The following is a 57,671-nucleotide window of genomic DNA, read 5'->3' as shown; positions in this document are numbered from 1 at the left end:
CCGTCTTCATCGCCAATTTCGTGCTGATGGACTATGGCACCGGCGCCGTCATGGGCGTGCCCGCGCATGACCAGCGCGACCTCGACTTCGCGCGCAAATATATGCTGCCGGTCGAGCGTGTCGTCGCGCTGGATGGCGAAGCCGACAAGCCGATCCATGACGAGGCCTATACCGGCCCCGGCCATCTGGTGAATTCGCGCTTCCTGGACGGCATGGCCGTCGAAGCCGCCAAGGCCGCCGTCATCGCGCGCGCCGAGGGTGAAGGCTGGGGCGCGGGCAAGACCGTGTTCCGCCTGCGCGACTGGGGCGTGTCGCGCCAGCGTTATTGGGGCACCCCGATCCCGGTCATCCATTGCGATGATTGTGGTGTGGTGGGCGTGCCCAAGGACCAGCTGCCGGTGAAGCTGCCCGAGGATGTGACCTTCGACATTCCCGGCAATCCGCTGGACCGCCACCCGACTTGGAAGCATGTCGATTGCCCGTCCTGCGGCAAGCCGGCGCGGCGCGAGACCGACACGCTCGACACCTTCGCGGATTCGAGCTGGTATTTCATCCGCTTCGCCAGCCAGCCCGACGACAAGCCGTTCGATCGCGCGACCGTGGAGCAGTGGCTGCCGGTCGGCCAATATATTGGCGGCGTGGAACATGCGATCCTGCATCTGCTCTACGCGCGTTTCTGGACCCGTGCGCTGCAGCATATGGGCCAGCTGGGTTTTGCCGAGCCCTTCACCGGCCTGTTCACGCAGGGCATGGTGACCCACGAGACCTACAAGGCCGGCGATGGCAGCTGGCTGTCGCCGCAGGAAATCAAGAAGTCCGGCGACGACTATATCCATATCGAGAGCGGGGCGCCGGTCACGGTCGGCCGCGTCGAGAAGATGTCCAAGTCGAAGAAGAATGTCGTCGATCCCGATGACATCATCGAACAATATGGTGCCGACGCCGTGCGATGGTTCATGCTGTCGGACAGCCCGCCCGAGCGCGACCTGCCCTGGACCGAGGCCGGCATCGAGGGCAGCTGGCGCTTCGTCAACCGCGTCTGGCGCCTGTTCGGCGAAGCCGATGCGGCGGCGGAAGGCCAGGACAAGGCCTTGGATCGCAAGCTGCACCAGACGATTGACGGCGTCGCCAAGGATATCGAGGCGCTGGGCTTCAACAAGGCCGTCGCCAAGATCTATGAGCTGGTGAACGCGATCGAGAAGGCCAAGCCGTCGGCCAGCCGCACCGCGGCGATCCGCGCGCTGGCGCTGCTGGTCGCGCCGATGACCCCGCATCTGGCCGAAGAGGGCTGGGCCGAGATGGCGCAGCCGGGCCTGATCGCCGAAGCCGCCTGGCCGGCGGTCGATCCGGCGCTGCTGGTCGAGGATGAAGTGACCATCGCCTGCCAGGTGATGGGCAAGCTGCGCGACACCATCACCGTGCCCAAGGGCACGCCGAAGGACGAGCTGGAAAAGCTGGCACTGGCGGCCCCCAACGTCGTTCGCACGCTGGATGGCGCCACCCCCAAGAAGGTGATCGTGGTGCCCGATCGTCTGGTCAATCTGGTCATCTGACCTGTGCCCGTCACCCCGACCTTTGGTTCGACAAGGGCGGGGTGACGGGATAAGGATCATGCCCATGAAGCGCATCCTTCCCCTCGTCGCCCTGACTCTTCTCACCGCACCTCTTCTCACCGCCTGTGGGCTGCGCCCGGTCTATGGCGGCGGCAGCCATGGCGCGGTGGCGCAGGGGCTGGGCCATGTCGAGGTGCAGGATATTGCGGGCAAGGGCGGCTGGCTGATGCGCAACGCCCTCAACGACCGGCTTGGCGCGATCAGCAATGGTTCCGGCCCCAGCTACAAGCTGGTGGTGAAGCTGGACGACCAGATCAGCGGTTTCGGTCTGCGGTCCGACGCGGCCATCACCCGTGAGCGGCGCACGCTGCGGGCGCGCTATCAGCTGATCGATGAAGCGACCGGTGCGCAGGTGCTGGACGACAGCGCCGGGTCGGACGCCGGCATCAACGCGACGTCGAGCGAATATGCGACGATCGCGGCCGAAGACACGGCGCTGGAGCGGCTGTCGGAGATCGTCGCCGACCAGATTGTCACCCGCCTGGCGCTGTATGCGACGCGCAAGGAAGGTGCCCAGGCGGCGCCATCGCCAGCCCCATCGTCGGCGGCGTCGACCGGCCAGTGAAAGCCAATCGCGGCCAGATAGAAAAGGCGCTCGACGCGCCGCCGTCGGATATCCGCTTCTTCCTGCTCCATGGTCCTGACGAGGCAGGCAGCACGGCGCTTGCCAGGCGGCTGGAGCGGGCGATGGGGCCGGGGGCCGAGCGGGTCGACCTGGACGTGGCCACGCTGCGCGAGGATCCGGCACGGCTGGCGGACGAAGCGGCATCCTTCTCCATGTTCGGCGACAAGCGCTGGGTGCGTATCAACGGCATGGGCGACGAATCGCTGCCGGCGGTCACGGCGTTGCTGGAGGCGGAGGCGGCGGGCAATCCGGTGATCGCGATCGCCGGCGCGCTCAAGGCGACGTCGAAGCTGGTCAAGCTGGCGCTCGACCATAAGGGCTGCATGGCCTTCATCTCCTATCAGCCCGATGCTCGCGAGGCGGAGCAGATCGCGATGGCGACCGCGCGCGAGAACGGCCTGCGCCTGCCGCAGGAACTGGCGCGCCGCATCGTCGACCTCGCCAATGGCGACCGGGCGCTGATGGGAATCGAGATCGAGAAGCTGGTCCTCTATCTCGACGCCGCGCCGGAACAGCCGCGCGAGGCGACGGCGGAGGCGCTGGATGCGCTGTCGGCCAACAATCCCGATTCCGATGCCGCGCCGCTGGTCAATGCGGTGCTGGGCGGCGACCTCAGGGCGATGCACAAGGAACTCAACAATCTGGCGGAGATCGGCGCGGCCATGGCGTCGGTGATCCGGCCGCTGCTGACCCGCGCCATGCTGATCGCCAATATCCGCGCCGATTTCGACAGCAGCGGCCGGCTGGAGGCGGCGGTGGAATCGGCCGGCAAGGCGGTCTTCTGGAAGGAGAAGGGCCTGGTCACCCGCCAGGTGCGGCTGTGGGACGCGACCGGCATCGCCCGCGTCATCCAGCGTCTGGCCCAGGCCGAACGGTCCAGCCGCGGCGGCAAGGGGCTGGGCGACCTGCTGGTGCGGCACGAGCTGCTGGCGATCGCCCGACAGGCGGCGCGCGAGCGGGCCTGATCGCGGACTTGATAAGGGCTTCGGCGGACGCCATATTGCGGCCATGGAAAAGCTGGACCTGAGCGAAGCCGAATGGCGTGCGCGCCTTTCCCCCGAACAATATCATGTGCTGCGCGAAGCGGGCACCGAACGGGCCTTCACCGGAAAATATAACAGCAACAAGGCCGACGGCGTCTATTATTGCGCCGGTTGCGGCGCGGAGCTGTTCGATGCCGAGGAAAAATATGACAGCGGGTCGGGCTGGCCCAGCTTCACCGCGCCGGTCGATATCGACGCGGTCGAGGAAATTCGCGACGCCAGCCATGGCATGATCCGCACCGAGGTGCGCTGCGCCACCTGCGAGGGCCATCTGGGCCATGTTTTCCCTGACGGCCCCGGCGTCAACGGCCTGCGTTACTGCATGAACAGCGCGTCGCTGGATTTCAAGTCGCGCGACGACGCGGAATAGGAACGATAGAGGGACGGACCGCTGCGGGGCGGGGGCAGTATGACTCGCCCGCCCCGGCTTGTTCGGACCTCCACCGATAATATTCATCGCGGGTAAAGCCGCATCATCCTTACAGACCGGGGAGTTTTCCGGACGAGCGCCCTGATTTGCGCTGGTCCGGGCCGGTAATAGCGCGTATCCGGGGCGGCAAATGGCACGATCTGACAAGAGCAAGAAGGCGCCGGGCAAGGCGAAGAAATGGCTGGTGCGCGGGCTAAAGATCGGTCTGGTCGGCGCCTTTGCCGGTCTGGTCGCGATCGGCGTCGCCGTGTTCATCGCGATGCAGTCGCTGCCCGACTATAACAGCCTCAAATCCTCCCCCAATGGCCAGATGATCCGCGTCCATGCGGCGGACGGATCGGTCATCGTCTCCCTGGGGCCGAGCTTCGGCCGCTGGCTGAGCTATGACCAGATCCCCTCGGTCATGGTCGATGCGATGGTGTCGACCGAGGATCGCCGTTTCTACATGCACCCCGGCGTCGATCCGGTCGGCATGGCACGCGCGGCCTGGGTCGCGCTGGAACGGCGCGGCAGCGGCCGGCGCTGGCAGGGGGCGTCGACCATCACCCAGCAGGTCGCGCGCAACATCTTCCTCAACAACAGCTATAGCTGGGGCCGCAAGGTCCGCGAGATGGTGCTGGCGATGGCGCTGGAGCGCAAATTCTCCAAGCAGCAGATCCTGGAACTCTATCTCAACAAAGTCTATTTCGGCGGCGGGGCCTATGGCATCGACGCTGCCAGCCGCAAATTCTTCGGCCATCCCGCGCAGAGCCTGGACCTGCCCGAGGCGGCGATCATCGCCGGCCTGGTGAAGGCGCCGTCCAGCTATTCCCCCACCGCCGATGCCGAGGCCGCGATCGGCCGCGCCGGGGTGGTGCTCGACCTGATGCAGGAGAATGGCAAGATCAGCGCAACCGATCATGCCAATGCCAATCTGGACGGCGTGCGCATGGCGCCCGAGCCGCCGCAGAACAGCGTGCGCTATTTCACCGACTGGGCGCTGCCGCAGCTCGACACGCTGATCGACGAGCCCAATGAGCCGCTGGAAGTCTATACCACCATCGATCTTGGCATGCAGAATGCCGCGACCGCCGCGGTGAAGGCCAATGTGTCGAACGGCATGCAGGGCGCGCTGGTCAGCCTGGACCGCGACGGGGCGGTGCGCGCCATGGTCGGCGGGCTCGACTATGTGACGTCCAACTATAACCGCGCGACGACCGCCGTGCGTCAGCCCGGTTCGGCCTGGAAGATCTTCGTATACATGGCGGCGCTGGAGGCAGGCTATACGCCCGATACCGGCGTTACCGATGAGCCGGTGACGATCAATGGCTGGAGCCCGCGCAACAGCAATGGTCGCTTTGCCGGTGCGATCGATATCCGCACTGCCTTTGCCTATTCGATCAACACGGTCGCGGCGAAGCTGGGCGTGGAGGTCGGTTTCCCGACCGTCGCCGATATGGCGCGCCGCTTCGGCATCACCACGCCGATCAACACCCACCCCTCGATGGTGCTGGGCACGTCGGACGTACGGCTGATCGACATGACCCGCGCCTTCGCCTCGATCGCGCGCAAGGGCGTGGCGGTCACCCCCTATGGCATCACCAAGGTGACGACCGCCGACGGGCGGATGCTCTACCAGCATCAGGACGATACCAGCCGCGTGCTGGTGGCGCCCTGGGTCGCGGCGGGCATGACCGACCTGATGCAGACGGCGGTCAGCACCGGCACCGGCAAGGCGGCACAGATCGGACGCCCGGTCGCGGGCAAGACCGGCACCACCAACAGCGGCAAGGATGGCTGGTTCCTGGGCTTTTCCAGCGGCATCACCACCGGCGTCTGGGTCGGTCGCGATGACGCCAAGGCGGTGCCTTCGCTCTATGGCGGTCGCGCGCCGGCCCACGCCTTCGCCGATTATATGAAGGTCGCCGTCGCCAAGCGGCCGGTGGAGCAGTTCGAGACCCAGGTCACCCTGCCCGAATGGCAGCTGGAGCCGGACGAGGAAGCCTATTACGGCCAGCCGGATAACGGCATGGAAGGCGGCATGATGGTCGATGAAAATGGCCTGCCGATCGACCGTGCCCGGCCGGCCGGCAGCGAGGCGGAGGATGGCGAGGATATGGCTCAGCCCGATCCGGCCGATCGCCCGGCGCCGCCGCGTCTGGACCAGCAATGGATCGACAATGTGCTGGGCCGCACACCGCGCCAGCGTCAGCCGGCCCAGCAGCAGCGACCCGATAATCCCTGATCCGGTGCCTCAGCGTCCCTGACGGGGCGCTGAGGCGGCCAACCGGACCGGATCGAGCGCGCCGGTATCGGGCAGCAGGAAGTCCACCTTGCCCCGGCCGAAGTCGATCGCCACCCGGTCGAACAGCCGCAGCGCGTTCATCCCCAGCATCAGCGCGGGCTTGTCGGCCAGGCCCAGCTCGGCAAAGGGGCTGGCCTCGGCGAACAGCACCGGCACGCCGGTCAGCTTGACCCGACCCATGCGCACGAAATCCAGCCGCCCGACATCGCCGGTCAGCGTGTCGCCGGTCACGCTGATGAGGCTCGCCTGCAGCAGTGTGGGCGCGCGCTTCTTGCGCACCAGCTTGTCGCGCAGCGCCAGATTGCCGACGCTGAAATTGGCGCCGGTATCCAGGATGATGTTCACCTTCATCCCGTTGACGTCGGAATCGAGCAGGATCAGCTGCCCCTTGCGCCGGCGCGCCTCGACGATGATCGCGTCGGGATCGCGCGGGGGCAGGCGGCGGCTTTCGCTGATCTCCATCCGGCCGGTGCGAAAATTGAGCAGCACCCGCTTGGCATGCAGGCTGTCGAGGCCGAGCAGGCCGGCGGCGCCCAGATGCTCGCCATTCAGCACCGGCGCCTCTATATCGTCCACCGTGGTCGCGCCGAAGCCGAGCCGGGGCACGGCGACGGTCGGCACCTCCGCCTTGCCGGTCATGCTGAGGATGGTGACGATCCGCCGATTGGGCAGCGCGAGCCGGTCGGCCAGGTCGCGGGCGATGACCGTGCGCTGCGAGCCGGTGTCGATCACGAAGTTCCACGGCCCCTTGCCGTCGATATTGATGGGAATGGTGACTCGGTCGTCGAGCGAGGGGCCGGTGCGGACGACGGTGGGGGGTATATCGGGATCGAGCGGGGGGCTGTCCTGCGCGGCGAGTGGCAGCGCGGTGAGCGCGCCCGTGGCGATCGCCATCAGGGCACGGAAATAACGCATTTCCTCATCCTTCCGATATTTTATGTCTCATCATATCATGGGGCAGGATATGTCGTCCATCGCCGCAGATGGGGCACCACCTGTCGAAAATCCCCGGATCGCCCATGATTTCAGGCGGAATAGGGAAATGTCCTCGCTTGACTTGAGGGCCGGGCGCTCGCTAAACGCCGACTATTCCCCTCGCCCGTCCGGCGCGAGGCTTTCCCGAGACATTGACCGGGCAAAATCTCCTTTCTTACCCGGCTATTCTATCCCTCACTCCATCGGACCGACTCGCAATGCATCTTAAGGACCTCAAGAAGACAGTTCCCGCCGACCTCGTCACTATGGCGGAAGAACTGGGCGTCGAGGGCGCATCGACCCTGCGCAAGCAGGATCTGATGTTCGCCATCCTGAAGGCCGAGGCCGAAAATGGCGCGCAGATCATGGGTGAGGGCACGATCGAGGTGCTGCCGGACGGCTTCGGCTTCCTGCGCAGCCCGGAGGCGAATTTCCTGGCCGGTCCCGACGACATCTATGTCTCGCCGAACCAGGTCCGTCGCTTCGGCCTGCGCACCGGTGACACGGTCGAGGGCGAGATCCGCGCGCCCAAGGATGGCGAGCGTTATTTCGCCCTGACCAAGCTGCTGTCGGTCAATTTCGATGATCCGGACGTCGTCCGCCATCGCGTGAATTTCGACAACCTGACCCCGCTCTATCCCGAGCAGAAGCTGCGCCTCGACACGCTGGACCCGACCATCAAGGACAAGTCGGCCCGCGTCATCGACATCGTCTCGCCGCAGGGCAAGGGCCAGCGTACGCTGATCGTCGCGCCGCCGCGCGTCGGCAAGACGGTGATGCTGCAGAACATCGCCAAGGCCATCACCGACAATCATCCCGAAGTCTTCCTGATCGTGCTGCTGATCGACGAGCGTCCGGAAGAAGTTACCGACATGCAGCGCAGCGTGAAGGGCGAGGTTGTCTCCTCGACCTTCGACGAGCCTGCCACCCGCCACGTCCAGGTCGCCGAAATGGTGATCGAGAAGGCCAAGCGCCTGGTCGAGCACAAGAAGGATGTCGTCATCCTGCTCGACTCGATCACCCGTCTTGGCCGCGCCTACAACACCGTCGTGCCGTCGTCGGGCAAGGTGCTGACCGGCGGTGTCGACGCCAACGCGCTGCAGCGCCCGAAGCGCTTCTTCGGCGCCGCGCGCAACATCGAGGAGGGCGGCTCGCTTTCGATCATCGCGACCGCGCTGATCGATACGGGCAGCCGCATGGACGAAGTCATCTTCGAAGAGTTCAAGGGCACCGGCAACTCGGAAATCGTGCTGGACCGCAAGGTTGCGGACAAGCGCATCTTCCCGGCGCTGGATGTCGGCAAGTCCGGTACCCGCAAGGAAGAGCTGCTGGTCGAGAAGCCGACGCTCAGCAAGATGTGGGTGCTGCGCCGGATTCTCATGCAGATGGGCACGGTCGACGCGATGGAATTCCTGCTCGACAAGATGAAGGATTCCAAGACCAACGAGGATTTCTTCGCGACCATGAACCAGTAAGCGCGGCGGCGGCTGCGCGGATGTGCAGCTACCCTGCCATATATTTTGCGGTGAGAGCCGGGCCATGTATATGGTCCGGCTTTCTTCATTTTCACATACAGGGACGTTAGGCCGTCATGCTCGACCTTATCGCCACCGCCGCTTCGGCCGCCCAGGGGCTCGGTTCCCCGGCGGATATCTGGCAGCATATCGTCAACGACTTCAGCAATATCGGGACGCCCAGCGCCTTGGCCGCCTTTGGCCAGGTGCTGATGATCGATATCCTGCTGGCGGGCGACAATGCGATCGTCGTCGGCGCGCTGGCCGCCGGCCTGCCGCCCAAGCAGCGCCAGCAGGTCATCCTGATCGGCATCATCGCTGCGCTGGTGCTGCGCATCGGCTTTGCGCTGGTGGTCAGCCAATTGATGCAGATTGTCGGCCTGATCCTGGCCGGCGGCCTGCTGCTGCTGTGGGTCAGCTGGAAGATGTGGCGCGAATTGCGGCCCAATGCCGGCGCGCATACGCCCGACGATCCGAGCGACGATGATGTGTCGGGCGTGCGCCCGGCCAAGAGCTTTGCCGCTGCCGCCTGGTCGGTGGCGATCGCCGACGTCAGCATGAGCCTGGACAATGTGCTGGCCGTGGCCGGTGCCGCGCGGGAGCATCCCGGCATCCTGATCATCGGCCTGATCCTGTCGGTGGCGATGATGGGCATCGCGGCGAACATCATCGCCAAATATATCGAGCGCTTCCGCTGGCTGGCCTATCTTGGCCTGGCGGTGATCGTTTATGTTGCCTGCTCGATGATCTATGACGGCATCATGGACCGGTCGGTGGGCATATTGACGCTCTTCTGATCGATCTGATCGACGCTGTCGCAATCGGCCCGCCCACGCTCAGTCGTCGGCGGGCCTTTTCATGCCGGCGGGCCGCCAGGGGTGGCCGATCCAGCGCGCCACGGCGTCGCGGAGGCCCCAGCGCAGGTTGATGCGCCGTTCGGTGATTCCGGGCAGGCTCCAAATGTCGAGCCCCACCAGCGGACGAAAGGGGTTGCGCCGGCCATAGGCCCAGAGTTCGACGCGGGTGGAACGCTGCGCCGCTTCTCCGCGCGCATGGAAGCCGAAAGTGTCGGCGATCACCAATGTGTTGGCAGGGACCGGAAACTGGCGCGGCGGGGGGAGGCCAAGACCGGCCAGTTCCGCTTCGTCGATCCGCAGCGATCCGCGCGCCGACAGGCGGCAATCGCCATCACGCGCTGTCAGGCTGCGCTGTTTCTCCCAGGCCGCGCGCGCGGGGGTCAAGCGATGCGATCCGGGCACATAGGTGAAGGGACCGCTTTCGGCCGGGACATCCTCCAGGAACAGCCAGGCCTTCATCGCGGGATGGAAGGTATCGGCGTGCAGTTGGGTCTGCGGATCGGGCGCGCCGTCCCGCCGATGGGTGAGAATGGTCTGGATGTAGATCAGCGGCTCGACGTTGAAGCCGGCGGCATAGCGCGCCAGCGCACGCCAGCGGGGATGATCGAGAAAGCGGGCCATAGCGGGCATGGCGCGCCGTGCAGCCCCGTCCAGCGCGTAACGGCGGGTGATGGTGTGGCCCTGTGCCATTTCACGTGGAACAGCCTGATAGGCTGCAATCTGCTCGCGCAGGGCAGCAAACTGCTCCGGCGGCAGGAAGTCGCGAATCTCGATGAAACCGTCACGATCAAAGGCATGACGATCGGCTGCGGAAAGATTTGCGGCGAGACGGGATCGACGACGGGCTGTCATCCATTGGGCGAGCCTGACGCGCCCGACATGTAGGCCCAGCGCATTGAGCCGGGACGAACCGATTAGCGGATTATCGAGAAAGGATTTGGCGCCGGTCGCCAGCTGCAGGGTCCACCATGGCAGCAGGATCAGCTTGGCCAATCGGGGCATGTTCTTGTTCTTCCGGGACGGCTGCATCTCCTGTCGGATACTGCAAATGGCGATCAATAGGGAAGGGCGGGCAGACCGCCTGCACAAAAAAACGTATGGCCCGCCCCGTTTGCAAGTAGGATTTTACGGTGTTCTGATCAGTCTGCGTCAACGTATGCGGTCTCACGGGAGCATCCCGTGGCCAAGATGGACATCCGCACGTCTGGAGCCACAATAAGGGAACCGGCAACAGGTGCCATTTTTTTGCCCGGGCTTTCCAGACGCCGATCGACTGTCAGGCCATCTTCACGATCCTTCCTGCAAACATCGTTGGGCTACGCGCGCAGAAGCACGCAGCCGATCCGTTATGCCGCTGCTGGATAGCCGCGTTCGAAGCTCACTTCTTTGCGAAGGGCTGCCCAAGCGATCCGCGCCAGTTTATTAGCCAATGCGACGACGATTGCGTTGCGATGAACTCCTCGCTCGATCATTCCTGTCAACCAACGTCCCAGCGGGGTTTCGCTGCGCGCCAGTGACGGTAATGCTGCCCGGGCGCCATGGATGAGCAAAGTGCGCAAATAGGTGTTGCCACGCTTGGAGATGCCGAGCAGCCGGGGCTTGCCGCCGGTAGTATGTTGCCTGGGTACCAAGCCGAGCCAAGCACCCAAGTCTCGCGCTTTGGCAAAGCTGCTGGCATCGCCCACGGCTGCAATCAAAGCGGTTGCGTTCAACGTGCCGATGCCGGGGATGGACGTGAGCCGCCGGGCAGCTGCATCATTGCGAGCCAGTTCGACAAACTCGCCGTTCAGTGCCTCGACCTTGGTATCAAGTTCGTGCCATTCGGCGCGCAGTTCACCCACCAGTTGCTTCAAGCGTGGTGATAGGGCCGTATCTTCGGCGGCCAGCATGGCATCAATGCCCAACTCCAGCTTGCGCCGGCCGGCCGGAAAAATGGTCCCCCGCTCCAGGAGGATCGCCCGCAGTTGGTTGATAAGGTTTGTGCGCTCGGCTACCAGGCGGGACCTGACGCGGTGGAGGGTCTGGATGTCCAACTGCTCCTGAGTCTTGAGTTCGACGAAGCGCATAGTCGGGCGCGAGGCGGCCTCGGCAATCCCCTCCGCATCACGATCATCATTCTTCTGCGCTTTGACATACGGGCGTACGTACTCCGGCGACATCAATCTGATTTCGTGCCCCTGCGCGGCGAAAAGGCGACCAAGGTTGTGGGCACCACAGCACGCCTCCATTGCAATCACGCAAGCCGGAAGCTTGGTCACGTAATCGATAAGTGTCTGTCGGCGCATCGACTTACGCACGATGACAGCGCCTGCTGCATCAACGCCTACGACACTGCAGGCATTCTTGCCCAAATCAACGCCAAGGATAACAATAGACATCGGTCCGCTCCTTTCCTTTTCAAGCACCGGCATCATACCTGATGCCGGGGAAAAGGGGCGGGCCATCCCATAAGGGACGGCATGTGAAAATGCCGTCCCTGATAGGATTATGTAGATGAGCCAGAGGCTTAGGGGATCAGGATGGTGCTGCCGGTCGTCTGGCGCCCTTCGAGCGCACGATGGGCGTCCGCAGCGTCGGCGAGCGCGAAGCTCTGGCCGATCTGTGCTGACACGATCCCGCGTGCCATACGGTCGAACAGGCGTTCGGCGGTGTTGGCCAGATCTTCCGCCGTCGCGACATAGTCGAACAGGGTCGGGCGACTGACATAGAGCGAGCCGTTGCGGCTGAGATCGAGCAGGCTGATCGGCGGGACGGCACCCGACGCATTGCCATAGCTGACCAGCAGGCCGCGGCGGCGCAGGCTGGCGAGCGATGCGGCCCAGCTATCCTTGCCGACGCCATCATAGGCGACGGCGACACCCTTGCCACTGGTGAGGTCACGCACCTGCGCTGCCAGATCGTCGAGCGGGCCGGACAGGCTGTGGTCGGCTTCGACCCTGGTCGCCTTTTCGGTCGATCCGCTATGGGCGATCACGACCATGCCCTTGTCGCGCAGCCAGGGCACCAGCACCGATCCGACACCGCCGGCGGCGGCATGGACCAGCGCCACATCGCCGGGCAGCAGGTCGATCATGTCCTCGGCCAGATAACAGGCGGTCATGCCCTTGAGCATCATTGCGGCGGCATCGCGCGTGCTGACCGCATCGGGGATGCGCACCACGCGATCGGCCGGAACGATGCGGTGGGTGGCATAGGCGCCCAGGCCGGCGGCGCAGCCGACCTTGTCGCCCACGACAATGCCACTGACGCCCGCACCAACCGCAACGACATGGCCCGCACCTTCCGATCCCAGCGTCAGGGGCAGGGGGGCGGGGTAGAGGCCGGTGCGATAATAGGTGTCGATAAAGTTGAGGCCCACCGCATCCTGCGCGATCAGCACCTCGCCTTCACCGGGCGTGCCCGGATCGAAACGCTCGCGTTCGATCGCCTCGGGGCCGCCATGGGCCCGGACGATCATTCGCCATGCATCACCCGACATCAGGCGAGGGCCTGCGCGAAGAAGTCGGCTGTGCGACGGTCGGCCAATTGGGCGGCTTCCTCGACCCGGCGATCGCCCATCTCGGCAGCGAAGCCATGATCCAGCCCTTCATAATCATGCAGGGTGACGTGGCGGTTGTCCTTCAGCCCGTCATGCATCTTGGCCTGCACATCGGCGGGGACGAAGCCGTCGTTGGTCGGGATATGCAGCATGGTCGGCTTGCCGATGGCATGCTGCTCGCCCAGCAGTCCGTCGATGCCCACGCCATAATAGCTGACAAAGGCATCGCCATCGGTGCGGCAGGCGGTCATGAAGGCGACGCGGCCGCCCAGGCAATAGCCGACGACGCCGACCTTGGCCGGGCCTTCCAGCATGGCGCGGGCGGCGCGGATGGTCGCCTCGATATCGCGGACGCCCTGATCCTGGTTGAAGCGGGGGATATAGTCGAGCGCTTGCTGCATCTGCTCGGGGATGTCAGCGTCCAGCTCGATATGCGGATCGATGCGCCAGAACAGGTCGGGCGCGATCGCCAGATAACCGGCGCGGGCCCAGCTGTCGCATTTGCGGCGGATGCCTTCATTGACGCCGAAAATCTCCTGGATGACGATGATCGCCGCCTTGGCCGGGCTGTCGGGCGTGGCGACATAGGCGTCGAACTGGCCGTCGCCTTCCAGCGTCTTGATCGGAATATAGTCTGCCATGGGATATCCTTCCGCCTTGGGAGTCTGTTAGGTCGAGGCGCATATTGGCGCCTTGGGCGAGGGGTGCAAGCGCGCTGTCGCGCCCAAAAAATTTGCCATCGCCGGCCTGTTTGCGGCATGAGATGGAGCGACAGGCGGATGACCGCGACAGGGAAGGGCAGCAGATGAAAGTGACCGTCGACGTGGATTGCACCCCGGCCGAGGCGCGCGCCTTTCTGGGCCTGCCGGACGTCAGCCCCATCCACGACAAATATATCAAGACCATGCTCGACAGCATGGACGGCATTGGCAGCGTCGAGCAGATGGAGACGCTGTTCAAGAGCTTCTCGCCAATGGGCGATGCCGGTGTGCGGCTGTTCAAGCAGATGATGGATATCGGCCTGTCCGGCATGGCAGGCAAGAATGGCGACAAGAAGGATTAAGTGAGCGAGACGATCTTCGCCCTGTCGAGCGGCGCGCCGCCGGCGGGGATTGGCGTGGTGCGCGTCAGCGGCCCGATGGCGGGCACGGCGTTGCAGGCGCTGGCCGGGCGACTGCCCACCCCCCGCATGGCGAGCCTGGCGCTGCTGAGCGATCCGCGCGACGGTACGCCGCTCGACCGGGCGCTGCTCTTGTGGTTGCCGGGGCCGCGCACCGTGACGGGCGAGGATATGGCCGAGCTGCATTGCCATGGCGGCCGGGCGGTGATCGCGGCGGTCGAGGCGGCGCTGGGGGCGATGCCGCAGTTGCGCCGCGCAACTCCGGGCGAATTCACCCGCCGCGCCTTTGCCCATGGCCGCATCGACCTGAACGAGGTGGAGGGACTGGCTGACCTGCTGGCGGCGGAAACGCAACAGCAGCGGCGTGCGGCGCTGGCGATGATGGAGGGCCATTTCTCGCAGCGGATCGATGGCTGGCGCATGCGGCTGCTCGACCTGTCGGCGATGGCCGAGGCTGCGCTCGACTTCTCCGACGAGGATGATGTGCCCGACGCCGATATCGAGGCGCGGATCGGGCAGGGGGTGATGGCACTGGCAGATGATGTCGGCGCGCTGCTGTCGGCGCCTTCTGCCGAGCGGCTGCGCGACGGCATTCGCGTCGTGCTGGCCGGGCCGCCCAATACCGGCAAGTCGACCTTGCTCAATCGCCTGGTCGGGCGAGAGGCGGCGATCGTGTCCGACATTGCCGGCACCACCCGCGACCGGATCGAGGTGCCCGCCGCGATTGGCGGCACCGCCTTCCTGTTCACCGACACGGCCGGACTGCGCGACCAGACCGGCGACGCGATCGAGGCGATCGGCATCGATCGCGCACGCGCTGCGCTGGAGGCGGCGGACATCATCCTGTGGCTGGGCGATCCGGCCGAGGCACCACGCGAGGATGTGCTGCTGATCGCGGCGCAGAGCGATGTCGCGCTATATGGTTCCGACCGGCCCGGCCTGCGTCTGTCGGCGCGGACGGGCGAGGGGATGGACGCGCTTGTGACGATGCTGCTCGATCGGGCGGCGACGCTGCTGCCGGGCGAGGGCGACTATGCCCTGCATGCGCGGCAACGGGACGGTGTGCGTCAGCTGCACGATCATCTGCTCGCTGCAGGCGGCGCCCGCGACCTACTGGTGTTGGCGGAGGAGTTGCGCCTGGGGCGGCGGACAATCGATGCGCTGACTGGACAGGCGGGGACCGAGGATATGCTCGACCGGCTCTTCTCGGGATTCTGTATCGGGAAGTGAGCGAAATTTCCGCGTGTGATGGCTGATAGTGCGATGTTCCACGTGGAACGCTTTTGACCGCAGGCCCCTGAATCTGATATGGGGCCGCCATGCGAACAAGCTATGATGTGATCGTGGTCGGTGGCGGCCATGCCGGCTGCGAGGCGGCCGCTGCGGCAGCGCGCAAGGGCGCGGCGGTGGCGCTGCTGACCTTCGAGCGGGCGACCGTGGGTGCCATGTCCTGCAACCCGGCGATCGGCGGTCTGGGCAAGGGCCATCTGGTCCGTGAAGTGGATGCGCTTGACGGGTTGATCGGCCGGGCGGCTGATGCCGGGGCGATCCATTATCGCATGCTCAACAGCAGCAAGGGCGCCGCCGTGCAGGGACCGCGCGTGCAGGCCGACCGCAAGCGCTATAAGGCGTCGATCCATCAGATGCTCGACGCCCAGGCGGGGCTGGAGATCGTCGAGGGCGAGGCGATCGGCCTGATCGTCCGCGAGGGCGCGGTGGCGGGTCTGGCGCTGGCCGATGGCCGGACGCTGGCGGCGCCCTCGGTCGTGCTGGCGACCGGCACCTTCCTGGGCGGCAAACTGTTCCGGGGTGAGGATGTGGATGTCGGCGGCCGCACTGGCGAGCGGGCGGCAACGGCGCTGGGTGTGCAGCTGCGCGAGATCGGCCTGCCGATCGGCCGGCTGAAGACCGGGACGCCGCCGCGCATTGACGGCCGCACCATCGACTGGGCGGTGCTGGAGGAGCAGGCGTCGGACGGCGAGGGCTGGACCATGTCGCCGCTGTCCGATCATCGGCCGCTGCCGCAACTGGCCTGTGCCATTACCCGCACCAATGAACGGACCCATGCGATCATCCGCGAAGGGCTGGGGCGATCGCCTCTGTTCAGTGGCGTGATCGAGGGGCGGGGGCCGCGCTATTGCCCGTCGATCGAGGACAAGGTGATCCGCTTCGGCGATCGCGACGGCCATCAGATCTTCCTGGAGCCCGAAGGGCTGGACGATGCGCTGGTCTATCCCAATGGCATCAGCACCTCGCTGCCGGCCGATGTGCAGCTGGCGATGATCCGGTCGATGCGCGGGCTGGAGCAGGCCGAGATCGTCGTGCCCGGCTATGCGGTCGAATATGACCATATCGATCCGCGCGCGCTGGATGCCAGTCTGGAGGTGCGGGCACTGCCCGGCCTGTTCTGCGCGGGGCAGATCAATGGCACGACCGGCTATGAGGAGGCCGCTGCCCAAGGGCTGGTCGCCGGCACCAACGCCGCCGCGCGGGCGCGGGATGAAGCGCCGATGATCCTCGATCGGGCGAGCAGCTATATCGGCGTGATGATCGACGATCTGGTGTTGCAGGGCGTGACCGAACCCTATCGCATGCTGACCGCGCGCGCCGAATATCGGCTGCGGCTGCGCGCCGACAATGCCGAGACGCGGCTGGGGGATATCGGCCTGGCCCATGGCATCATTGGTCCGGATCGGGCGGCGCGCTTCGCCGCACGGGCCAGTGCGCGCGCCGCGATCGAAGCGGAACTGGCGCGACCCTATACCGCGACCGAGATGGCGCGGGCAGGGGCGAGTGTGCGGCAGGATGGCGCACGGCGCAGCCTGTTCGAATGGGCGCGCTTCCCGGAAGTACAAGCGGAGCTGCTGGTGACGCTGGCGCCGAGCCTGGCAGAGGCGCCGGCGGACCTGCGGGCCGAGATTTTAGAAGACGCCCATTATGCGCCCTATCTCGAACGACAGGATGCGGAGATCGCCGCCCTGCGTCGGGACGAGCGCGTGGCCATTCCGGCGGACTTCGACTTTGCCAGCGTCGGCGGCCTGTCGACCGAGATGATTGAGCGGCTGGACGGGGCCCGTCCCGACACGCTGGCCGCTGCGGGACGTATCCGCGGCATTACTCCGGCGGCGCTCGCCGCCATCCTTGTCCATGTGCGGCGGAAGGCAGCATGACCGAAGACGAAGCGCGGGCCTGGCTCGATGCGCATTTTGATGTTCCACGTGAAACATGGGATCGGCTGGAGCGCTATGTGTCGCTTTTGCTGTCCGCGATGGAGGAGCAGAATCTGATCGCCGAATCGACCCGGCCCCATGTCTGGGCGCGGCATATCGTCGACTCGGCCCAGCTGCTCCTGCATGCCAAGGATGCGGGGGAGGGGCCTTGGATAGACCTAGGCTCCGGTGCCGGCCTGCCCGGCATCGTCGTCGCCAGCATGACCGAGCGGCCGCTGATCATGGTCGAATCGCGCCGCAAGCGGATCGATTTCCTCAATGATGTGATCGCGGAGCTGGGGCTGAGCAACGCCTCCGTCTTTGGCGGGCGGGTCGAGGTTGCGCCGCCGACCAAGTCGGCCGTCATCAGCGCCCGCGCCTATGCGCCGCTGCCCAAATTGCTCCAGTCGGCCCAGCATCTGTCCGATGAAAAGACGATTTGGGTGCTGCCCAAGGGACGAAATGCGCAGAATGAACTGGAGACCGCGCGTCCGGCATGGCAAGGTGCGTTTCATGTGGAACGCAGCGTGACCGACGCCGACAGCGCCATCATCGTCGCGCGATCCGTCAAACCTGTCAAAAAGAAGGGTCGAGGATGATTTGTATCGCCATCGCCAATCAGAAGGGCGGAGTCGGCAAGACCACCACGGCTATCAATCTGGCGACCGGTCTGGCCGCAACGGGGCTGCGCGTGCTGCTGGTCGATCTCGATCCGCAGGGCAATGCCTCGACCGGGCTGGGCGTCAATCATGCGGATCGCGAACGGTCGAGCTATGACCTGCTGGTCGGCAATTGCGAACTGGACGAGGCGGTCGTCACCACCCGCGTGCCCAAGCTGGACCTGATCCCGGCGACCCAGGATCTGTCCGGCGCCGAGATTGAGCTGATCGATTATGAGCAGCGCACCCACCGGCTGGAACGGGTGCTGGCTGAGGCCCCGGCTGGCCGCTGGGACATCTGCCTGATCGACTGTCCGCCCTCGCTCGGCCTATTGACGGTCAATGCGATGGTGGCTGCGCAGTCGCTGCTGGTGCCGTTGCAGTGCGAATTCTTTGCGCTGGAGGGGCTGTCGCAGCTGTTGCAGACGGTCGAGCGCATCCGCAGCCGGTTCAACACCGGCCTGTCGATCCTGGGCGTGGCGCTGACCATGTATGATCGCCGCAACCGGCTGACCGATCAGGTCGCCGACGATGTGCGCGCCGTGTTGGGCGACCTTGTCTTCACCACCGTCATTCCGCGCAATGTGCGCCTGTCCGAGGCGCCGAGCCATGGCGTGCCGGCGCTCATCTATGATTTCCGCTGTTCGGGGTCGGAAGCCTATATGCGTCTGGCGCGCGAACTGATCGCGCGTCTTCCCCGACAGGAGGTAGCGGCTTGAGCGACGAAATTGGGGAAAAGCAGAAGCCGGTAAAGCGGCCGCACGGTCTGGGCCGCGGCCTGTCGGCGCTGCTGGGCGATGTCAGCCGGGAAGAGCCGGTGGCGGCGAGCGCCAACAGCGCCGCGCCGTCGAGCAAGGCGGTGCAGAATATCGAGGTCGCGCTGATCCAGCCGCACCCCGAACAGCCGCGCCGGCATTTCGACCAGGACGCGTTGCAGGAGCTGGCCGACAGCATCGCCAAGCGCGGCGTGATCCAGCCGATCATCGTCCGCCCCCATGGCGGCGGCTTCCAGATCGTCGCGGGCGAACGCCGCTGGCGTGCCGCGCAGAAGGCGCAGCTCCATCGCATCCCGGCGATCGTGCGCGACTTCGACGAGCAGGAAACGCTGGAAATCGCGCTGGTCGAGAATATCCAGCGCGAGGATCTCAACCCGATCGAAGAGGCCGAGGCCTATCGCAAGCTAATCGGCGAATTCCATCATAGCCAGGAAGCGCTGGGCCGCATCGTCGGCAAGTCGCGCAGCCATATCGCCAATCTGATGCGCCTGCTCGACCTGCCCGATCCGGTGCAGCAGGCGGTGTCGCACGGGCGGATCAGCATGGGTCATGCCCGCGCGCTGATCGGCGTGCCGGGCTGCGAATCGATGGCGTTGATGGTCGAGCAGAAGGGGCTTTCGGTCCGCGAGACCGAGCAGCTGGTGCGCAAGACCAAGAAAGGCGAGGATGCCGAGCCCAAGTCGCGCGGCGCAACTCCCGGTGGCAAGGATGCCGATATCGCCGCGCTGGAGCAGCATCTGGCCGATATTCTCGGCCTGAAAGTCGAAATCGCCGACAGCGGTGAGGGACCGGGCACATTGTCGCTGCGCTATTCGACCCTCGACCAGCTCGACATGCTGTGCCAGCGCCTGTCGGGCGAGCGGATCTAAAAACGCCGCGTCGGTTCGGTTCCGGATGAGGGGGACGTGCAAAGCGCTTCCCCCTCACAGAATCAGGCACTAGGCTGGTGCCATGGCCGATATCCAATCCACCCAAGCCGCCGCTCCCGCCATCATCCGCCGCGCCGATTATCGCGTGCCCGACTGGCTGGTCCCCGACATCGCCCTCGACTTCGACCTGGATGCCGCGCGGACGCGGGTCTGGTCGGACATGTCGGTGGCGCGCAATGGCGACCATGACCGGCCGCTGCGGCTCGATGGCGACGGGCTGGTGCCGCTGGCGGTGAAGGTCGACGGCCGCAGCCTCAACGAAACGGAATGGACGCTGGAGGCCGGCGCGCTGGTCGTCCCGCTCGGCGGTGCGACGCACAAGGTGGAGGTGCTGGTCGAGCTGGCGCCGGAGAGCAACAGCAAGCTGATGGGCCTTTATGCCAGCGGCGGCCTGCTCTGCACCCAGTGCGAGGCGGAGGGATTCCGTCGTATCACCTTCTTCCCCGACAGGCCGGATATCCTGTCGCGCTACAGCGTGAAGCTGACCGCCGACAAGGCGCGCTACCCGATCCTGCTCGCCAATGGTGATCCGGTCGAGCAGGGCGACCTGGAGGGCGGCCGCCACTGGGCGCTGTGGAATGATCCTTTCCCCAAGCCCTGCTATCTTTTCGCGCTGGTGGCTGGCGACCTCGCCTGCAACGCCGACCGTTTCGTAACGATGAGCGGGCGCGAAGTGGCGCTGGGCATCTGGGTGCGCGAGGCCGACCTGCCGCGCACCGACCATGCGATGCAGGCGCTCAAGAACAGCATGGCCTGGGACGAGCGCGTCTATGGCCGCGAATATGATCTGGACGTGTTCAACATCGTCGCCGTGGCCGACTTCAATTTCGGCGCGATGGAGAATAAAGGCCTCAACATCTTCAATTCGCGCTATATTCTCGCTGATCCCGAGACCGCGACCGACATCGACTATGATGGTGTCGAGGGCGTGGTGGCGCATGAATATTTCCACAACTGGTCGGGCAATCGCGTCACCTGTCGCGACTGGTTCCAGCTCTCGCTGAAGGAGGGCTTCACCGTCTTTCGCGACCAGAATTTTTCGGCCGACATGGGCAGCCATGCGGTCAAGCGGATCGAGGATGTGCGGATCCTGCGCGCGGCCCAGTTCCAGGAGGATTCGGGGCCCTTGGCGCATCCGGTGCGGCCCGAATCCTACATGGAAATCAGCAACTTCTATACCGCGACCATCTATAATAAGGGCGCCGAGCTGATCCGCATGATGGCGCTGATGCTGGGGGCGGAGCGGTTCCGTGCCGGCACCGACCTCTATTTCGACCGGCATGATGGCGAGGCGGCGACCTGCGAGGATTTCGTCCGCGCGATGGAGGAGGGCGGCGAGATCGACCTTGGCCAGTTCCGCCGCTGGTATGAGCAGGCCGGCACGCCCCATGTCCGCGCGCTGCTGAGCCATGATCCGGTCAGCCGCACCGCCGAGCTGCTGCTGGAACAGAGCGTGCCGCCGACGCCGGGCCAGCCCGACAAGCGGCCGATGGCGATCCCGCTGCGCGTCGCGCTCTATGATCCGGCGACCGGTAGCCATCATGGCGACCAGTTGCTGATGCTGACGGAGGCGCAGCGGCGTTTCACGTTCGACAATTTCGCCAGCCTGCCGATCCTGTCGATCAACCGCGGCTTTTCCGCGCCGGTGATCGTCGAGACCAACCGCAGCCAGGCCGATCTCGCCTTCCTGTCGGCGCATGATGATGATCCCTTCGCCCGTTATGAGGCGATGCAGCAGCTGATGGTCAATGTGCTGGTCGGCCAGGTGGCGGGCCAGAGCGTCGATGTGAGCGCGGTGGTCGACGCGGTGCGCAACACCATCACCGATCCGCTGCTCGACCCCGCCTTCGTCGCGGAAGCGGTGCGCCTGCCGAGCGAAGCCTATTTGGGCGACCAGATGAAGCAGGTGGACCCGGATGCCATCCACGCCGCCCGCGATGCGCTCCAGACGCGCCTGGGCGCCGATCTGGAACCGCTGTGGCGCGATATTCATGCCAGGACCAAGGCGAACGGCTTCGCGGTCTCTCCGGCCGCCAAGGGCGCGCGCAAGCTGCGCAATGTCGCGCTGCTCTATCTGGTCGCGTCGGGCACGGAGGACGGGCCGGCGATCGCCTATGGCCAATTCAGCGAGGCCGACAACATGACCGAACGCCAGTCGGCGCTGGCGACGCTGGCAAGCGGCACCAGCCCGGAACGGGAGGCGGCGCTCGACATCTTCTACAATCGCTACAGCGACGATGCGCTGACCCTGGACAAATGGTTCCAGACCCAGGCCTTCGCCTTCCATCCCGATACGGTGGAACTGGTTGCGCAGCTGGGCCAGCACAAGGCGTTCACGCTCAATAATCCGAACCGGGTGCGCTCGCTTTATGGTGCCTTTGCCGGCAACCAATGGGCGTTCCACCACAAGTCGGGCAAGGGTTATCGGCTGGTCGCCGACTGCATCATCGCGCTCGACAAGCTCAATCCGCAGACCGCCGCCCGGCTGGTGCCGCCGCTCGGCCGCTGGAAGCGCTTCGATGAAGGCCGCGCCGCACAGATGCGGGCGGAACTGCAGCGCATCCTGAACGAGCCCGGCCTGTCCAAGGACGTGACCGAGCAGGCGAGCAAGAGCCTGGAGGGATAAGGGAAAGGCGGCGGCCGGGGCGTCCAAACCCCGGCCGGGCCATCAGTCCTTCTGCGCCGCGACCCAGGCGGCCACGTCGGTCGCCACCTTGTTGGCGGCGCTGTTAAGCGGCGCGCCGACGCTGCTGGCGTCGATCTTGCCGCCGACCGGCGCGCTGGCGGTGAAGCGCTGGCGGGCGATCGCGACGCCAGCCGGGGTCATCAGCGCTGCGTCGAAGGTGACGACCGCATTGTTGCTGGCCTGATCGATGGTGAAGCTGATCAGCTCGCCGCTCAGGCGCTGGCCGCCGTCACCGGAAAACTGGCCGGGATCAAGCACGATCCGGTCGGTGGTGGCCGATACGGTTTCGGCCAGCAGCCGCCGGAACAGATGGCGGGGCGTTTCCGCCCACTGCACCTTGGTGACATAGGCGACCGAGGTCGGCGTCACCTGCACCGGCACGCGCACCGTGTCGATGACGCGCGCGGCTTCGGGATCGACGATGATCAGGCTGCGGCCGCCGCCGGCATTGCTCTGCGCGCCGGTCGGCACCTTGTGCGCGGCGTCGAGCGTCAGCAACTGCTGCGGCGGCTTGCTGCCGATCGAGACGCAGCCGGACAGGGCGATTGCAGCGGCCAGCGCCAGCGATGCGCCACCCAGTTTCTTGTGGACCATCATCCGGCTCCCTTTCATGGCTTATAGTCGGGCAGCTGGGGCGATCCGACGATCGAGCCCGCGCCCTGCTGGTCGAGTTTTTCGGCGACGCCACGGAAGGCGCGCGACATTTCACGCAGGTCGCGAACCAGGCGATTCACTTCCGGCATGGTCTGGTTGCTGAAGGCATGCACGCCGGGCTGGGCCTCGGCGATGGTCTTGTCGAGCGTGTCGATGCTGCGGCTGGCGGAAGCGACGCTCTTGCGCAGGTCGGCCATCAACGGGCGCCCTTCGTCATTGATCAGGCCATTGGTGGTCGCGGCCAGCTCGCCGATCTGCTGCGCGGCAACGCCGGTGCGCTGCACCGCGATGCGCGCTTCGGCGAGGGTGGCGGCGATTTCCGGGCTGCGATCGGCCAGTGAACCGGTCACCCGGTCGAGATTGGCGAGTATGCCGGCGATCGACTGCTGATTCTTGTCGTTGAGCAGCTCGGTGAGCTTCTCGGTCAGGGTCGACAGCCGCTCCAGCAGCTGCGGCGCATTGTTGAGCAGTTCGCCCAGCGCACCCGGCTTGGTCGGGATCACCGGCACGCCGTCGGGGCAGGCCGAAGTGATATTCTCGGCCGGGCAGAGGATCGGCGGCGCGCCCTTGACCGCGCCGTCCAGCACGATCTCGCTGACGCCGGTGAAGCCCACGCCAGCGATGGTCGCGGTCGTGCCCTGCAGCACGGGGGTGCCGTCCTTCACCGAAATGCGGACCTTCACGAAGCTGGGATCACGCTTCCACAGTTCGATCTTCTCGACCTGGCCGGAAGGGACGCCGGAATAATTGACGCCCGATCCCTTGGCGAGGCCGTTTACCGACTGCTTGAAGAAGATGTCATATTCCTTGTTGTCGCCCTGCGACAGGCGCGAGAACCAGAAGGCCGCCGCCATGATGGCGGCCAGCAGCAGCAGCGTGACCGCGCCGACCAGCACATGATTGGACCGGGTTTCCATATCCTATTGCCTTCCGTCCGCTTGTTTTTCGGCAGCGGCCTTGCCGCGTTCGCGCGTAACCGCCGCGGTTGCGGCGCGGCCACGCGGACCGTTGAAATATTCCTGGATCCAGGGGTGATCGAGCGCCAGCAATTCGTCGATCGTCCCGACCGCGATCACCTTCTTGTCGGCCAGCACCGCGACACGGTCGCAGATCGAATAGAGGGTGTCGAGATCATGGGTGATGAGGAAGACGGTGAGGCCCAGCGTCTCCTGCAACTTGCGCGTCTGGTCGTCGAATGCCGCCGCGCCGATCGGGTCGAGGCCAGCGGTCGGCTCGTCGAGGAACAGCAGGTCCGGGTCGAGCGCCAGGGCACGGGCCAGGCCGGCGCGCTTCTTCATGCCGCCCGACAGTTCGGCCGGATATTTGGGGCCGGCTTCGGCCGGGAGACCCGTCATGCGGATCTTGTAGGCGGCGATCTCGTCGCGCAGCACCGGGCCGATATTGGGATAATATTCGCGGATCGGCACTTCGACATTCTCGGCCACGGTCAGCGTCGAGAAGAGCGCGCCGCCCTGAAACAGCACGCCCCAGCGCTTGCGGATCGCCAATGCCTCGTCATCGTCCAGGCGGCCGACCATATCCTCGCCAAAGACATGGACTTCGCCCTCGTCGGGCACCTGAAGGCCGATGATCGACCGCATCAGCACCGACTTGCCGGTGCCCGATCCGCCGACCACGCCCAATATCTCGCCCTTGCGCACGTCGAGGTCGAGATTTTCGTGGACGGTCTGGTCGCCGAAGCTGTTTTTCAGGCCGCGCACCGAAATGGCGATGTCGTCGGACGCGACCGCGCGTTCGATCCGCTCTTCCTTGGCCTGGCGTTCATCGGTGGTCATCAGTTCCAGCCCACCCAGGTGAAGAAGACGGCGAAGAAGGCGTCGAGCACGATCACCAGGAAGATCGCCTGGACCACGGCCGCCGTGGTGCGCAGGCCGACTTCCTCGGCATTGGCCTTGACCTGCATGCCCTGGAAACAGCCGCTTATGCCGATGATGAGGCCGAACACCGGCGCCTTGATCAGGCCCACCCACAGATCGTGGATCGGCACCACTTCGCGCAGCCGCTGGACGAAGGTGATCGGCGGAATGTCGAGCGACACGGCGCACAGGAAGCCGCCGCCGATGATCGCGATGATCGAGGAATAGAAGCCGAGCAGCGGCATCATCACCACCACCGCCAGGGTGCGGGGCAGCACCAGCGCCTCCATCGGCGACACGCCGATGGTGCGCATCGCGTCGACCTCCTCGGTCAGCTTCATCGTGCCGAGCTGGGCCGCGAAGGCCGAGCCGGAGCGACCCGCCACCATGATCGCGGTCATCAGCACACCCAGTTCGCGGAAGGTGAGGCGACCGACCAGGTTGATGGTCAGCATCTCCATGCCGAACTGGCGCAACTGGACCGCGCCCTGCTGGGCGATGACGATGCCGATCAGGAAGCTCATCAGGCCGATGATGCCCAGCGCCGAGACGCCGACCACCTCGAACCGCTGGACCACGGCATTGATACGGAAGCGGCTGGGATGACGGATCAGGCCCCAGACCGTGACCAGCACGCCGCCGAAGAAGCCGAGCAGGCCGACCAGCGTATTGACGGAATTGATCACCGCCTCGCCAATCTGGCCCAATACCCGGTTGAAGGGGGAGACATAGGTCGGGCGGATATCGACCGGCTCGTCGATCTTGCCGACCGCGCCGATCAGTCGCTTGCAGTCTGTGCTGCCGCCGGACACTTCGGTTTCCAGCCGCTTGGCGGTGCGATGGATGGTCCAGGCGCCGATCGTGTCCATATGGTCGATATTGGCGACGTCGATGCAGGCGATGGGGCCGGAAATGGCGTCCAACCGGTTCGGCATGTCGTGCAAACAGGCGATCGACCAGGTACCGGACAGGCGTATGACCTTGCCGCCGTCGTCGCGGCTTTCCTCAACGAGATCAGCGGCTTTGTTCATGTGGAGGGATTAGTGGTCCATTATCGGTTGCGCGGCAAGCCGAAACGGCCCATCCGCCAGACAGAACGACGGGCAAGGGCAAAAGTTTCGGACACGGCATGACATACAGGCTGGCGATTTACGACATGGACCGCACGGTGACCTTTTCGGGCACCTATACCGGCTTTCTCATCCATGTGGCCGCCCATATGGCGCCCTGGCGATTGATCTTCCTGCCGCTCATTCCGTTCGTCATGCTGGCCTATGTGGTGAAACTGATCAGCCGCCAGACGCTGAAGGAAACCAACCAGTGGCTGATGATCGGCGGCCGCGCCGACCGGGCGAAGTTGCAGCCGCATATCGAAAGCTATGCCGACAAGGTGATGGCGAAGAATGTCCGCGCCGGCGCGCTGGAGCAGATCGCCAAGGATCGCGCGGCCGGTTATCGGCTGGTGCTCGCCACCGCCTCCTACCGCCTCTATGTCGAGGCGATCGCGCGGCGGCTGGGCTTCGATACGGTGATCGCGACCGACCATGTCGGGCAGGATCTGCCCTATGTCCGCGCCAAGATTGCGGGCGAGAATTGCTACGACACCGGCAAGCTGCGGATGATCAAGGCGTGGATGGCGGCCGAAGCGATCGACCGCAGCCAGGCGCATATCCGCGCCTATTCCGACCATGTGTCGGACGCGCCGATGCTGGAATTCGCCGACGAGGCGTTCGCCTCCAACCCGCACCCGCCGCTCGCCAGGCTGGCGGCCGAGCGCGGCTGGACGCGGGTGGACTGGAACTAGGTTCACCGCATCGCGGCGCGGGCAAGGCTATCACAATCGGCGTCGCCCACGGTCGGCTGCTTCTCGCCGCCGATCGCATCGCCGATCATCCTGATTATGCCCTTGGCCGATCGGGCGTCCCTGGGCAGCTGAATATCGGGCGTCTTGATCGTGCCGCCGACCGGCACGCTGCCCTTCAGCTGCAACAGGCTGTCCTGCTTGGGCACGCCGCTCAGTGCGAGGGCCAGCCTCTCGTCCGACAGGCGTATCGTGCCCGTGGCATGGGTCTGGGCGCGGGAGGTGTCGATCAGCACCGGACCCGGCCGGGCGATACCGTCGCGCACATCCAGCCGGGTGATGATGCAGCGCAGGACGGCCTCCTTCCGCTTCGACAGGGTCAGGCCCCGGCCGACATCCTGCCCCATCAGCGCGGCGGTGCGGTCCGGGATGCGGCCGTCGCGGGCGACCAGCGCGATCGTGCCGGTCGACGTGCCCAGTGCCTGACGGATGGTTCTGCCGCGTCCCTTGATCGCGACCCGTCCGACCAGAGCGCCGTCGATCCGGGCGTCGGGGAAGAAATCGAGCAGCCGTGCGTTACGCATCGCCATGGCGATGTCGAGCAGGGGGCCGCCGTCGCGCTGGTCGACGCCGATCCGGCCGGACAGCGTGCCGCGTGTCAGGCCCAGCGTCAGTGGTTCGACCGACAGCCGGCTGCGTTCCAGGCTGATCGTGCCAGTGAGCGACCGGAACGGGCTGGGGCCGGGCCACAGCAATTGCCGGACCTTGAGGTCCAGCTTGCCATCGGTGTGGTCGACGGTGGCGAGGTCGATCGCCGTATCGGGGATCAGGCGCGGTCCGAGCTGCGCGCGCTTGGCCGCCGCCTTCGCCTTGCCGGCATTGCTCGCCAGATCGTCGAAATCGAAGCGGTCGGCGCTCAGCGCGCCGTCGATCCGGGTACGGCCGTCACGCTTGCGGATGGTGGCATGGCCGGCAATGTCGGACCGGCCGATCGTGCCTTTCAGCCCCTCGACGATCCAGTCCGGCCGGTCGCGTGTCACCCGCGCGGTCAGCCTTACCGGCTGGGTGCCGGGCAGGCCGGCCTCGATGATCGCGTCGAGCAGGGCGAGGTCGGTGCCATGGGCGGTCGCTTCGCCGCGCAGATGGCCAATGTCGAGCGGGCCATCCATCGTGCCTTTCAGGGTGAAGCCGACGGCGTCGCCGCTGATCGCCGCGTCGAACGGCCAGCGCTGGCCCGGCTGGCTGTCGATGATCGGACCGCCGGTCGCGGTGACGGTCACGGGATGGCCGCGCACATCGCCGCTGCCCGACAGGCGCAGGCCGCGCGGATCCACGGTCAGTGTGGCATCGACCGATCGCCCGCGCTTGTCGTCGCGATAGGCGATGCGGCTGTCGGTGATGATCAGGCTGTGCAGCGCCGGGCGGCCGCCGCGCCGATCGCTGCCCTTGCTGCGCTCACCGCTCCAATTTTCGCGGCCCTGCGCGTCGCGATAGAAATGGAGCCGGGCACGCCGCGCTTCCAGCCGCTCCAGCACCGGCCCGCCGGTCAGCAGGCCCCAGACCGAAAAGCCGGCGCGTATCTCGCCGATCTGCGCCAGGTCGGGCAAAGCGGGCCTGACCCAGCCGGGTTGCGGCACGCGCAGGTCGCGCAGGGTGACAAGGGGATGGAAGGACAGGCTGTCTTCCCGCGCCATAGCGCCGATCGTCACCGGCTTGCCGATACGGTCGGACAGGCGGCGCTCGATCGGCCCCTTCATCCAGCCCCAGGGAAAGGCGGCAAGCGCCAGCAGCAGGATCGCACAGAACAGGATCAGGCCAATCAGCCCACGCGCCACCCATCGTTTTGCCCCGCTGGCCATCCCTGTCGCTCTCCCGTCCGGCCCGGTCGGCCGTGTCGGCGCTCAACGCGTGGCGTTGCGGCTTGGTTCAGAGCACGCGATTGGGCAGCGGTTCTTCCGCCACGAAGGCGCGGATATTGGCGAGCAGCATCTGCGCCATCTGCGCCACCGCCGCGTCGGTCGCGCCGCCGGTGTGGGGGGTGAGGATGCAGTTTGGCACATCGGCCCAGCGCGCCGGATCGGTTGGTTCCTGCGCATAGACGTCGAGCGCGGCGCCGCCCAGCCGGCCGGCGCGCAGGGCATCGATCAGCGCGTCCTCGTCCACCAGCTGCCCGCGTGCGACATTGACCAGCAGGCCATTGGGGCCAAGCGCATCAATGATCGCGGCGGAGATCATGCCGCGATTGTCGTCGGTCGCCCGCGCGGCGACGACCAATATGTCGCTCTCGGCCGCCAGTGCCGCCAGGCTCTCGCTGCGCGGCCAGGCAAGGCTGGGCTTGTCGCGCGGCCCCCACCAGCGGGTCGTCATGCGCAGGACATCGGCGCGCGCCGCGATGGCGATGCCGATGCTGCCCATGCCGACGATGCCCAGCCGGGCGCCGGCGATCGACCGGGTGATGGTCTTGCCGCCGGGCAGCCATTCGCCCGCGCGCAAGGCCCGGTCGCCGCTGACGATCTGGCGCCGATGGGCGAGGATGAGGCCGATCGCATGGTCGGCGACATCCTCCGCATTGGCGTCGCCGGCATGGCTGACGGCGATGTCGTTCGCCCGCGCCCAGTCGAGATCGACCCCGTCATAGCCGACGGTGAAGCAGGCAATCAGCCGCAGCCGCCCCATCGCCGCCAGCATGGCGGGATCGAGCCGGAACTCGCCGGCCGTCACCAATATCTCCGCCTCGGCAAGGCGGGCGCGCCCGGCCTCCTCCCATAGCCCCATGACGTCATATTGCATCGCCAGGATCGGCAGCAGCGGCGCCAGATGGGGCTGGGCGATCAGGATGACCGGGCGCAGGCGCTCCATTATCCTATCGCCTTCAACGCCTGGGCGAAGTCGGCGATCAGATCGTCGGCATCCTCGCAGCCGATCGAGATGCGCACCATATTGTCGCCGATCGCCAGCGCCTTCTTGCGCTCGGCCGGCACCGACAAATGGGTCATTGCGGCGGGATGGCTGGCCAGCGTCTCGGTGCCGCCGAGACTCACCGCCAGCTTGGCGATCTTGAGCGCGTCAAGGAAGGCGAAGGCCTCCGCCTCGCCACCTTTCAGATAGAGCGAGAAGGTGGAGCCGGCGCCGGTGCAATGGCGGCGATAGATGTCGGCCTGCCGCTCGGTCTCCGGAAAGCCGAGATAGACGACCTTCTCCACCTGCGGCTGGTCCTTCAGCCAGGTGCAGACCTTCTGCGCATTCTCGCCCGCGCGGCTCATCCGCAATTCCAGCGTCTCCAGCGACCGCAGCAGCATCCAGGCGCTGTGCGGGTCGAGGATCGTGCCGATCGTGTTGCGCATCAGGCGGATGCTGTTGATCAGCGCATTGGAGCCGAGCACGCCGCCCGCGACCAGATCGCTATGCCCGCCGGCATATTTGGTCAGGCTGTAGATGACGAGGTCGGCGCCATGGTTGATCGGCCGATGCCACAGCGGCCCCAGGAAGGTATTGTCGATCGCGATCGGCGGAACATGATCCTCGCCCGCAAACAGCGCATCGCGGCGCGCGACCACCGCCTCCAGATCGACCAGCACATTGGTCGGGTTGGCCGGGCTTTCCAGATAGAGCATGGCGACCCGGCCCAGCCCCTTGGCCTTCTCGATCACCGCGCCAATCTCCGCCTCGGTCGCGCCGGCGGGGAAATCGAGCCACTGCACCCCGAAGCGGCCGAGGATGCGGCCGATCAGCGATTCGGTCGCGGCATAGAGCGGGGCGCTATGGACGATCACGTCGCCCGGCTGCACCAAGGCGAGCAGGGTGGTGGCGATCGCCGACATGCCGCTGGAAAAGAGCAGGGCGTCCTCCGCCTCCTCCCACACCGACAGCCGATCCTCGGCGATCTCCTGGTTGGGTCCGTTGAAGCGCGAATAGACAAGGCCCTCGGCGCCGCCGGGGCGGATGCCGGTCACCCCCTCGAAATGGCGCTTGCCCGCGGTCGCGCTCTCGAAGGCGAAGGTGGAGGTGAGGAAGATCGGCGGTTTCAGCGATCCTTCCGACAGGGTCGGGTCATAGCCATGGCCCATCATCAGGGTCGCGGGCTTCAGCTTGCGGCCGTCAATCTCCAGGATCGGCGCTTTGGGGCGGCGGCGATTATGGGGCGGCTCGACGCCGGTCAGGTCGGCTTCGGTGACGGGGGGCGGGGTTTCGCCGGTCATGTCATTCTCCTGCATCTGGCGGCCTCTGCTGTGCCGCTCATGGATGGAGGGACTGTAACGCAGGAGCAGGGCAGGGGGCCAGCGGAGAGTGATATAATCTTTCTTGTCGGGGTATGATTGTTTCGAACGAGATCGACGGAATCTCGGTCCACCAAGGCACCGGCGCACGGGGCCGCATGTCCCCGTGCGCCGGCATCGTCCCTTATTGCTTGGCGTATTTCGCCTTCAGCGACAGATCATGGTCATGGTGGGATTCGCCATTGAGGTCGATCCGGACCATTTCGATCGCGCCGGTGAAGGTGCCGCCGGTCGGGCCATAATCTTCCACCACCGGCTCGCCATTGTCGTGGCCGATGTCCATGAAGTCGTCAAAGGAGAAGATGGCCGGCACGGTTTTTTCAATGTGCCCCGTGCCGATCGCCTTGCCGTTCGCGGTGAAGGTCACCGTGCCGCCCTTGCCGGCGCCGCCGCCATCATAGGCGAAGTCGAGCAGCAGGTCGTGGCTACCCTTGCCCAGCGGTTCGTCCGCGCGCACGATGAAGGTTTCCAGCCCCACCCAGTTATGGGCATAGGCGAGCACGCCGTCCTTCATGTAGAAGCTCCAGCCGCCAAACTTGCCGCCCTGGGCAATGATCGCGCCATTGGCCGGCTCCGCGCCCAGTTCCACCTTCGCGGTGACGGTGAAATTGGTGTTCTTGACGTTCGGGACCGTATTCTCGTTCATGCGGGTCATCCCCGGCAGGAAGGTCATGGAGGTGCGGCCGTTGAGCAGGTCCGGCCGGCCGGCGACGCGGGCGTCGAAGCGTTCGCGCTGGCGTGGATCGAGCGGCAGGACATTATATTTCGCCGCCTCGATCAGGAAGCGGTCCTGCAGCTTGCGCAGCATGTCGGGATTCTGGTCGGCGATATTATGCGCCTGGGTCCAGTCGTCCGGGCCATAGAGTTCCCATGTGTCATCCTCGATCTCGCCCACCGTCTCGCGCTTGTCGGGCCAGGGCAGGCGGTGCATCGTCATGGCGGTCCAGCCGTCATGATAGATGCCGCGGTTGCAGCCAATCTCGAAATATTGGGTCGTGTGTCGATCCTCAGCCTTCGGTTCGTCGAACAGATAAGCCATGCTGACGCCTTCCAGCGGCTTTTGCTGGATGCCGTTGACGAAATCGGGTTCGGGCACCCCGGCCAGTTCCAGGATGGTCGGCGCGACGTCGATCAGATGGTGGAACTGGTGGCGCAATTCGCCCTTGGCCTTGATCTTCTCGGGCCAGCGCATCGTCATGCCGACGCGGGTGCCGCCCCAGTGGGATGCGACGATCTTGCTCCACTGATAGGGGGCGTTCATCGCATGGGCCCAGCCCGAGGGCATATGGTTGAAGGAATTGGGCCCGCCAATCTCGTCGAGCCGCGGCAGGATGTCCGCCGTCGTCATGCCGATGCTGTTCTGGTACGCCAGTTCGTTGAAGGTGCCGTAAGGCCCCGCCTCCGCGGACGCGCCATTGTCGCCCAGGATATAGATGACCAGCGTGTCTTCTAGCACGCCGCGTGCCTCCAGCGTGTCGAGCAGGCGGCCGACATGATGGTCGGTATGGGTGGCGAAGGCGGCATAGGTTTCGGCCAGGCGGCAGGATACCTTGCGGTCATCGTCGGTCAGTTCGTCCCATTCGGGCAGCCATTCGGTCGGCGCGGTCAGTTCCGCATCCTTGGGGATGACGCCCAGTTCCTTCTGCTTTGCGAAGGTGATCTCCCGCTGCTTGTTATAGCCATGGTCGAACTTGCCCTTATACTTGTCGACCCATTCCTTGGGCACATGGTGCGGCGCATGGGTGGCGCCGAAGGAGAGATAGGCGAACCAGGGCTTGTCGGGGGTGAAGGTCTGTAGCGAGCCGGTCCAGTTGAGCACCTGATCGACCAGATCCTCGGTCAGGTGATAGCCTTCCTCGATGGTCTTGGGCGGCTCGATCGGGGTCACGCCATCGACCAGTGGCGGGGCATATTGATTGGTGTCGCCGCCCAGGAAGCCATAGAATTTCTCGAACCCGTCGCCGATCGGCCAATGGTCGAACGGGCCGGACGGGCTGGTTTCCCAGGTCGGCGTCTGGTGCATCTTGCCAAAGGCGCCGGTGCTGTAGCCATTATATTTGAGAATCTGGGCGACGGTCGCGCAGGTATCCGGGCGCAGGCCGGTATTGCCCGGCATGGCGGTCGCCACTTCGGTGACGCCGCCCATGTTCACCGTATGATGATTGCGCCCGCACAGCAGCGCCTGGCGCGAGGGTGAACAGAGGGCGGTGGTGTGGAAGCGGGTGAAGCGGATGCCCTCCTTCCCGACTCGTTCGGCCGTCGGCATGAGGCAGGGGCCGCCAAAGGCGCTGCTGGCGCCGAAGCCCATGTCGTCGATCAGCACGATCAGCACATTGGGCGCGCCGGCCGGCGGGCGCAGGAACTCCTTGGCCGGCGGGCTCTGCGCCTCCTTGGCGTTCATCGGCGTGTCGTGCGGCGGCACGCGCTCCGGGATCGGCAGGACATAGCGATTGAGTTCGGGCGGGCTCTTGCGGGTCGACATGCTGCTATCCTCGTTCGCGATGGACGTGACGGAACGAAGCCTAGTCGGGGCGGGCATATTGGCTATTGGGGTTTCCCCCGATGCCCGATTCCCGATGTCCGGTGCGCGGGGTGAACGCATGCACCACTTCCCCCCATCCGCCACAGCCCCTACATCTCCCCCAATGCCGCCGGTTCTTCCCTCCATCCTCACCGACTGGTTCGCATCGCGCGGCTGGCGGGTGCGGCGGCATCAGAGTGACATGCTCGCGGCGGCGCAGCGGGGGGAGCATGCGCTGCTGGTCGCGCCGACCGGGGCGGGCAAGACGCTGGCGGGCTTCCTGCCGACGCTTGCCGACCTGATCGCGAACCCCGCCGACGGGCTGCACACCCTCTATGTCTCGCCCTTGAAGGCGCTGGCGGTCGATGTGCGGCGCAACCTGCTGACGCCGATCGAGGAGATGGGGCTACCGATCCGGGTGGAGACCCGCACCGGCGATACCCCGTCGGATCGCAAGGCGCGGCAGCGGGTGCGGCCGCCGCACATCCTGCTGACCACGCCCGAATCCCTGTCGCTGCTGCTGAGCTATCCCGACGCGGTGCTGCTGTTCGAGCATCTGCGCACCGTCATCGTCGATGAGGTCCATGCCTTTGCCACGCAGAAGCGCGGTGATCTGCTCAACCTGTCGATGGCGCGGTTGCAGGCGATCAACCCGGACCTGCGCCGGGTGGCGCTGTCGGCGACCGTGGCCGATGTCGATGCCTATCGCGCCTGGCTGGCGCCCGATGGCGATATCGATGCGGTGACGCCGGTGCTGGGGGAGGCGGGGGCCGAGCCCGACGTCACCATCCTGATCCCCGAGGGGCGGGTGCCCTGGTCGGGCCATTCGGGCAAATATGCCGCGAGCCAGGTGATGGCGGAGATCGCCGCGCGGCAGACCACGCTCGTCTTCTGCAACACGCGCGGCCTGGCTGAACTCATCTTCCAGGAATTATGGTCGGTCAATGACGCGAACCTGCCGATCGCCATCCATCATGGCAGCCTGTCGATCGAGGCGCGGCGCAAGGTCGAGACGGCGATGGCGGCGGGCAAGCTGCGCGCGCTTGTGGCAACCGCGTCGCTGGACCTCGGCGTCGACTGGGGCAATGTCGACTGCGTGATCCAGATGGGCGCGCCCAAGGGCAGCTCGCGCCTGCTCCAGCGCATCGGCCGCGCCAATCACCGGCTCGACATGGCGTCGGAGGCGATATTGATCCCCGGTAATCGCTTCGAATATCTGGAGGCGCGGGCGGCACTGGACGCGGTCGAGGCGGGCGAGCGGGACGCCGATGATTTCCGCCCCGGCGCGCTCGACGTGCTGGCCCAGCATGTGATGGCGATCGCCTGTGCCGGGCCGTTCCGCGAGGAGGAATTGCTGGCCGAGGTCCGATCCGCCACCCCCTATAGCGCGCTGACCGACGAGGGCTTTGCCCATGTCCTGCATTTCATCGAGGGCGGCGGCTATGCGCTGCGCGCCTATGACCGGTTCAAGCGGCTGGTGCGAGAGGGTGACGGCACATGGCGGGTGTCGCACCCGAAATTCATCCAGCAGCACCGGATGAATGCCGGCATCATCGTCGATCAGCCCGCGCTCGCAGTGCGCTTCGCCAATGGGCGCAAGCTCGGCACGGTGGAGGAGGGGTTCGCCGTCACCCTGCGGCCGGGCGACAGCTTCTTCTTCTCCGGCATGGCGCTGGAGGTGGTGCGGATGGACACCAGCGACCTGATCGTCCGCGCCACGAGCAAGAGCGCGCGCATCCCCAGCTGGGGCGGCACCCGCATGGCGATGTCGACCCGGCTGGCCGACCGGGTGCGCCATTTCCTGGCCGAACCCGACGCCTGGCACCGCTTCCCCGACGATGTGCGCGAATGGCTGGAGGTGCAGCGCGCCCGTTCGGCCCTGCCGCAACCGGGGCAGCTGCTGGTCGAAACCTTCCCGCATGAAGGGCGCCATTATATGGTCTGCTATAGTTTCGAGGGCTGGAACGCGCACCAGTCGCTCGGCATGTTGCTGACGCGGCGGATGGACGCGCAGGGGCTGATGCCGCTGGGCTTCGTGTCGAACGATTATGCGCTGGCGGTCTATGGGCTAAAGCCCGTGACCGATCCGCAGAGCCTGTTTTCCGCCGATATCCTCGACCATGAATTTGTCGACTGGGTCGAGCAGTCGAGCCTATTGAAGCGCGCCTTTCGCGATGTCGCCGTGATCTCCGGCCTGATCGAGCGGCAGCATCCCGGCAAGCGCAAGACCGGGCGGCAGGTGACCTTCTCCACCGACCTCATCTATGATGTGCTGCGCAAATATCAGCCCGACCATCTGCTGCTGAAGGCCGCCTGGGCCGATGCGCGGGCACGGATGACCGATGTCGGGCGGCTGGGCGACCTGATCGACCGGGCGGCGTCGACCATGCTGCATGTGCCGCTCGACCGGGTCAGCCCGCTCGCCGTGCCGCTCTTGATCCTGATCGGCCGCGAACAGGTGGCGCAGCGCGATGCCGAGGATGCGCTGCTGATCGAGGCGGAGGCGCTGGTGGCGGAGGCCATGCGCGCGGATTGAGGGGGGGCATTCGCCGCCCCCCTATACTGCCGTCATCCCAGCGAAGGCTGGGATCCCGCTTCTTTCTTCCACTGATGCCAAGAAAGAGAGATGCCAGCCTGCGCTGGCATGACGGAATGTGGGAGGTTTTGGGCCTACCCCGGCAGTCCGTTCAGCTTGGCAAAGGGATCGTCGCTCGCGTCCTCCTGCCAGCGATATTCGGTCCGGTTGGCGACCCAGCGGGCCATGTCCTTGCCATAGAGTTTGGCGATCAGGCCCAACGCCATGTCCGTCCCCGCCGAAATGCCGGAGGAGGAGATATATTTGCCATCCTCCACCCAGCGGGCATGGGGGATCCAGGCGACCTTGGCCCCCTGCGCCGTCGCCCAGGCCCAGGCCATCTTGTTGCTGGTCGCCTTCACCCCGTCGATCAGCCCGGTCTTCGCCAGCAGGCCCGATCCGGTGCAGATGGTCGCGACCTGCGGCGTATCCTGTGCCAGTGTGCGGACTGCGGCGAGGAAGTCGGGATTATTGACTTCCCGCCGGGTGCCAAGGCCGCCGGGGATCATCACGATGTCGAGCTTGGGCGCATCGGCAAAGCCATGATCGGCGATCGTCTGCGGCCCGGCGCCGCTGCGCACCGGCCCGGCCTTGTCGGCGATCATGACAATCTCGACCCGGTCTTTCAGCATGCCGAACATTTCCAGCGGGCCGAACACGTCGAGCAGCTCGAACCCGTCGAACAGGACCATGCCGAGCTTCTTCTTGGGGCCGCTCGGCGGCACGGGCGGCTGCACGGAAAGTTGCGCGGAGACAGTCGTGCCGGTCGCGGCGAGCGCGATTCCGGCGGTCAGGAGAAAGTTGCGCCGCGCAACATCGGCTTTGGACTGGTCGCTCATCGTCACATGCTCCCTGTTTGCCGGGTTAGACGAGCGATGGCGGCGATCCCGCCTATTCGCCGCCGGCCTTGATGCCGCCGCAGCCCTTCAGCACGCCTTCGCCGAAGGAAAGCTGGACCCGGTCGGACCAGATGGCGTCGCTCATCCCGTCGCTGCACGGTCCTTCGGTCACCGTCATGGCAAAGCCATCGCCCATGAAGCGGATGGCGCGGGGATCATCGGTGCGGGTGACGCGATAGCGCAGCGGACGATGATCGGGTCGCTGCAAGGTCGCGACCGATCCGGTGACGATCACCGCCCAGAAAGGCTCGGTGCCGATCGCGCGATACTCCTCCTGCGGTGGCGGGGGAGGCGGTGTTTCACGGGAAACAGCGGCGGGTGCCGGTTGCGCAGCCGGGGCAGGGGCCGGTTCGGGCGTGGCGCTCTCATTGGCAACGATCGCCTGGTTGAGCGCCGGGGCGGCGTTGGCGATCGCATTGTCGGCGCGATTGTCGACCCTGTTCGGCGGCACCGGATCGCCCGAGCAGGCGGCGAGGGCCAGCAGCCCTGTCACCATCGCCGTCACTTTCACGCGCCGGCCCGCCGGAAACAATGGGCGGCATGATCGTCGACCATGCCGATCGCCTGCATCCAGGCATAGACGATGGTCGGGCCGACGAACTTGAAGCCGCGCTTCTTCAGATCCTTGGAGATCACCTCCGACAGCGGCGTCTGGGTCGGGAAGCTCTTGCCGTCGCCGATGATCGGCCCGTCGGGCGCGAAGGACCAGACATAGGCGGCGAAATCCTCGCCGGCGTCGCGCATCGCGCGATAGATTTGCGCGCCCTTGATCGTCGCCTCGATCTTGGCGCGGGCGCGGACGATGCCGGGATCGGCCATCAGCCGTTCGACATCGTCGGGACCGAAGGCGGCGACCTTGTCCGGATCGAAGCCGGCAAAGGCGGCGCGAAACCCCTCGCGCTTGCGCAAGATGGTGATCCAGCTGAGCCCGGCCTGGAACCCCTCCAGCATCAGCATTTCCCACAGCATGCGCGAATCATGCTGGGGCACGCCCCATTCCGCGTCGTGATAATCCCGGTAGAGCGGGTCCGGCCCTACCCAGCTGCAGCGTGGCAGATCGGTCATGGGTTTTGGGTGCGCCTGACGGCGCACAGCGCCGCACCGGCCCGCGCCCCCACTCGGCCGCCCAAGAGATTATCCTGATTGGGTGGCCGGGTGGGGGCGCGGGCGGGCATCGTCATCCTATCAAACGTCCAGGTTGGCGACGTTCAGCGCATTGTCCTGGATGAATTCGCGGCGCGGTTCGACCACGTCGCCCATCAGCTTGGTGAAGATTTCGTCGGCGACGTCGGCCTGTTCCACCTCGACGCGCAGCATCGAGCGATTGTCCGGGGCCAGCGTGGTTTCCCACAGCTGTTCCGCGTTCATTTCGCCCAGACCCTTGTAGCGCTGGATCGACAGGCCCTTGCGTCCGGCGGACAGGATCGCTTCCAGCAATTCGCTGGGCCGTGAGATGTTGACGCCCTTGGCCGACACGGCGGGCAATTCGTCCTCGCCCAGTTCGTCCTGCGCGGCGACGGCCTTGGCGGAGACCAGGCGGCTGCCTTTAGCATAGCTTTCCGCCTCTTCGCTGGCGGTGCCGTGCAGCTTGCGCGCTTCGGCCGAACCCAGGAAGCCATGTTCGATGACATGATGGTCGGTCACGCCGCGCCACAGCCGTTCGAAATGGAAGCCGCCGCCCTCGGCGATGCGGCCGGTCCACTTGCCCTCGGGATCATGCGAGGCGATCCAGGCGACGGCGGTTGCCAGCCGTTCGGCCAGCTGTGCTTCGGACAGTTCGGGATCGAGTGCGCCGGTCAGGCCCAGCGCCTCGATGATCGCCGGGTCGTAGCGACGCGGCACATAGCGCATCACCGCGCGCATGCGGCGGGCATGGTCGATCAGGCTGCGCAGATCGTCGCCGGTGCGGGCGCCGCCGGTGGTTTCCAGCGCCATCGTGTCGACGCCATTGTCGACCAGATATTGCTCCAGCGCCGCCTCGTCCTTCAGATAGACTTCGGACCGGCCACGGCTCGCCTTGTAGAGCGGCGGCTGGGCGATGAAGAGATGGCCCGCCTCGATGATCTGGGGCATCTGGCGATAGAAGAAGGTCAGCAGCAGCGTGCGGATATGCGCGCCGTCGACGTCGGCGTCGGTCATGATGACGATCTTGTGGTAGCGCAGCTTGTCCAGGTTGAAATCGTCGCGAATGCCGGTGCCCATCGCCTGGATCAGCGTGCCGACTTCCTTGGACGAGAGCATCTTGTCGAAGCGCGCGCGCTCGACGTTCAGGATCTTGCCCTTCAGCGGCAGGATCGCCTGGTTGTGGCGGTTGCGCCCCTGCTTGGCCGACCCGCCGGCCGAGTCACCCTCGACCAGGAAGAGTTCGGACTTGGCGGGATCGCGTTCCTGACAGTCGGCCAGCTTGCCGGGCAGCGATGCGATGTCCATCGCGCCCTTGCGGCGGGTCAGTTCGCGCGCGCGCTTGGCCGCCTCGCGCGCGGCGGCGGCGTCGATCACCTTCTGGACGATCATCTTGCCGTGGCCGGGATTTTCTTCCAGCCATTCGGCCATCTTGTCGGCCATCAGGCTTTCGAGCGGCTGGCGCACTTCGGAGCTGACCAGCTTGTCCTTGGTCTGCGACGAGAATTTGGGATCGGGCAGCTTGACCGAGACGATCGCGGTCAGGCCTTCGCGCATATCCTCACCGGTGAGGCTCACCTTCTCCTTCTTCAGCAGGCCGGTCTTTTCGGCATAGCTGTTCAAGGTCCGGGTCAGTGCCGCGCGGAATGCGGCCAGGTGCGTGCCGCCATCGCGCTGCGGGATGTTGTTGGTGAAGCAGAGGACGTTCTCATAATAAGAGTCGTTCCACTCCAGCGCGACGTCGATGGTGACGTCGTCGCGGGTGCCGGCGATCGCGATCGGATCGGGCATCAGCGCATTCTTGTTGCGGTCGAGATATTTGACGAAGGCCGCGATGCCGCCCTCATAATAAAGCTCGACTTCCTTCTTCTCCTCATGGCGCGCATCGACCAGGAACAGGCGCACGCCGCTGTTGAGGAAAGCCAGCTCGCGATAGCGATGCTCCAGCTTGTCGAAATCATATTCGGTCTGGTTCTTGAACGTGCCGCCATCGCCCGGCACCTTCTCGGTCGAGGCGAGGAAGGTCACGCGCGTGCCCTTCTTGCCCTCGGGCGCATCGCCGATGATCTTGAGCGGCGCGGTGGCATCGCCATAGGCGAAGCGCATCCAATGTTCCTTGCCGTCGCGCCAGATATTGAGGTCCAGCCATTCGGACAGGGCGTTCACCACGGATACGCCCACGCCGTGCAGGCCGCCCGATACCTTATAGGCATTGTCGTCCGACGTGTTCTCGAACTTGCCGCCCGCGTGCAGCTGGGTCATGATGACCTCGGCCGCCGACACGCCTTCTTCCTTGTGGATGCCGGTCGGGATGCCGCGGCCATTATCCTCGACGCTGACGCTGTTGTCGGGGTTGAGCGTGATGACGATCCGGTCGCAATGGCCGGCCAGCGCCTCGTCGATCGCATTGTCGCTGACCTCGAACACCATATGGTGCAGGCCCGACCCGTCGTCGGTGTCGCCGATATACATGCCGGGCCGCTTGCGCACGGCGTCGAGGCCTTTCAGCACCTTGATGCTGTCGGCGCCATATTCATTGCTGTTGGGGCTGTTCTGCTGTTCGTCGCTCATACCCAGCATATAGGGAATGGCGCCTCGAAACTAAAGCGAAACATGGCGGCTTCCACCCGGCTTTGGGGCGGTTTATCAGGCGCTCATGCGTGTTGTCCCGATCCTTGCCCTGATGCTGCTTTCCGCCTGCTCGCGCAGCAGCGAAGTAGCCGACGAATTGCCCAACAGCTCGCTGGCCGGCGCCCCGCGCGATGCGATGCCCGAAACCCGGATCGAGGCGACCCTGGCCCGGCCGGTGACGATCGGCGAGGATGGCCCCCGGCTCGATGCCTGCGGTGCGATGGGGCAGGCGACCCGTGTCGGGCCGCAGGGATTGAGCGTCCGGTCCGCCCCCTTTGCCGAGGCGAAGGCGCTGGCGCAGCTCGCCGAAGGCGCACGGGTGCATGTCTGCACCCGCAGCATCGACCAGAAATGGCTGGGCGTGGTGATCCCGCCGCCAGTGACCGAAGGCGCGGCACCGACCGATTGCGGCGTGCGCGAACCGGTCGACCGCAAGCAGGCCTATGCCGGCCCCTGCACCAGCGGCTGGGTCTCCAGCGCCTATGTCCGGCTGGTGGCCGGCTGATTACAGCCTGCCCAGATAATCCAGCTTGCCCAGCGGCACGCCGGCCTGGCGCAGCAGGGCATAGGCGGTCGTCAGATGGAAATAGAAATTGGGCAGCGAAAAGGTCAGCACATGGCTGCGCCCGGTGGAGGAAAATTCGCCGCGCGAAGTCTTGAGGATGACGGTCGCCTCCTCGCGCCCGTCGATCCTGTCGCGCGGCACCGATTCCAGGAAGGCGATGGTGCGGGCGATGCGATCCTGCAGGTCGGCGAACGTCTCCTCCGTGTCGGGCAGGGGGAAGGGCTCCAACTCGCCGATGCGGATGACCGCGCCCTTGGCGCTGTCGGTGGCAAGCTGCACCTGCGCGGTCAGCGGGCGCATATCCTCTATCAGGCGGGCGCCGGTCAGCGTGGCGGGATCGATCCCCTGTTCGGCGGCATAAACCGCACCCTTGTCGAGCAGGGTGGAGAGGACGCGCAGGCCGCGCAGGAAGGCGGGGACGGTCAGGTCGTAAAGTTCGGTCGCCACGTTGCGAGGTTTCCCTTCATTCGATGCCGGTGAAGACCAGCTTCTGCACGCGGCGGCCGGTATTCACTTCGGTCGCATAGATATTGCCGGCGCTGTCGGTATCAATGCTGTGCAGCCAGGTGAATTGCCCGGCCTGCCGCCCGATCCGGCCGAAGGCGCCAAGCACGGTGTGGGTCTTGCGCTCCAGCACCCAGATGCGGCCGTTCATCATGTCGGCGACATAGAGATAGGTCTGTTCCGGATCGGGCGAGAAGGCGATGTCGGTGACGGTGTGGGTGCCGCCGGTTTCCGGCGCGATCGCCAGGTCGCGCACGAAGGTCAGGCCGCCATCCTTCTCGCGCTTGAACAGTTGCGCGCGATTGTTGTTGCGGTCGCAGACATAGAGGTGGCCGTCCTTCGTCGGCACCACGCAATGGACGATACTGTTGAAGATGGCGGACTTGGGATCGGCAACCCGGCTAGGATCGACGGCATGGCTCTGGTCGAACGCGCCTTGCAGCACCGGGCCGCTCGGCGGCTTGCCATAGGCGCCCCAGCGGCCCTTGTAGCTGTTGGTCCGGTCGTCGAAGCCGATCACCCGGCGGTTCACATAGCCGTCGGATATCAGCACCATGCCGTCCGAATGATTGACGTCGGACGGGTTGCCGAGCTGATCGGTCGCATCATTGCCGCCGGTCTTGTCGCGCCGGCCGAAGCTGCGGATATATTTGCCCTCCGGCGTATAGTTCATGACGACATGGTCGCCCTTGCCATTGCCGCCGAACCAGACGCTGCCGGCCTTGTCGACGAAGATGCCGTGCAGGCTGGCGGGCCATTGGTTGACGCCGTCGACCGTGGGGGCACTGTCGGCGCCGCCCCAGCCGCCCAGATAGCGGCCATCCTGGGCGAAGCGCACCACCGGCGGGGCCGGCTTGCAGCAGACGGCGGTGGCGGGCGATTCGGCGAGGCCCGTGTCGGTCGCGGTCAGGCTGTGCGGGCGATGCACCACCCAGACCGAATCGTCCGGGCCGACCGCAACGCCGCTGACCTGGCCCAGCAGCAGGTCATCGGGCATGGCCGGCCACGCGGCATCGACCTTGAAGCGCGGTATCTTGGTGCCAGCGGGCGCGATCTGCTCGAAGGCGAGGGGGGCGAGTGCCTGTTCCGGCGGGGCGGCGGAGGCGGCAATGGCGAAGGGCAGGGCGAGGGCAGCGGCGAGGAAGGCGCGCATCGGCGGGGACTCCTTGATCGTCGGGAATGGCGGAGGCGGGATCATGCCCGACTGCCCGGTCCGGTCAAGGCCGGTCCGGTCGAGGAAGGTGCGACGCATTTTCAATGCAGAAAAGGACCGGCCGACGGGTTTCTGTCGGCCGGTCAGGGGGCAACTTATGCCGCGATCGCCGGGCGCTCGGGCGGCTTGATCGTGAAGAAGGGCAGGGGATGGTGGACGATCCAGCCGATCGTCGCGGCATAGACGATGGTGCCGATGCCGACTGTGCCGCCCAGCATCCAGCCGGTCGCCAGCACTACGATCTCGATGCCGGTGCGCACCCATTTGACCGGCCAGCCATTGCGGCGGCACAGGCCCGTCATCAATCCGTCGCGCGGACCCGGCCCCAGGCCGGCACCGATATAGGCGCCACCAGCAATGCCATTGAGCAGGATCCCCGCGCCCAGCCAGGCGGCGCGCATCGCATAGCCATCCGGCGTCGGCAGATAATGGAGGCTGATGTCCACCGCCGTGCCGATCACCACTATGTTGCAGACCGTGCCGATCCCCGGCCGCTGCCGCAATGGCCACCAGAGCAGCAGCACGACCGCGCCGACCAGGTTGACCGTCATGCCGAAGCTGAGGCCGAGCTTGGGCGCCAGTCCCTGATGCAGCACATCCCAGGGATCGAGCCCCAGATTGGCACGCAGCATCAACGCCATGGCAAAGCCGTAGAGCACAAGGCCCCAGAAGAGTTGGAAGAGGCGGCGGGTCATCATCATGGGCATCAGACCTAGCCAAATTGGCCTTTTACAAAAGGACCAATGGCGCGTAAGTGGCCTTCAAATCTCTCTGATTGGATTGATCGCCATGTCCACTTCCTTCCTTCGGCCTCCCTCGCTGCTGCGGTTGCTGGGTGCCTGGCGCGCCCAGGACAGTGCCGAGCCGGCCTATCGCCAATTGGCGCAGGCGCTGCGGATGCTGGTGCTGGACGGACGGATCGGCCTCAATGTCCGGTTGCCGGGCGAGCGGGAACTGGCCGCGGCGCTGGGGCTCAGCCGCACCACCATCGCCGCCGCCTTCGACCGGCTGCGCGACGAGGGCTATCTGGAAAGCCGGCAGGGGTCGGGCAGCGTCACGCGTCTGCCGCCCGGCCGGGTCGAGACGCCGACGCCAGACATCGATGGGGTGACCGGCGACAATCTGCTCAACTGGACCCATGCCGCGCTGCCGGCTGCGCCCGGCGTGGGCCTGGCCTATGCCCATGCGGTCGAGGCGCTGCCGGCCTATCTGGGCGATCTGGGCTATGATCCGCTGGGCTTGCCGGTGCTGCGCCGGGCGATCGCTGCCCATTATGAGCGGCGCGGCTGCCCGACCGATCCCGACCAGATCATGATCACCAATGGCGCGCAGCAGGGATTCTCGTTGCTGCTGCAATGGCTGGCGGGGCCGGGCGACCGGGCGGTGATCGACCATCCCACCTATCATAATGCGATCCAGGCGCTGCAGCGAGCCAATGTCGTGCCGGTGCCGGTTGGCCTGCCGGTCCATGGCTGGGATATCGACGCGATGGACGCGGCCTTCCGCCAGACCGCGCCGCGCTTCGCCTATATCATCGCCGATTTCCACAATCCCACCGGGCGCAGCATGGACCCGGCGACCCGCCGCGCGCTGGTTTCGGTGGCGATGCGGACGCACACCCCGCTGGTGATCGACGAGACGATGGTGGCGATGGGGCTGGATGGATCGCCACCGCCGCCGGTCGCCTGCCATGATCCGTCCGGTCGCCATGTCATCACTTTGGGGTCGGCCAGCAAGATTTTCTGGGGTGGGCTGCGCGTCGGCTGGATCCGCGCCGATCCGCAGACAGTGGCCGCGCTCGGCCGCATCCGCACGACGATGGACATGGCCAGTCCGGTGGTCGAGCAGATCGCCGTCGCCCAGCTGATGGACGCGGACGAGGGGCTGGGTCCGCGCGCGGCGATGCTGCGCGACCGGCGCGACCATCTGCTGGCGCAGCTGGAACAACATCTGCCGCACTGGCGGGTGGAATCGCCGGCCGGCGGCCTGTCGCTCTGGGCCGAACTGCCCCGCGCGGAGGCGAGCGCGCTCGCGGCGCTCGCCGGCAATCATGGCGTGCGCATTGCGGCGGGCCCGCGCTTCGGCGTCAATGGTGCGTTCGAACGCTTCCTGCGCCTGCCCTTCACCCTGCCGCAAGCGCAGCTCGACATGGGTGTCGCGCGGCTGGTGGAGGCTGACGCACGGCTCCACGCCCGTACCCCGCGCGGCCGCGATCCGCTGGCCCTCGCCCTGGAGGCCGACCGATTGATCTGACCCATAAGAAAAGGGCCGCGCGGAGATGTTCCGCGCGGCCCTTTTCAATCGGCTCTACCAAAAAAGGGCTTAGCCCTTCTTCTTCTCGGCCTGATAGCGTTCGATCGCTTCCAGCGTGATCTGGCGGGCATCTTCCGCGCCACCCCAGGTGCCGATGCGCACCCACTTGGTCTTTTCCAGATCCTTATAGTGGGTGAAGAAATGCTCGATCTGCTCCATCACGATGGTGGGCAGATCGTCCTTCTCGCCGACATTATTATAATAAGGGAAGGTCTTGTTGTCCGGCACGCAGACCAGCTTCTCGTCGCCGCCAGCTTCATCTTCCAGGTTCAGCACGGCGATCGGGCGCGCACGCACGACCGAGCCGGGCACGAAGGGCGAACGGGCGATGACCAGCGCGTCGAGCGGATCGCCATCGGGCGACAGGGTGTGCGGCACGAAGCCGTAATTCGCCGGATAGCGCATCGGCGTGTGCAGGATGCGATCGACGAACAGCGCGCCCGACGCCTTATCGAACTCGTACTTCACGGGTTCGCCGCCAACCGGCACCTCGATGATGACGTTCAGGCTGTTTGGCGGATCTTCGCCGACGGGGATCAGGTCAATATTCATGCATCTTCGCCTTTTACATGCGGTTGCTTGGAAATCTTCAGGTGCGCGGCTGCAGCAGCTTGTCGAGGCTGCCTTCGCCGGTGCCGGTCTTTTCGAGGTGCGGATAGCGCAGGCCATCCGAATAAGCGAGGGTCAGGGTGCGATAATATTTGTCCTGCTTTAGGATAAGCTGGATCGGCTTCTTCGCGTCCTTAGCCTCGGTCAGCGCCGTCTTGAATGCGTCGCTCGAATATTCATTGCCGTTCACCGCAATAATCTTCGATCCTACCGCAAGACCGGCCTTGAATGCTGCGCTGTTCCAGATCACCGCCGCGATATCGCCGTCATTCTTGACCGTCAGGCCCACGCCAAAGCTCTGGTCGACCGTCTTCTGCGCGCCTTCGGCTGCCTTTGTGATGGCATTGGGCGTATCGGTATAGACCAGCTTGTAGCCGCCCAGGGTGAAGCCGCCCTTGGGCGTTTCCGTGGTCGGGCTGTCGACATATTTGTGGAACAGGCCGGCCCAGTCATAGGGGGCGACGCCGTTCAGCGTGTCGATCACATCCTGGCGATTATAGACGACCTGGCCCCAGTCGCCCGGCTTGATGCCGAAAAAGGCCTTGGCGAAATCGTCGATGCCCTTGGCGCCTTTGGTCTGCTGGCGCAGGATGCCATCGACCTCCAGCCAGATCATCAGGCCTTCATTATAATAATCCTCCGACCGTTGCCAGTTGGCCCAGCCCTTGGGACGGCGGGCGGAGATGATCGGATCATTGGTGGTGTCCACCATCGGGCGCCATTCGCGGCCGCGCGTGGTGTCCAGCTTCGCTGCGATCTGGGCATAGGCGTCCAGCGTCTCCTGCTTGGAGAACATGCCCGAACGGGCGCCCAGCACATAGCCCCAGAACTGGGTCTGGCCTTCATAGACCCACAGAAGGCTGTCCTGCATCGGCACGTCGAAATTGGGCGTCCACAGCAGGTCGGGGCGGCGGAACTTGCCGTCCCAGCTATGGGTGAATTCATGCGGCAGCAGGTTGCGGTCGAGCAGTGCCTCGCCCGAATCCCACTTCTTGAAATAGCCCGGCTCGACCTGATTCTCGGACGAGCGATGATGTTCCAGGCCAATGCCGCCCATTTCGTCGGTGATCGACAGCAGGAAATCATAATGGTCGAAATGATAGGTGCCGAACGCGGCGCCGGCTTCGGCCACCAGCTTCTTGTGCTTGGCGATCTGGTCGGTGTTGAACACCAGTTCGTCGGCATCGTCGGCGACGATGTTCAGCGTGACGTTATGGCCCAGGTCCACCGCCTTGAAATGGGTGCCGGCAAAGACCGGCGAGTCCTGCAGCGCCTCATAGTCGATCACGTCATAGGCGATGGTGTCGCCGGTGCGCTTGCCGCGCAGCGCGGTCGCCGCCTGCCAGCCGGCGGGATAGGTGACATTGGCCTGCACCGGGATCTGGCGGGTATAATAGCCGGCCGGGTAGAGCGAGACATCTTCCCACTGGATATTCTGCATCTTGGGGGTCACGACGACGCGGCCCTGGTTGGTCGCGGTTGCCGACAGGAACTGGAACTGCGCCACGACCTGCTTGGTGCCGGCCGGCACGTCGATCTCGAACGCATAGACGTTGAGAGGATTGCGCTTCCAGCTGATCGGCTTGCCGTCGGCGGTGAAGGTCAGGCCGGTCAGCTTCTCGATCGGGCCGCGCGGGGCATGGTTGCCGGGCAGCCATTCGGGCATGAGCAGGGTCATCGGGCCGCTCGACGCGACCGGAATGGTTTCCTTCACGCGGAAGATGCGCTGCACCGTGTCGGTGGCGTCGACGTCAAGGCGGATCGTGCCGCCCGGATAGGGGACATCCTTGGGCATCGGCTTGGCGCTGTCGACGGGCAGGGCGGTCGGCTTGGAACGGATGACATCCTGCGCCAGCAACGGGCTGGCAATCGCGGTCGAAAGGCAAAGGGCGGCAGCAAGGCTCCGGATCATGACGGTCTCCAGAAAAGGAACGGGGGCCGGACGGCCCGTCTGTCCCAAGCATGGCGGGGCGAATCGCCCGCGTCCACCCCTTATGCCGCCATAAAAAGCGCGTTTCCTTGGGCCGCGATTATCGTTAAAGGCGCTGCCCCATGGCGAAGATCGAAACGCCGCGCCCGGTGCGCGGAACGCAGGACATGTTGGGCGGCACGGCGGAGGCGTTTCAGGAACGCTTCGCCCATGTCGTCGCCACCTTTGACCGGGTGCGCAAACTCTATGGATTCCAGCGGGTTGAAGTGCCCGTCTTTGAATCGACCGCGGTGTTCGCCCGTTCGCTGGGCGAAAGCACCGATGTCGTGTCGAAGGAAATGTACACGTTCGAGGATCGCGGCGGCGACAGCATCACCCTGCGCCCCGAATTCACCGCCGGCATTTCACGCGCCTATATTACCGAGGGCTGGCAGCAATATGCGCCGCTCAAGGTCGCGACCCATGGCCCGCTGTTCCGCTATGAGCGCCCGCAAAAGGGCCGCTTCCGTCAGTTCCACCAGCTCGACGCCGAAATCCTGGGCGCGGGCGAGCCGGCGGCCGATGTCGAGCTGCTGGTGCTGGCCGACCAGCTGCTGCGCGAGCTGGGCGTGTCGGAAGGCGTGACCTTGAACCTCAACACGCTCGGCGACGCGGAAAGCCGCGAAGCCTGGCGCGCCGCGCTGATCGCCCATTTCGAGGCGCATCGTGGCGAGCTGTCGGAAGAAAGCATCGACCGGCTGGCGAAGAATCCGCTGCGCATCCTCGACTCCAAGGATCCGCGCGATCGCCCGATCGCCGACAGCGCGCCGGACATCGACGCCTATCTGACCGACGAGGCGCGCAGCTTCTTCGACAAGGTGACCAGCGGCCTCGACGCCGCCGGTGTCGCCTGGGAACGCAATTCGCGGCTGGTGCGTGGCCTCGATTATTATCGCCACACCGCGTTCGAGTTCATTACCGACCGGCTCGGCGCACAGGGCACGGTGCTGGGCGGCGGTCGCTATGACGGCCTGATCGAAAATCTGGGCGGTCCGTCCACCCCGGCGGTTGGCTGGGCAGCGGGTATCGAGCGGCTGGCGATGCTGATCGACCAGCCGGCGATCGACAAGCCGCAGGTCGTGCTGATCCCGATGGGCGAGGCGGCCGAGGCGAAGGCGACTGGCATCATCGCCGATCTGCGCCGTGCCGGCATCGCCTGCGACATGGGCTATCGCGGCAATATGAAGAAGCGGATGCAGCGCGCCAACGCGTCGGGTGCTCGCTATGCGATCATCCTCGGCGATGACGAGCTGGCGCGGGGCGAAGTGGCCATCAAAGATCTTGAACAAGGATCACAAGCGACGGCTGCTCTCGCCGGCCTTACCGACGCCATGTGGGCGCAGGTGATGCGGAATGAGTTTCCAGATGCGGTAACGACGAACGCCGATGGTGTCGTTGTCCAAGAGCCGTTTCAGCTCTGATGCACATTTCCGCCGAACGCATCGCGCAGATCGAGGCGCGCCGGGACGAGGTGCAGGCGTCGATGACGCGCGCCGACCTCGCGCCCGATGCGTTCGTGAAACTGTCCAAGGAATATGCCGAGATCGAGCCGGTGGCGCGGGCCGCGCATGAAGTGCGCCGGCTGCGTCAGGAACTGCGCGCGCTCGAACAGATGGCCGGCGGCGAGGACAGCGATGCCGATCCGCTGATGCGCGAAATGGCGCAGGAGGAAATGCAGCTGCTCAAGGGGCAGTTGCCCGATGCCGAGCGCGCGCTGGCGCTGCAGCTGCTGCCCAAGGATTCGGCCGATGCCCGCCCGGCGATGCTGGAAATCCGCGCCGGCACCGGCGGGGATGAGGCGGCTTTGTTCGCCGGCGACCTGTTCCGCATGTATCAGCGCTATGCCGATACCCAGGGCTGGAAGATGGAGATGATCTCCGCCAACGCCTCGGAACAGGGCGGCTTCAAGGAAGTGGTCGCCAGCATCAACGGCACCGGCGTCTTCGCCAAGCTGAAGTTCGAGAGCGGCGTGCATCGCGTCCAGCGCGTGCCGGTCACCGAAAGCGGCGGCCGCATTCATACCTCGGCTGCGACCGTTGCGATCCTGCCCGAGCCGGAAGAAGTTGACGTCCAGATCGCCGACTCCGACCTCAAGATCGACATCTACCGCGCGTCGGGCGCTGGCGGCCAGCACGTCAACACCACCGATTCCGCCGTGCGCATCACCCATTTGCCGACCGGCATCGTCGTGACGCAGCAGGATGAGCGTTCGCAGCACAAGAACAAGGCCAAGGCGATGCAGGTGCTGCGCGCCCGCATCTATGAGGCGGAGCGGGAGCGCACCCAGAGCGAGCAGGCCGGCGCGCGCAAGGCGATGGTCGGATCGGGCGACCGGTCGGAGCGCATTCGCACCTATAATTTCCCGCAGGGGCGCGTGACCGATCATCGCATCAACCTGACCCTGCATCGCCTGCCCGAAATCCTGGAAGGGCCGGGTCTTGCCGAAGTGATCGACGCGCTGGTGGCCGAGGATGAGGCCGCGCGCCTCGCCCAGTTGGACGGAGTGGCGTGAGCGTCGCCGATGCGCTGCGCGACGCCACTGTCAGCTTAGCCGCGATCAGCGACACCCCCCGGCTCGACGCCGAACTGCTGATGGCCCATGCATTGGGCATCGGCCGCAATGACCTGCTGCTGCGCCAGCGCGACCTGTCTGTCCCTGACACTTTCGCTGTCCATATGCAGCAGCGGCTGGCCGGCGCGCCGATCGCCCATATCCTGGGTAGCCGCGATTTCTGGACGATCAGCTTGGCCGTCACGCCCGACGTATTGATCCCGCGCCCGGACAGCGAGACGCTGATCGAGGCGGCGGTCGATCATTTCCGCGATCGTGCGCCGACCACCATATTGGACCTTGGCACCGGATCGGGCGCGCTGCTGCTCGCCGCGCTCGACCAGTGGCCCGATGCGATGGGGCTGGGCATCGATGCCTCTGCCGCTGCGCTGGCGGTGGCGCAGGGCAATGCCGACCGGCTGGGCATGGGGAAGCGCGCGCGCTTCCAGTTGGGCGATTGGGCGGCCGGCGTGACCGGGCCGTTCGACCTGCTGCTGATCAACCCGCCCTATATCGCGACCGACGCGCCGCTCGCCGGTGACGTGCTGCATGATCCAGCCAGCGCATTGTTCGCCGGCGCCGACGGGCTGGACGATTATCGCCGCATCGCGCCGCAACTGCCCGCGCTGATCGCGCCGGGCGGCATGGCCGCGATCGAGATCGGCTATGATCAGGGGGAAAGCGTGTCGGCACTGCTGCGGGCACAGGGGCTGGGCGTATCGCTGCGTCGTGACCTTGCGGGGCATGATCGCTGCCTCGTCGCCACGCCGGGCGAATAAGAAGGCGGGATTTCACGCCACCACAGCGAAAATTGCTTGGTTTATCGCGTGAATGCCATTACATCGGGATCAGGAAAACCGCCATTCCGGCGACATGGCCTTATCAGGCCATTGATGGATAAGGCATTTTCCTGCTCCTGAAAGTCAAGATGGCGCTGCTGCGCAAGCGCCTCTGGTGGCTGAGGGCGTGATCCGCACCGGATCATGTCTGGCGGAGCCACATCCGGCCCCACGGAAGGGGCGGTGCTTGGGGATAGCAGCTGAACAGTGTTTTCAGTGAATATTATCATAGCGAACGCAAGGATCATGTCTTGATCAACAACCGGCAGGCCGGTCGCCGCAATCGCGGCCGGAATAATAACAACAACGGTCGTCCCAATGGCGGTAACCGGGGTGGTGGCGACAACGGCAACCGTATCGACAACCGCGCCCGCGGCAATGCGGCCCAGCTTCTTGAGAAATACAAGAATATGGCGCGCGATGCCCAGATGGCCGGCGACCGTGTGAACGCCGAATATTATCTGCAGTTCGCCGATCATTATTTCCGCGTGCTGGCCGACAATCGTTCGCGCCAGGAGGAGCAGCAGCAGCGCTTCCGCCGGAATGACGAGAATTTCGACGATGAGAGCGAAGAGTTCGAGGGCAATGAGGACGGCGCCGAAGAGGGCCGCACCGAACAGCCCGAGCGCGCCGAACGCGATTATGACCGTCGCGAACCGCGCGGCGAGCGCCAGGATCGCGGTGACCGCAATGATCGTGGCGATCGGGGCGACCGCAACCGTCGCGATCGCAACCGCCGCGACCGCCCCGTCGCCGAGGAAGGCGCCGAGCAGCAGCCGGTGGCAGCCGAACAGCCCGCAGAACTCGCAGCCGAACCGGCCGCCGAAGCGCCCAAGCCGCGTCGCGGTCGTCCGCGCAAGGCCGATGCTGCGCCGACCGAAGCGAATGAAGGCCTGGATGTCAGCATCCTGCCCCCCTCGATCGCCCGCGCCGATAATGACAGCGACACGGACGTGACCGAGGAAGCGCCCCGCAAGCGCACCCGTCGCGCCCGTCCGGCGACCGAAGCCGCCGAATAAGCGCGGCTTTCGGGCAAACCCAAAAACAAAAAGGGCGGTGCCATCCCGGCGCCGCCCTTTTTATTTGCAAATATAGCCGCTTGGGGCAGAAGATCGTTGCATAAGGGGAGTGCGACCTGATGACGACTGTCCGCCTGTTGACCGGTCTGGCGCTGATGCTGCCGGCCGCCGCCTTTGCCCAGACCGCTGCTGTCGATCCCACCGGCGCCACGGCGCAGGGCGATGTCGCCGTCACCATCTATAATGGCGGTCCGTCGCTGGTGCAGGATGACCGGCAGTTGAGCGTCAATGCCGGCCGCAACCGCATCGAATTTCCCGACGTGTCCGCCCGCATCCGGCCCGAGACGGTCAATCTCTCCGGCCCCGGCTTCTCGATCGTCGAGCAGAATTTCGATTTCGACCTGCTCTCGCCCGACAAGCTGATGGACAAGGCGGTGGGGCAGGAGGTGACCCTGGTCCGCACCAATCCCGCGACCGGCGCCGAGACGCGCGAGCGCGCCAAGATATTGGCGGCCAATGGCGGCATCGTCATGCAGATCGGTTCGCGGATCGAGGTGCTGCGCGACGATGGCCTGCCGGTGCGGGTGATCTTCGACCGGGTGCCGCCCAACCTGCGCGCCCGCCCGACCCTGTCGGTGACGATCGAGGCCGCGCGCGGCGGTACCGTGCCGGCCCGGTTATCCTATCTGACGCCCAATCTCGGCTGGACCGCCGATTATGTCGCGCTGTTCGACGCGGCCAAGGGCGCGATGGACATGCAGGGCTGGGTGACGCTCACCAACAATACGGGCACGAGCTTCACCAATGCGAAGACCATTCTGGTCGCCGGCAATCCGGCCAATGGTGGCGGAAGGCATAACTGGTGGCAGTCGTCTAGCGGCGCGATCGACCAGGCCGGCACCGAAAGCGGCCCGCGCGAGCGGCTGGGCGACTATTACCTCTATCCGCTGGCTGATCGCACGACCATCGCCAATGCCCAGCAGAAGCAGGTCAGCTTCCTCGACGTGAAGGGCGCCCCGGCGCGGGCCACCTATGAATATCTCAATAGCTGGATGGGCAGTTCGACCGAGCCGATGAGCGCGTCGAGCGTGCTCAAATTCTCGACCTCGAAACAGGGCGGCCTCGGCGATCAGCTGCCGGCCGGCACGATCCGCGTTTATATGCGCGACGCGCGCGGTGATCCGCAGTTCATCGGTGAGAACAGCATCGACCATACGCCGATGGGATCGTTGATGGCGCTGCGCACCGGCGAGGCATTCGACGTCAAGGTGCGCCCGACCGTCGAGCAGCGCACGAAGAAGGGCAGCCAGCGCTGGGAAACGCGGATGCGCTACACGCTCACCAATGCCCGGCCCGAAGCGGTGACGGTCGACCTGGCCCAGCAGGGGCTATGGGGCGACACCCGCGTTACCGCACAAAGCCTGGAAGGCAGGCGCGTCTCTGCCGACCGGATGGAATGGAGCGTGCCGGTGCCGGCCAATGGCTCGGTCGATCTCAGCGTCACCTTCGATTCGCGCTACTGACCGGGCCGGCGCCGTGCTGCTGCGCGTCCTTGTTCTTCTTATGCTCTGCCTCGGCATCGCGCCGGCGCGGGCGGGGACGGTGGTCTCCGCCAAGGCCGATTCGGTTTCGGTCACCGTCTATCGCCAGCCTGGCCGCACCAAGGGGGCGATCGATCCCAAATGGCCCGGCGGCTATGCGCTGATCAACGAAACCCGCAGCATCGACCTGCCACAGGGCGAATCGGTTGTCCGGTTCGAGGGGGTGGCCGAGGGATTGATGCCCGAAACCGCGATCCTCTCCGGCATGCCGCAGGGCGTGCGCGAGAAGAATCGCGATGCCCGGCTGCTCTCGCCGGCCGGTCTGGTCGACGCCTATCTCAAGCGTAGCGTCACCCTGCGCCGCACCGATCGCAAGACCGGCAAGGTCAGCGAGCAGGACGCGCTCATCAGCGCCGGGCCGATGGGCGGCGTCATCGTCCAGACGGCGCAGGGCTATGAGGCGCTGGGGTGCAGCGGCCTGCCCGAACGCATGCTCTATCCGCGCGTGCCGACCGACCTGTCGTCGCGTCCGACGCTATCGGTGATCGCCACCAGCGCCCGGCCGACCCGCGTCACGCTGCAACTTACCTATCTGGCCGAGGGTTTCGACTGGGCCGCCAATTATGTCGCCGACATGCAGGATGATGGCCGCCATCTCGATCTCATGGCCTGGCTGACCGTGGCCAATGGCGGCGTCACCGGCTTTGCCGACGCCCGGCTCAGCGTCATCGCCGGCCAGCCCAACAAACAGGGCCGTAAGGTGCAACCACGTCCGACCGGCGGTCCGTTGTCGTTGCGCTGCTGGCAGATGGACATCACCAGCACCCATCCGCAGTGGGAGCTGTTCCCGATCGACATGCCGCAGGCCGAGGCGATGATGGATTCGGCGCAGGAGATCGTGCTGACCGCGCGTCGCGTTCCCGCGCCTATGATGGCCGCGCCGCCACCCCCGCCGCCGCCTCCACCTCCTCCACCGCCGGAGGATGTCGGCGACCTCAAACTCTATCGCGTCCCGATGACCGTCGACGTTGCGGCCAGGGGACAGAAGCAGGTGGCGTTGCTGCGCCAGCCCGATGTGCTGGTCGAGCGCCTCTATGCCGCGACCCTCGACTATCGCGACGGCAATGGCGGGTCACGGCCGATGACGCTGCGTCTGCGGCTTCAGAACCGCAAGGCCGACGGTCTGGGACTCGCCATGCCTTCGGGCCGGGTCGCTCTGTTCGAGACGATCGACGGCCAGCGCCTGCTCGCGGGCGAAACCGATATTGGCGACAAGGCGGAAGGCGAACGGGTCGATTATGATATCGCTCAGAGCGCCGATGTCCGCATCATGGCGGTCATCGGCGGCCATTCGACCAAGGCGCGGCGCTGGACGCTGACCCTCACCAATGCGCGGCCGTTTGATGCGACGGCGGAAATCCTCATTCCCCACGACATCGCGCCGCGTCCGACGCAGATGGAGCGCCGCGGCAATAGCTGGGTGTGGCGCGCCATCATCCCGGCCAACGGGCAGGTCAGCTATAGCTACGACCAGAAGCTGCGCTGAGCTTCAGTCGCCGGGAATGGGGCGGGGCCGGTGGGTCTCATCCAGTGCGACGAAGGTGAAGACGCCGCTGGTCAGCGCCACCGTTTCCGCGCCGCCACCGCGAGTCGCCACCACGTCGATGCGGATCGCGACCGATGTGCGGCCGCGCTTCTCTTCCTGCGCATAGACCGACACCAGGTCGCCCATCAGGATCGGCGAGATGAACTTCATGCTCTCGATCGCGACCGTCGCCACCGCGCCCTGGGCGATTCGCCCCGCGACGATGCCGCCGGCAATATCCATCTGGCTCAGCACCCAGCCGCCAAAGATATGGCCATTGCTGTTGATGTCGGCCGGGCGCGGCACGACCCGCAATATCACTTCGCGATGGGGATCAATCGTCAAGCGGCACCTCGTCCTTCAGCCGGTCCATTACCTGGTCGTCATGCCCCGTCCCGGCGGAGAGGAAGACGAGCGCCATCAAGCCCGTTCCCAGCATGAAGGTCAACCAGACGCCCAATATGGTGGCGATGATCATGTGAACCGGCATCGGCCCGGTCCATAGCCGCAGGAACAGCAAGGCCGCGCCGACGCATAATGCGCCGATCAGCGCCATCCAGAGCATGATCCGGCGGAATCTCGACCAGGCGATTGCCGCGATCCGGGGATCGTCCAGGCCCTTTTTCTCTGTCATTCTCTTGCTCTCCTCCCTTTTCTTTGCGCCGCGAAAGTGGGATCATCAAGCGCAGAGACAGTAAGTCCACAAAAGGAGAGCGGCCATGACCATCGCGGCAATCTTGCAGGGCAAGGGGCGCGACGTCGTCCAGGTCCAGTCGACCGACAGCGTATTGTCGGTGGTGACCCTGCTGGCGGATCGGCGCATCGGCTGCGTGCCGGTGGTCGATGGCGGTCAGGTGGTCGGCATCTTTTCCGAACGCGACGTCGTCTATCGTCTGGCCCAGCAAGGGGCAGAGGCGTTGAACCACACGGTCGCCGATGTGATGACCCGGCCCGCGATCACCATCGACGACCAGATGCCGGTGATCCACGCTTTGTCGCTGATGACCAAGCGGCGCATCCGCCATTTGCCGGTGGTGAAGGGCAGCGACCTGATCGGTCTGGTCTCGATCGGCGATCTGGTGAAGTTCCGCATCGACAATATCGAATCGGAAGCCGCCGCCCTGCGCGACTATATCCAGACCGCCTGAGGAAGGTCGGGCGTCCGCCGGTCCGTCAGGCGGGCGCCTGCACCGGCGGCGCGCGGCGCACGATCAGGCGCACCAGCTCCATCAGCGTGCCGCGCGCGCACAGCATCAGCGCCGCTAGGAAGGCGATGCCGCCGGCCGGCACCAGGATCGCCAACCGGATCGGCGCGGCGAGCGGCGGCAGCAGGCGGTCGATCACCAGCACCACGCCAGCCATCAGGATGGCACAGCCCAGCCCCGGCGCGGCGGCACGGATCAGGTCGATTGCGCGCAGCCCCATCGGTCCGCCGGCGAGCCTTGCGGTGACGATGGTCAGGATCGGGAAGGCGCCCAGCCATGCCCAGGCCAGGCCGATCGCCCCCCATTGGATACCGATCAGAAAAGCGCTCGCCATCAATATCGCCCCGATCGCGGCGATTCGGGCGGTGGTGCCGGGCCGGCCCAGTGCATTGCTGACCGGCGCGAACATCACCTGCAGCGTCATGAACGGCATGGCGAGCGCCAGGATCGAGACAAACGGCGCCATCTCCAGCCATTTCTGGCCGAACAATGTCTCGACCAGCGGTTCTGCGGTGACGGCCATGCCCAGATAGATGGGGCAGGAAATCAGCATCAGCAGCCGCACCGCCTTGCAGAAGGACCAGGCCACCCGCGACACATCCTTCTGCATGCGGGCATAGGCAGGGAAGGCGACCTCGTTCAGCGGCGGGATGAACTTGCTGACGAAGATCTGGGTCAGGAACAGCGCTTCGGCATAAAGGCCGAGCTGATGCGGCGTGAGCACGCGGCCGCCGATGAAGATGTCGCTCTGGCTCTGGATGATCCAGAAGAGCTGGCTGCCCAGCAGCGACGCGCCATAGAGGATCATCGCCCGTGTGCCGCTGAAATCGAAACTGGGAATCGGGCGAAAGCCGGTGACCAGCATATAGCCCAGTGCCTTCACCCAGAATCCGGTCATCGGCGCGAACACCAGGGTCCATACGCCCCAGCCCGACAGCGCGCCGACCAGCGCCATGGCGGCCGACGCGATGGCGGCGATCAGGTTGATGAAGGCGGGGCGTCGAAAATCGAGCGCGCGGGCGGTGATCGCCTCGGGAATCGCGATGAAGGGGGTGGAGAGATAGAGCAGTGCCTGCACCCGCAGCAGCTGCGCCACCATCGGCTGGTCATAATAGTCGGCGGCCAGCGGCGCGATCGCCAGCT

50 protein-coding genes (2 of these 50 running past the window's edge) are annotated in these 57,671 nt (G+C 65.7%); 25 read left to right on the top strand and 25 right to left on the bottom strand.

The annotated features are described in order from the left end of the window. The 5 genes from leuS to HH800_RS20910 all read left to right on the top strand — a co-directional run. Positions 1 to 1,553, top strand: partial view of a leucine--tRNA ligase gene (leuS, locus tag HH800_RS20930; protein ID WP_169862208.1) — the 3' portion only. The gene continues 961 nt to the left of window position 1, outside the view; only the last 1,553 of its 2,514 coding nucleotides appear in the window; the start codon falls outside the window, past its left edge; its stop codon occupies positions 1,551 to 1,553. 64 nt (positions 1,554 to 1,617) lie between these two features. Next, positions 1,618 to 2,178 (top strand): LPS assembly lipoprotein LptE, encoded by a 561-nt coding sequence (gene lptE, locus HH800_RS20925; RefSeq protein WP_037508875.1) that lies wholly within the window; start codon positions 1,618 to 1,620, stop codon positions 2,176 to 2,178. Continuing rightward, entirely contained in the window at positions 2,175 to 3,203 is a 1,029-nt protein-coding gene (gene holA / locus HH800_RS20920; RefSeq protein ID WP_169862207.1) for a DNA polymerase III subunit delta, read from the top strand. Before lptE ends, holA begins: the two co-directional genes overlap by 4 nt. A gap of 43 nt (positions 3,204 to 3,246) precedes the next feature. Continuing rightward, entirely contained in the window at positions 3,247 to 3,651 is a 405-nt protein-coding gene (gene msrB / locus HH800_RS20915) for a peptide-methionine (R)-S-oxide reductase MsrB (protein WP_004209174.1), read from the top strand. 190 nt (positions 3,652 to 3,841) lie between these two features. Next, positions 3,842 to 5,935, top strand: coding sequence for a transglycosylase domain-containing protein (locus HH800_RS20910; protein WP_169862206.1), 2,094 nt, complete (start codon positions 3,842 to 3,844; stop codon positions 5,933 to 5,935). Positions 5,936 to 5,944: 9 nt separating this feature from the next. Here HH800_RS20910 and HH800_RS20905 read toward each other — a convergent pair whose 3' ends face one another. Next, a complete protein-coding gene (locus HH800_RS20905) occupies positions 5,945 to 6,910 on the bottom strand; it encodes a retroviral-like aspartic protease family protein (protein WP_169862205.1) in 966 nt (321 codons plus the stop codon). Positions 6,911 to 7,188: 278 nt separating this feature from the next. Here HH800_RS20905 and rho point away from each other — a divergent pair, with 278 nt between their 5' ends. Beyond that, positions 7,189 to 8,445 carry a transcription termination factor Rho gene (gene rho / locus HH800_RS20900; RefSeq protein WP_004209171.1) on the top strand — a complete coding sequence of 419 codons (1,257 nt, stop codon included), beginning with the start codon at positions 7,189 to 7,191 and terminating at the stop codon, positions 8,443 to 8,445. Between the two features lie 116 nt (positions 8,446 to 8,561). Then, positions 8,562 to 9,281 carry a YjbE family putative metal transport protein gene (locus HH800_RS20895; RefSeq protein ID WP_004209170.1) on the top strand — a complete coding sequence of 240 codons (720 nt, stop codon included), beginning with the start codon at positions 8,562 to 8,564 and terminating at the stop codon, positions 9,279 to 9,281. 39 nt (positions 9,282 to 9,320) lie between these two features. Here the strand turns inward: HH800_RS20895 and HH800_RS20890 are convergent, their stop codons facing one another. From HH800_RS20890 to HH800_RS20875, 4 genes are all read right to left on the bottom strand, one after another. Beyond that, positions 9,321 to 10,343: a phytanoyl-CoA dioxygenase family protein gene (locus tag HH800_RS20890; protein ID WP_169862204.1), complete on the bottom strand. Its 1,023-nt coding sequence runs from the start codon at positions 10,341 to 10,343 to the stop codon at positions 9,321 to 9,323. Positions 10,344 to 10,687: 344 nt separating this feature from the next. Next, the gene (locus tag HH800_RS20885) at positions 10,688 to 11,719 is read right to left on the bottom strand and encodes an IS110 family transposase (RefSeq protein ID WP_020818605.1); all 1,032 of its coding nucleotides are present in this window, start codon (positions 11,717 to 11,719) and stop codon (positions 10,688 to 10,690) included. Between the two features lie 128 nt (positions 11,720 to 11,847). Then, on the bottom strand, positions 11,848 to 12,798 hold the full coding sequence (locus tag HH800_RS20880) for a quinone oxidoreductase family protein (protein ID WP_169862203.1): 951 nt from the start codon (positions 12,796 to 12,798) through the stop codon (positions 11,848 to 11,850). Between the two features lie 20 nt (positions 12,799 to 12,818). Beyond that, the gene (locus tag HH800_RS20875; protein WP_169862202.1) at positions 12,819 to 13,520 is read right to left on the bottom strand and encodes a dienelactone hydrolase family protein; all 702 of its coding nucleotides are present in this window, start codon (positions 13,518 to 13,520) and stop codon (positions 12,819 to 12,821) included. Between the two features lie 164 nt (positions 13,521 to 13,684). Here HH800_RS20875 and HH800_RS20870 point away from each other — a divergent pair, with 164 nt between their 5' ends. From HH800_RS20870 to pepN, 7 genes are all read left to right on the top strand, one after another. Continuing rightward, the gene (locus tag HH800_RS20870; protein WP_004209166.1) at positions 13,685 to 13,942 is read left to right on the top strand and encodes a DUF6489 family protein; all 258 of its coding nucleotides are present in this window, start codon (positions 13,685 to 13,687) and stop codon (positions 13,940 to 13,942) included. Next, positions 13,943 to 15,229 carry a tRNA uridine-5-carboxymethylaminomethyl(34) synthesis GTPase MnmE gene (mnmE, locus tag HH800_RS20865; protein WP_169862201.1) on the top strand — a complete coding sequence of 429 codons (1,287 nt, stop codon included), beginning with the start codon at positions 13,943 to 13,945 and terminating at the stop codon, positions 15,227 to 15,229. 89 nt (positions 15,230 to 15,318) lie between these two features. After that, complete coding sequence (gene mnmG / locus HH800_RS20860; RefSeq protein WP_169862200.1) at positions 15,319 to 17,169, top strand: tRNA uridine-5-carboxymethylaminomethyl(34) synthesis enzyme MnmG; 1,851 nt, start codon at positions 15,319 to 15,321, stop codon at positions 17,167 to 17,169. Then, on the top strand, positions 17,166 to 17,807 hold the full coding sequence (gene rsmG, locus HH800_RS20855) for a 16S rRNA (guanine(527)-N(7))-methyltransferase RsmG (RefSeq protein ID WP_169862199.1): 642 nt from the start codon (positions 17,166 to 17,168) through the stop codon (positions 17,805 to 17,807). The genes mnmG and rsmG overlap by 4 nt, the downstream gene beginning before the upstream one ends. Beyond that, positions 17,804 to 18,586, top strand: a complete 783-nt coding sequence (locus HH800_RS20850; RefSeq protein ID WP_004209162.1) for a ParA family protein — start codon at positions 17,804 to 17,806, stop codon at positions 18,584 to 18,586. The genes rsmG and HH800_RS20850 overlap by 4 nt, the downstream gene beginning before the upstream one ends. Next, positions 18,583 to 19,512: a ParB/RepB/Spo0J family partition protein gene (locus tag HH800_RS20845; RefSeq protein ID WP_004209161.1), complete on the top strand. Its 930-nt coding sequence runs from the start codon at positions 18,583 to 18,585 to the stop codon at positions 19,510 to 19,512. The genes HH800_RS20850 and HH800_RS20845 overlap by 4 nt, the downstream gene beginning before the upstream one ends. Before the next feature lie 82 nt (positions 19,513 to 19,594). Beyond that, positions 19,595 to 22,198 carry an aminopeptidase N gene (gene pepN, locus HH800_RS20840; protein WP_169862198.1) on the top strand — a complete coding sequence of 868 codons (2,604 nt, stop codon included), beginning with the start codon at positions 19,595 to 19,597 and terminating at the stop codon, positions 22,196 to 22,198. Positions 22,199 to 22,240: 42 nt separating this feature from the next. Here pepN and HH800_RS20835 read toward each other — a convergent pair whose 3' ends face one another. From HH800_RS20835 to HH800_RS20820, 4 genes are read right to left on the bottom strand one after another with little or no spacing between them, the layout of a single operon-like run. Beyond that, on the bottom strand, positions 22,241 to 22,855 hold the full coding sequence (locus tag HH800_RS20835) for an ABC-type transport auxiliary lipoprotein family protein (RefSeq protein ID WP_169862197.1): 615 nt from the start codon (positions 22,853 to 22,855) through the stop codon (positions 22,241 to 22,243). An 11-nt stretch (positions 22,856 to 22,866) separates the two neighbouring features. Next, complete coding sequence (locus HH800_RS20830) at positions 22,867 to 23,829, bottom strand: MlaD family protein (RefSeq protein WP_004209158.1); 963 nt, start codon at positions 23,827 to 23,829, stop codon at positions 22,867 to 22,869. A gap of 3 nt (positions 23,830 to 23,832) precedes the next feature. After that, the gene (locus HH800_RS20825; RefSeq protein WP_004209157.1) at positions 23,833 to 24,708 is read right to left on the bottom strand and encodes an ABC transporter ATP-binding protein; all 876 of its coding nucleotides are present in this window, start codon (positions 24,706 to 24,708) and stop codon (positions 23,833 to 23,835) included. Continuing rightward, a complete protein-coding gene (locus HH800_RS20820) occupies positions 24,708 to 25,820 on the bottom strand; it encodes an MlaE family ABC transporter permease (protein ID WP_169862196.1) in 1,113 nt (370 codons plus the stop codon). Before HH800_RS20820 ends, HH800_RS20825 begins: the two co-directional genes overlap by 1 nt. 98 nt (positions 25,821 to 25,918) lie before the next feature. Between HH800_RS20820 and HH800_RS20815 the strand changes: the two genes are divergently transcribed. Then, entirely contained in the window at positions 25,919 to 26,593 is a 675-nt protein-coding gene (locus HH800_RS20815; protein ID WP_097384916.1) for an HAD family hydrolase, read from the top strand. Positions 26,594 to 26,595: 2 nt separating this feature from the next. Here the strand turns inward: HH800_RS20815 and HH800_RS20810 are convergent, their stop codons facing one another. From HH800_RS20810 to HH800_RS20795, 4 genes are all read right to left on the bottom strand, one after another. Then, positions 26,596 to 28,449, bottom strand: coding sequence for an AsmA family protein (locus HH800_RS20810; protein WP_169862195.1), 1,854 nt, complete (start codon positions 28,447 to 28,449; stop codon positions 26,596 to 26,598). A gap of 67 nt (positions 28,450 to 28,516) precedes the next feature. After that, positions 28,517 to 29,449, bottom strand: coding sequence for a 2-hydroxyacid dehydrogenase (locus HH800_RS20805; protein ID WP_169862194.1), 933 nt, complete (start codon positions 29,447 to 29,449; stop codon positions 28,517 to 28,519). After that, positions 29,449 to 30,789 carry a cystathionine gamma-synthase family protein gene (locus HH800_RS20800; protein WP_169862193.1) on the bottom strand — a complete coding sequence of 447 codons (1,341 nt, stop codon included), beginning with the start codon at positions 30,787 to 30,789 and terminating at the stop codon, positions 29,449 to 29,451. Before HH800_RS20800 ends, HH800_RS20805 begins: the two co-directional genes overlap by 1 nt. A 202-nt stretch (positions 30,790 to 30,991) precedes the next feature. Next, positions 30,992 to 33,349 (bottom strand): arylsulfatase, encoded by a 2,358-nt coding sequence (locus tag HH800_RS20795; protein ID WP_169862192.1) that lies wholly within the window; start codon positions 33,347 to 33,349, stop codon positions 30,992 to 30,994. A gap of 163 nt (positions 33,350 to 33,512) precedes the next feature. Here HH800_RS20795 and HH800_RS20790 point away from each other — a divergent pair, with 163 nt between their 5' ends. Next, the gene (locus HH800_RS20790) at positions 33,513 to 35,924 is read left to right on the top strand and encodes a ligase-associated DNA damage response DEXH box helicase (protein ID WP_169862191.1); all 2,412 of its coding nucleotides are present in this window, start codon (positions 33,513 to 33,515) and stop codon (positions 35,922 to 35,924) included. A gap of 134 nt (positions 35,925 to 36,058) precedes the next feature. Here HH800_RS20790 and HH800_RS20785 read toward each other — a convergent pair whose 3' ends face one another. From HH800_RS20785 to gyrB, 4 genes are all read right to left on the bottom strand, one after another. Next, positions 36,059 to 36,802, bottom strand: coding sequence for a DJ-1/PfpI family protein (locus HH800_RS20785; RefSeq protein ID WP_159367646.1), 744 nt, complete (start codon positions 36,800 to 36,802; stop codon positions 36,059 to 36,061). Positions 36,803 to 36,854: 52 nt separating this feature from the next. Further along, entirely contained in the window at positions 36,855 to 37,358 is a 504-nt protein-coding gene (locus tag HH800_RS20780) for a COG3650 family protein (RefSeq protein ID WP_235681930.1), read from the bottom strand. Positions 37,359 to 37,369: 11 nt separating this feature from the next. Further along, a complete protein-coding gene (locus HH800_RS20775; protein ID WP_169862189.1) occupies positions 37,370 to 37,927 on the bottom strand; it encodes a DNA-3-methyladenine glycosylase I in 558 nt (185 codons plus the stop codon). Positions 37,928 to 38,047: 120 nt separating this feature from the next. Next, positions 38,048 to 40,555, bottom strand: a complete 2,508-nt coding sequence (gene gyrB, locus HH800_RS20770; RefSeq protein ID WP_169862187.1) for a DNA topoisomerase (ATP-hydrolyzing) subunit B — start codon at positions 40,553 to 40,555, stop codon at positions 38,048 to 38,050. A gap of 85 nt (positions 40,556 to 40,640) precedes the next feature. Between gyrB and HH800_RS20765 the strand changes: the two genes are divergently transcribed. Beyond that, on the top strand, positions 40,641 to 41,120 hold the full coding sequence (locus HH800_RS20765; protein ID WP_169862186.1) for a hypothetical protein: 480 nt from the start codon (positions 40,641 to 40,643) through the stop codon (positions 41,118 to 41,120). On the opposite strand, the gene HH800_RS20760 is transcribed toward HH800_RS20765, so the two are convergent. From HH800_RS20760 to HH800_RS20750, 3 genes are all read right to left on the bottom strand, one after another. Next, a complete protein-coding gene (locus HH800_RS20760; RefSeq protein WP_169862184.1) occupies positions 41,121 to 41,627 on the bottom strand; it encodes a DUF1993 domain-containing protein in 507 nt (168 codons plus the stop codon). 16 nt (positions 41,628 to 41,643) lie between these two features. Continuing rightward, entirely contained in the window at positions 41,644 to 42,837 is a 1,194-nt protein-coding gene (locus HH800_RS20755) for a hypothetical protein (protein WP_169863385.1), read from the bottom strand. A gap of 155 nt (positions 42,838 to 42,992) precedes the next feature. Next, positions 42,993 to 43,598: a YczE/YyaS/YitT family protein gene (locus HH800_RS20750; protein ID WP_169862182.1), complete on the bottom strand. Its 606-nt coding sequence runs from the start codon at positions 43,596 to 43,598 to the stop codon at positions 42,993 to 42,995. Between the two features lie 88 nt (positions 43,599 to 43,686). On the opposite strand from HH800_RS20750, the gene HH800_RS20745 reads away from it, so the two are divergent. Next, positions 43,687 to 45,150, top strand: a complete 1,464-nt coding sequence (locus HH800_RS20745; RefSeq protein WP_169862180.1) for a PLP-dependent aminotransferase family protein — start codon at positions 43,687 to 43,689, stop codon at positions 45,148 to 45,150. Between the two features lie 69 nt (positions 45,151 to 45,219). On the opposite strand, the gene ppa is transcribed toward HH800_RS20745, so the two are convergent. Both ppa and HH800_RS20735 read right to left on the bottom strand, forming a co-directional pair. Next, the gene (ppa, locus tag HH800_RS20740) at positions 45,220 to 45,762 is read right to left on the bottom strand and encodes an inorganic diphosphatase (RefSeq protein WP_169862178.1); all 543 of its coding nucleotides are present in this window, start codon (positions 45,760 to 45,762) and stop codon (positions 45,220 to 45,222) included. 37 nt (positions 45,763 to 45,799) lie between these two features. Then, on the bottom strand, positions 45,800 to 47,731 hold the full coding sequence (locus HH800_RS20735) for a M61 family metallopeptidase (protein ID WP_169862176.1): 1,932 nt from the start codon (positions 47,729 to 47,731) through the stop codon (positions 45,800 to 45,802). A 140-nt stretch (positions 47,732 to 47,871) separates the two neighbouring features. On the opposite strand from HH800_RS20735, the gene hisS reads away from it, so the two are divergent. The 6 genes from hisS to HH800_RS20705 all read left to right on the top strand — a co-directional run bounded on the left by hisS (position 47,872) and on the right by HH800_RS20705 (position 55,284). Next, positions 47,872 to 49,209, top strand: coding sequence for a histidine--tRNA ligase (gene hisS / locus HH800_RS20730; protein ID WP_235654614.1), 1,338 nt, complete (start codon positions 47,872 to 47,874; stop codon positions 49,207 to 49,209). Then, positions 49,209 to 50,300, top strand: a complete 1,092-nt coding sequence (prfA, locus tag HH800_RS20725) for a peptide chain release factor 1 (protein WP_017499489.1) — start codon at positions 49,209 to 49,211, stop codon at positions 50,298 to 50,300. The genes hisS and prfA overlap by 1 nt, the downstream gene beginning before the upstream one ends. Continuing rightward, positions 50,297 to 51,118, top strand: a complete 822-nt coding sequence (gene prmC, locus HH800_RS20720; protein ID WP_169862174.1) for a peptide chain release factor N(5)-glutamine methyltransferase — start codon at positions 50,297 to 50,299, stop codon at positions 51,116 to 51,118. The genes prfA and prmC overlap by 4 nt, the downstream gene beginning before the upstream one ends. A gap of 311 nt (positions 51,119 to 51,429) precedes the next feature. After that, a complete protein-coding gene (locus tag HH800_RS20715) occupies positions 51,430 to 52,197 on the top strand; it encodes a DUF4167 domain-containing protein (protein ID WP_010335730.1) in 768 nt (255 codons plus the stop codon). A 119-nt stretch (positions 52,198 to 52,316) separates the two neighbouring features. Next, positions 52,317 to 53,720 (top strand): DUF4139 domain-containing protein, encoded by a 1,404-nt coding sequence (locus tag HH800_RS20710; RefSeq protein WP_169862173.1) that lies wholly within the window; start codon positions 52,317 to 52,319, stop codon positions 53,718 to 53,720. 13 nt (positions 53,721 to 53,733) lie between these two features. Beyond that, positions 53,734 to 55,284 (top strand): DUF4139 domain-containing protein, encoded by a 1,551-nt coding sequence (locus tag HH800_RS20705; protein WP_169862171.1) that lies wholly within the window; start codon positions 53,734 to 53,736, stop codon positions 55,282 to 55,284. 3 nt (positions 55,285 to 55,287) lie between these two features. On the opposite strand, the gene HH800_RS20700 is transcribed toward HH800_RS20705, so the two are convergent. After that, positions 55,288 to 55,668 carry an acyl-CoA thioesterase gene (locus tag HH800_RS20700; protein WP_004209127.1) on the bottom strand — a complete coding sequence of 127 codons (381 nt, stop codon included), beginning with the start codon at positions 55,666 to 55,668 and terminating at the stop codon, positions 55,288 to 55,290. Further along, a complete protein-coding gene (locus tag HH800_RS20695; protein WP_004209126.1) occupies positions 55,658 to 55,957 on the bottom strand; it encodes a hypothetical protein in 300 nt (99 codons plus the stop codon). The genes HH800_RS20700 and HH800_RS20695 overlap by 11 nt, the downstream gene beginning before the upstream one ends. Before the next feature lie 85 nt (positions 55,958 to 56,042). Between HH800_RS20695 and HH800_RS20690 the strand changes: the two genes are divergently transcribed. Then, on the top strand, positions 56,043 to 56,471 hold the full coding sequence (locus HH800_RS20690; RefSeq protein WP_004209125.1) for a CBS domain-containing protein: 429 nt from the start codon (positions 56,043 to 56,045) through the stop codon (positions 56,469 to 56,471). 25 nt (positions 56,472 to 56,496) lie between these two features. Here HH800_RS20690 and HH800_RS20685 read toward each other — a convergent pair whose 3' ends face one another. After that, a protein-coding gene (locus HH800_RS20685; protein ID WP_037508799.1) for a lipopolysaccharide biosynthesis protein crosses the window boundary here: on the bottom strand, positions 56,497 to 57,671 show its 3' portion. Its footprint extends 313 nt past the window's final position; 1,175 of the gene's 1,488 nt are visible here — the last part of the coding sequence; the start codon falls outside the window, past its right edge — the gene reads right to left on this strand; its stop codon occupies positions 56,497 to 56,499.

The organism is Sphingobium yanoikuyae (assembly GCF_013001025.1).
Taxonomy (GTDB): domain Bacteria; phylum Pseudomonadota; class Alphaproteobacteria; order Sphingomonadales; family Sphingomonadaceae; genus Sphingobium; species Sphingobium yanoikuyae_A.
Note: the sequence above shows the minus strand (reverse complement) of the source record. Positions and strands in the feature narration are given on the sequence as shown.

Bases quoted from the DNA above. Each gene is read 5' to 3' on its own strand.
- lptE (WP_037508875.1), top strand. From the start codon at position 1,618: ATGAAGCGCATCCTTCCCCTCGTCGCCCTGACTCTTCTCACCGCACCT.
- msrB (WP_004209174.1), top strand. From the start codon at position 3,247: ATGGAAAAGCTGGACCTGAGCGAAGCCGAATGGCGTGCGCGCCTTTCC.
- HH800_RS20910 (WP_169862206.1), top strand. From the start codon at position 3,842: ATGGCACGATCTGACAAGAGCAAGAAGGCGCCGGGCAAGGCGAAGAAA.
- HH800_RS20905 (WP_169862205.1), bottom strand. From the start codon at position 6,910: ATGCGTTATTTCCGTGCCCTGATGGCGATCGCCACGGGCGCGCTCACC.
- rho (WP_004209171.1), top strand. From the start codon at position 7,189: ATGCATCTTAAGGACCTCAAGAAGACAGTTCCCGCCGACCTCGTCACT.
- HH800_RS20895 (WP_004209170.1), top strand. From the start codon at position 8,562: ATGCTCGACCTTATCGCCACCGCCGCTTCGGCCGCCCAGGGGCTCGGT.
- HH800_RS20890 (WP_169862204.1), bottom strand. From the start codon at position 10,343: ATGCCCCGATTGGCCAAGCTGATCCTGCTGCCATGGTGGACCCTGCAG.
- HH800_RS20885 (WP_020818605.1), bottom strand. From the start codon at position 11,719: ATGTCTATTGTTATCCTTGGCGTTGATTTGGGCAAGAATGCCTGCAGT.
- HH800_RS20880 (WP_169862203.1), bottom strand. From the start codon at position 12,798: ATGATCGTCCGGGCCCATGGCGGCCCCGAGGCGATCGAACGCGAGCGT.
- HH800_RS20875 (WP_169862202.1), bottom strand. From the start codon at position 13,520: ATGGCAGACTATATTCCGATCAAGACGCTGGAAGGCGACGGCCAGTTC.
- HH800_RS20870 (WP_004209166.1), top strand. From the start codon at position 13,685: ATGAAAGTGACCGTCGACGTGGATTGCACCCCGGCCGAGGCGCGCGCC.
- mnmG (WP_169862200.1), top strand. From the start codon at position 15,319: ATGCGAACAAGCTATGATGTGATCGTGGTCGGTGGCGGCCATGCCGGC.
- rsmG (WP_169862199.1), top strand. From the start codon at position 17,166: ATGACCGAAGACGAAGCGCGGGCCTGGCTCGATGCGCATTTTGATGTT.
- HH800_RS20850 (WP_004209162.1), top strand. From the start codon at position 17,804: ATGATTTGTATCGCCATCGCCAATCAGAAGGGCGGAGTCGGCAAGACC.
- pepN (WP_169862198.1), top strand. From the start codon at position 19,595: ATGGCCGATATCCAATCCACCCAAGCCGCCGCTCCCGCCATCATCCGC.
- HH800_RS20835 (WP_169862197.1), bottom strand. From the start codon at position 22,855: ATGATGGTCCACAAGAAACTGGGTGGCGCATCGCTGGCGCTGGCCGCT.
- HH800_RS20830 (WP_004209158.1), bottom strand. From the start codon at position 23,829: ATGGAAACCCGGTCCAATCATGTGCTGGTCGGCGCGGTCACGCTGCTG.
- HH800_RS20825 (WP_004209157.1), bottom strand. From the start codon at position 24,708: ATGACCACCGATGAACGCCAGGCCAAGGAAGAGCGGATCGAACGCGCG.
- HH800_RS20820 (WP_169862196.1), bottom strand. From the start codon at position 25,820: ATGAACAAAGCCGCTGATCTCGTTGAGGAAAGCCGCGACGACGGCGGC.
- HH800_RS20815 (WP_097384916.1), top strand. From the start codon at position 25,919: ATGACATACAGGCTGGCGATTTACGACATGGACCGCACGGTGACCTTT.
- HH800_RS20810 (WP_169862195.1), bottom strand. From the start codon at position 28,449: ATGGCCAGCGGGGCAAAACGATGGGTGGCGCGTGGGCTGATTGGCCTG.
- HH800_RS20805 (WP_169862194.1), bottom strand. From the start codon at position 29,449: ATGGAGCGCCTGCGCCCGGTCATCCTGATCGCCCAGCCCCATCTGGCG.
- HH800_RS20800 (WP_169862193.1), bottom strand. From the start codon at position 30,789: ATGACCGGCGAAACCCCGCCCCCCGTCACCGAAGCCGACCTGACCGGC.
- HH800_RS20795 (WP_169862192.1), bottom strand. From the start codon at position 33,349: ATGTCGACCCGCAAGAGCCCGCCCGAACTCAATCGCTATGTCCTGCCG.
- HH800_RS20790 (WP_169862191.1), top strand. From the start codon at position 33,513: ATGCCGCCGGTTCTTCCCTCCATCCTCACCGACTGGTTCGCATCGCGC.
- HH800_RS20785 (WP_159367646.1), bottom strand. From the start codon at position 36,802: ATGAGCGACCAGTCCAAAGCCGATGTTGCGCGGCGCAACTTTCTCCTG.
- HH800_RS20780 (WP_235681930.1), bottom strand. From the start codon at position 37,358: ATGGTGACAGGGCTGCTGGCCCTCGCCGCCTGCTCGGGCGATCCGGTG.
- HH800_RS20775 (WP_169862189.1), bottom strand. From the start codon at position 37,927: ATGACCGATCTGCCACGCTGCAGCTGGGTAGGGCCGGACCCGCTCTAC.
- gyrB (WP_169862187.1), bottom strand. From the start codon at position 40,555: ATGAGCGACGAACAGCAGAACAGCCCCAACAGCAATGAATATGGCGCC.
- HH800_RS20765 (WP_169862186.1), top strand. From the start codon at position 40,641: ATGCGTGTTGTCCCGATCCTTGCCCTGATGCTGCTTTCCGCCTGCTCG.
- HH800_RS20755 (WP_169863385.1), bottom strand. From the start codon at position 42,837: ATGCGCGCCTTCCTCGCCGCTGCCCTCGCCCTGCCCTTCGCCATTGCC.
- HH800_RS20750 (WP_169862182.1), bottom strand. From the start codon at position 43,598: ATGATGATGACCCGCCGCCTCTTCCAACTCTTCTGGGGCCTTGTGCTC.
- HH800_RS20745 (WP_169862180.1), top strand. From the start codon at position 43,687: ATGTCCACTTCCTTCCTTCGGCCTCCCTCGCTGCTGCGGTTGCTGGGT.
- ppa (WP_169862178.1), bottom strand. From the start codon at position 45,762: ATGAATATTGACCTGATCCCCGTCGGCGAAGATCCGCCAAACAGCCTG.
- HH800_RS20735 (WP_169862176.1), bottom strand. From the start codon at position 47,731: ATGATCCGGAGCCTTGCTGCCGCCCTTTGCCTTTCGACCGCGATTGCC.
- hisS (WP_235654614.1), top strand. From the start codon at position 47,872: ATGGCGAAGATCGAAACGCCGCGCCCGGTGCGCGGAACGCAGGACATG.
- prfA (WP_017499489.1), top strand. From the start codon at position 49,209: ATGCACATTTCCGCCGAACGCATCGCGCAGATCGAGGCGCGCCGGGAC.
- HH800_RS20710 (WP_169862173.1), top strand. From the start codon at position 52,317: ATGACGACTGTCCGCCTGTTGACCGGTCTGGCGCTGATGCTGCCGGCC.
- HH800_RS20695 (WP_004209126.1), bottom strand. From the start codon at position 55,957: ATGACAGAGAAAAAGGGCCTGGACGATCCCCGGATCGCGGCAATCGCC.
- HH800_RS20690 (WP_004209125.1), top strand. From the start codon at position 56,043: ATGACCATCGCGGCAATCTTGCAGGGCAAGGGGCGCGACGTCGTCCAG.